The 52972-nt window shown below is 74.4% G+C and carries 49 protein-coding genes and 2 pseudogenes (1 of these 51 cut by a window edge); 31 read left to right on the forward strand and 20 right to left on the reverse strand.

Annotation, left to right across the window (positions count from 1 at the left end):
- A protein-coding gene (locus ACZ4WV_RS13040) for a helicase associated domain-containing protein (protein ID WP_465745828.1) crosses the window boundary here: on the reverse strand, positions 1 to 2024 show its 5' portion. 331 nt of this gene lie to the left of the window's left edge; only the first 2024 of its 2355 coding nucleotides appear in the window; the start codon lies at positions 2022 to 2024; its stop codon lies off the left edge, out of view.
- A 168-nt stretch (positions 2025 to 2192) separates the two neighbouring features.
- Between ACZ4WV_RS13040 and ACZ4WV_RS13045 the strand changes: the two genes are divergently transcribed.
- Entirely contained in the window at positions 2193 to 2414 is a 222-nt protein-coding gene (locus ACZ4WV_RS13045) for a hypothetical protein (RefSeq protein WP_465745830.1), read from the forward strand.
- Here ACZ4WV_RS13045 and ACZ4WV_RS13050 read toward each other — a convergent pair.
- From ACZ4WV_RS13050 to ACZ4WV_RS13060, 3 genes are all read right to left on the reverse strand, one after another.
- A complete protein-coding gene (locus tag ACZ4WV_RS13050; protein WP_465745832.1) occupies positions 2404 to 2928 on the reverse strand; it encodes a P-loop nucleotide/nucleoside kinase family protein in 525 nt (174 codons plus the stop codon). The genes ACZ4WV_RS13045 and ACZ4WV_RS13050 overlap by 11 nt on opposite strands.
- Positions 2929 to 3206: 278 nt before the next feature.
- On the reverse strand, positions 3207 to 3674 hold the full coding sequence (locus ACZ4WV_RS13055; protein WP_465745834.1) for a helix-turn-helix domain containing protein: 468 nt from the start codon (positions 3672 to 3674) through the stop codon (positions 3207 to 3209).
- 345 nt (positions 3675 to 4019) lie between these two features.
- Positions 4020 to 5207, reverse strand: coding sequence for an MFS transporter (locus ACZ4WV_RS13060; RefSeq protein WP_465745836.1), 1188 nt, complete (start codon positions 5205 to 5207; stop codon positions 4020 to 4022).
- Positions 5208 to 5309: 102 nt separating this feature from the next.
- Here ACZ4WV_RS13060 and ACZ4WV_RS13065 point away from each other — a divergent pair, with 102 nt between their 5' ends.
- The 6 genes from ACZ4WV_RS13065 to ACZ4WV_RS13090 all read left to right on the forward strand — a co-directional run bounded on the left by ACZ4WV_RS13065 (position 5310) and on the right by ACZ4WV_RS13090 (position 11268).
- Positions 5310 to 6302, forward strand: coding sequence for an ArsR/SmtB family transcription factor (locus tag ACZ4WV_RS13065; protein ID WP_465745838.1), 993 nt, complete (start codon positions 5310 to 5312; stop codon positions 6300 to 6302).
- Positions 6303 to 6466: 164 nt separating this feature from the next.
- The gene (locus ACZ4WV_RS13070) at positions 6467 to 7261 is read left to right on the forward strand and encodes a DUF1963 domain-containing protein (RefSeq protein WP_465745840.1); all 795 of its coding nucleotides are present in this window, start codon (positions 6467 to 6469) and stop codon (positions 7259 to 7261) included.
- Positions 7262 to 7648: 387 nt separating this feature from the next.
- Positions 7649 to 8014, forward strand: coding sequence for a hypothetical protein (locus ACZ4WV_RS13075; protein WP_465745842.1), 366 nt, complete (start codon positions 7649 to 7651; stop codon positions 8012 to 8014).
- A gap of 140 nt (positions 8015 to 8154) precedes the next feature.
- Positions 8155 to 8457 carry a hypothetical protein gene (locus ACZ4WV_RS13080; RefSeq protein ID WP_465745844.1) on the forward strand — a complete coding sequence of 101 codons (303 nt, stop codon included), beginning with the start codon at positions 8155 to 8157 and terminating at the stop codon, positions 8455 to 8457.
- A gap of 440 nt (positions 8458 to 8897) precedes the next feature.
- On the forward strand, positions 8898 to 10406 hold the full coding sequence (locus tag ACZ4WV_RS13085; RefSeq protein ID WP_465745846.1) for an NAD(P)/FAD-dependent oxidoreductase: 1509 nt from the start codon (positions 8898 to 8900) through the stop codon (positions 10404 to 10406).
- Between the two features lie 241 nt (positions 10407 to 10647).
- Complete coding sequence (locus tag ACZ4WV_RS13090) at positions 10648 to 11268, forward strand: DUF4328 domain-containing protein (RefSeq protein WP_465745848.1); 621 nt, start codon at positions 10648 to 10650, stop codon at positions 11266 to 11268.
- 49 nt (positions 11269 to 11317) lie between these two features.
- Here ACZ4WV_RS13090 and ACZ4WV_RS13095 read toward each other — a convergent pair whose 3' ends face one another.
- Complete coding sequence (locus ACZ4WV_RS13095) at positions 11318 to 11626, reverse strand: hypothetical protein (protein ID WP_465745850.1); 309 nt, start codon at positions 11624 to 11626, stop codon at positions 11318 to 11320.
- Positions 11627 to 11821: 195 nt separating this feature from the next.
- On the opposite strand from ACZ4WV_RS13095, the gene ACZ4WV_RS13100 reads away from it, so the two are divergent.
- A complete protein-coding gene (locus ACZ4WV_RS13100) occupies positions 11822 to 13432 on the forward strand; it encodes a hypothetical protein (RefSeq protein ID WP_465745852.1) in 1611 nt (536 codons plus the stop codon).
- A 203-nt stretch (positions 13433 to 13635) separates the two neighbouring features.
- Here the strand turns inward: ACZ4WV_RS13100 and deoC are convergent, their stop codons facing one another.
- Positions 13636 to 14331: a deoxyribose-phosphate aldolase gene (deoC, locus tag ACZ4WV_RS13105; RefSeq protein WP_465745854.1), complete on the reverse strand. Its 696-nt coding sequence runs from the start codon at positions 14329 to 14331 to the stop codon at positions 13636 to 13638.
- A gap of 294 nt (positions 14332 to 14625) precedes the next feature.
- On the opposite strand from deoC, the pseudogene ACZ4WV_RS13110 reads away from it, so the two are divergent.
- From ACZ4WV_RS13110 to ACZ4WV_RS13140, 7 genes and pseudogenes are all read left to right on the forward strand, one after another.
- A pseudogene (locus ACZ4WV_RS13110) lies at positions 14626 to 14820 on the forward strand (GntR family transcriptional regulator); the annotation flags it as partial.
- A gap of 66 nt (positions 14821 to 14886) precedes the next feature.
- Complete coding sequence (locus tag ACZ4WV_RS13115; RefSeq protein ID WP_465745938.1) at positions 14887 to 15357, forward strand: GntR family transcriptional regulator; 471 nt, start codon at positions 14887 to 14889, stop codon at positions 15355 to 15357.
- A gap of 224 nt (positions 15358 to 15581) precedes the next feature.
- The gene (locus ACZ4WV_RS13120; protein ID WP_465745856.1) at positions 15582 to 16832 is read left to right on the forward strand and encodes a zinc-dependent alcohol dehydrogenase; all 1251 of its coding nucleotides are present in this window, start codon (positions 15582 to 15584) and stop codon (positions 16830 to 16832) included.
- Positions 16829 to 18187, forward strand: a complete 1359-nt coding sequence (locus ACZ4WV_RS13125; protein WP_465745858.1) for an MFS transporter — start codon at positions 16829 to 16831, stop codon at positions 18185 to 18187. Before ACZ4WV_RS13120 ends, ACZ4WV_RS13125 begins: the two co-directional genes overlap by 4 nt.
- Positions 18174 to 19496 (forward strand): amylo-alpha-1,6-glucosidase, encoded by a 1323-nt coding sequence (locus ACZ4WV_RS13130; protein WP_465745860.1) that lies wholly within the window; start codon positions 18174 to 18176, stop codon positions 19494 to 19496. Before ACZ4WV_RS13125 ends, ACZ4WV_RS13130 begins: the two co-directional genes overlap by 14 nt.
- 2 nt (positions 19497 to 19498) lie before the next feature.
- Complete coding sequence (locus tag ACZ4WV_RS13135; RefSeq protein ID WP_465745862.1) at positions 19499 to 20461, forward strand: Gfo/Idh/MocA family protein; 963 nt, start codon at positions 19499 to 19501, stop codon at positions 20459 to 20461.
- Positions 20458 to 20697 (forward strand): hypothetical protein, encoded by a 240-nt coding sequence (locus tag ACZ4WV_RS13140; RefSeq protein ID WP_465745864.1) that lies wholly within the window; start codon positions 20458 to 20460, stop codon positions 20695 to 20697. Before ACZ4WV_RS13135 ends, ACZ4WV_RS13140 begins: the two co-directional genes overlap by 4 nt.
- Before the next feature lie 57 nt (positions 20698 to 20754).
- Here the strand turns inward: ACZ4WV_RS13140 and ACZ4WV_RS13145 are convergent, their stop codons facing one another.
- A complete protein-coding gene (locus ACZ4WV_RS13145; protein WP_465745866.1) occupies positions 20755 to 21543 on the reverse strand; it encodes an alpha/beta fold hydrolase in 789 nt (262 codons plus the stop codon).
- A 161-nt stretch (positions 21544 to 21704) separates the two neighbouring features.
- Here ACZ4WV_RS13145 and ACZ4WV_RS13150 point away from each other — a divergent pair, with 161 nt between their 5' ends.
- Entirely contained in the window at positions 21705 to 22601 is an 897-nt protein-coding gene (locus tag ACZ4WV_RS13150; protein ID WP_465745868.1) for a LysR family transcriptional regulator, read from the forward strand.
- Positions 22602 to 22636: 35 nt separating this feature from the next.
- Here the strand turns inward: ACZ4WV_RS13150 and ACZ4WV_RS13155 are convergent, their stop codons facing one another.
- Positions 22637 to 23365 (reverse strand): SDR family oxidoreductase, encoded by a 729-nt coding sequence (locus ACZ4WV_RS13155; protein ID WP_465745870.1) that lies wholly within the window; start codon positions 23363 to 23365, stop codon positions 22637 to 22639.
- Positions 23366 to 23526: 161 nt separating this feature from the next.
- On the opposite strand from ACZ4WV_RS13155, the gene ACZ4WV_RS13160 reads away from it, so the two are divergent.
- The 5 genes from ACZ4WV_RS13160 (at position 23527) to ACZ4WV_RS13180 (ending at position 27845) form a co-directional block, all read left to right on the forward strand.
- Positions 23527 to 24585 (forward strand): Lrp/AsnC family transcriptional regulator, encoded by a 1059-nt coding sequence (locus ACZ4WV_RS13160; RefSeq protein ID WP_465745872.1) that lies wholly within the window; start codon positions 23527 to 23529, stop codon positions 24583 to 24585.
- 188 nt (positions 24586 to 24773) lie between these two features.
- Positions 24774 to 25499, forward strand: a complete 726-nt coding sequence (locus ACZ4WV_RS13165) for a response regulator transcription factor (protein WP_465745874.1) — start codon at positions 24774 to 24776, stop codon at positions 25497 to 25499.
- Between the two features lie 8 nt (positions 25500 to 25507).
- Entirely contained in the window at positions 25508 to 27031 is a 1524-nt protein-coding gene (locus ACZ4WV_RS13170; protein ID WP_465745876.1) for a sensor histidine kinase, read from the forward strand.
- A 146-nt stretch (positions 27032 to 27177) separates the two neighbouring features.
- Positions 27178 to 27651: a hypothetical protein gene (locus ACZ4WV_RS13175; RefSeq protein ID WP_465745878.1), complete on the forward strand. Its 474-nt coding sequence runs from the start codon at positions 27178 to 27180 to the stop codon at positions 27649 to 27651.
- Positions 27648 to 27845, forward strand: coding sequence for a hypothetical protein (locus ACZ4WV_RS13180; RefSeq protein ID WP_465745880.1), 198 nt, complete (start codon positions 27648 to 27650; stop codon positions 27843 to 27845). Before ACZ4WV_RS13175 ends, ACZ4WV_RS13180 begins: the two co-directional genes overlap by 4 nt.
- Before the next feature lie 85 nt (positions 27846 to 27930).
- Here ACZ4WV_RS13180 and ACZ4WV_RS13185 read toward each other — a convergent pair whose 3' ends face one another.
- The 3 genes from ACZ4WV_RS13185 to ACZ4WV_RS13195 all read right to left on the reverse strand — a co-directional run bounded on the left by ACZ4WV_RS13185 (position 27931) and on the right by ACZ4WV_RS13195 (position 29977).
- Positions 27931 to 28812, reverse strand: coding sequence for a hypothetical protein (locus ACZ4WV_RS13185; RefSeq protein WP_465745882.1), 882 nt, complete (start codon positions 28810 to 28812; stop codon positions 27931 to 27933).
- A gap of 147 nt (positions 28813 to 28959) precedes the next feature.
- A complete protein-coding gene (locus tag ACZ4WV_RS13190; protein ID WP_465745884.1) occupies positions 28960 to 29262 on the reverse strand; it encodes a hypothetical protein in 303 nt (100 codons plus the stop codon).
- Between the two features lie 106 nt (positions 29263 to 29368).
- On the reverse strand, positions 29369 to 29977 hold the full coding sequence (locus ACZ4WV_RS13195; RefSeq protein ID WP_465745886.1) for a hypothetical protein: 609 nt from the start codon (positions 29975 to 29977) through the stop codon (positions 29369 to 29371).
- A 284-nt stretch (positions 29978 to 30261) separates the two neighbouring features.
- On the opposite strand from ACZ4WV_RS13195, the gene ACZ4WV_RS13200 reads away from it, so the two are divergent.
- Positions 30262 to 30756 (forward strand): hypothetical protein, encoded by a 495-nt coding sequence (locus tag ACZ4WV_RS13200; RefSeq protein WP_465745888.1) that lies wholly within the window; start codon positions 30262 to 30264, stop codon positions 30754 to 30756.
- Between the two features lie 86 nt (positions 30757 to 30842).
- Here the strand turns inward: ACZ4WV_RS13200 and ACZ4WV_RS13205 are convergent, their stop codons facing one another.
- The 5 genes from ACZ4WV_RS13205 to ACZ4WV_RS13225 all read right to left on the reverse strand — a co-directional run bounded on the left by ACZ4WV_RS13205 (position 30843) and on the right by ACZ4WV_RS13225 (position 38013).
- Entirely contained in the window at positions 30843 to 32945 is a 2103-nt protein-coding gene (locus tag ACZ4WV_RS13205; protein WP_465745890.1) for a DUF8189 domain-containing protein, read from the reverse strand.
- 62 nt (positions 32946 to 33007) lie between these two features.
- Complete coding sequence (locus ACZ4WV_RS13210; protein ID WP_465745892.1) at positions 33008 to 34918, reverse strand: Stealth CR1 domain-containing protein; 1911 nt, start codon at positions 34916 to 34918, stop codon at positions 33008 to 33010.
- 460 nt (positions 34919 to 35378) lie between these two features.
- Positions 35379 to 36002, reverse strand: coding sequence for a hypothetical protein (locus ACZ4WV_RS13215; protein WP_465745894.1), 624 nt, complete (start codon positions 36000 to 36002; stop codon positions 35379 to 35381).
- Positions 36003 to 36007: 5 nt separating this feature from the next.
- Positions 36008 to 36577 carry a hypothetical protein gene (locus ACZ4WV_RS13220; RefSeq protein WP_465745896.1) on the reverse strand — a complete coding sequence of 190 codons (570 nt, stop codon included), beginning with the start codon at positions 36575 to 36577 and terminating at the stop codon, positions 36008 to 36010.
- 107 nt (positions 36578 to 36684) lie between these two features.
- Positions 36685 to 38013: an MFS transporter gene (locus tag ACZ4WV_RS13225; RefSeq protein ID WP_465745898.1), complete on the reverse strand. Its 1329-nt coding sequence runs from the start codon at positions 38011 to 38013 to the stop codon at positions 36685 to 36687.
- A gap of 47 nt (positions 38014 to 38060) precedes the next feature.
- On the opposite strand from ACZ4WV_RS13225, the gene pdxR reads away from it, so the two are divergent.
- Positions 38061 to 39473 carry a MocR-like pyridoxine biosynthesis transcription factor PdxR gene (pdxR, locus tag ACZ4WV_RS13230; RefSeq protein WP_465745900.1) on the forward strand — a complete coding sequence of 471 codons (1413 nt, stop codon included), beginning with the start codon at positions 38061 to 38063 and terminating at the stop codon, positions 39471 to 39473.
- A 278-nt stretch (positions 39474 to 39751) separates the two neighbouring features.
- Here the strand turns inward: pdxR and ACZ4WV_RS13235 are convergent, their stop codons facing one another.
- Complete coding sequence (locus ACZ4WV_RS13235; protein ID WP_465745940.1) at positions 39752 to 40210, reverse strand: MarR family winged helix-turn-helix transcriptional regulator; 459 nt, start codon at positions 40208 to 40210, stop codon at positions 39752 to 39754.
- A 109-nt stretch (positions 40211 to 40319) separates the two neighbouring features.
- On the opposite strand from ACZ4WV_RS13235, the gene ACZ4WV_RS13240 reads away from it, so the two are divergent.
- The 6 genes from ACZ4WV_RS13240 to ACZ4WV_RS13265 all read left to right on the forward strand — a co-directional run bounded on the left by ACZ4WV_RS13240 (position 40320) and on the right by ACZ4WV_RS13265 (position 47398).
- Entirely contained in the window at positions 40320 to 41219 is a 900-nt protein-coding gene (locus tag ACZ4WV_RS13240; protein ID WP_465745902.1) for a DUF4253 domain-containing protein, read from the forward strand.
- Between the two features lie 168 nt (positions 41220 to 41387).
- Positions 41388 to 42443 (forward strand): tetratricopeptide repeat protein, encoded by a 1056-nt coding sequence (locus tag ACZ4WV_RS13245; protein WP_465745904.1) that lies wholly within the window; start codon positions 41388 to 41390, stop codon positions 42441 to 42443.
- A gap of 93 nt (positions 42444 to 42536) precedes the next feature.
- Complete coding sequence (locus ACZ4WV_RS13250; RefSeq protein WP_465745906.1) at positions 42537 to 43163, forward strand: (2Fe-2S)-binding protein; 627 nt, start codon at positions 42537 to 42539, stop codon at positions 43161 to 43163.
- Positions 43160 to 44164: an FAD binding domain-containing protein gene (locus ACZ4WV_RS13255; protein ID WP_465745908.1), complete on the forward strand. Its 1005-nt coding sequence runs from the start codon at positions 43160 to 43162 to the stop codon at positions 44162 to 44164. Before ACZ4WV_RS13250 ends, ACZ4WV_RS13255 begins: the two co-directional genes overlap by 4 nt.
- Positions 44161 to 46266 carry a xanthine dehydrogenase family protein molybdopterin-binding subunit gene (locus ACZ4WV_RS13260; RefSeq protein WP_465745910.1) on the forward strand — a complete coding sequence of 702 codons (2106 nt, stop codon included), beginning with the start codon at positions 44161 to 44163 and terminating at the stop codon, positions 46264 to 46266. The genes ACZ4WV_RS13255 and ACZ4WV_RS13260 overlap by 4 nt, the downstream gene beginning before the upstream one ends.
- Positions 46267 to 46594: 328 nt before the next feature.
- Positions 46595 to 47398, forward strand: coding sequence for an NAD-dependent epimerase/dehydratase family protein (locus ACZ4WV_RS13265; protein WP_465745912.1), 804 nt, complete (start codon positions 46595 to 46597; stop codon positions 47396 to 47398).
- A 246-nt stretch (positions 47399 to 47644) separates the two neighbouring features.
- On the opposite strand, the pseudogene ACZ4WV_RS13270 reads toward ACZ4WV_RS13265, so the two are convergent.
- Positions 47645 to 47866 (reverse strand): annotated as a pseudogene (locus ACZ4WV_RS13270) (hypothetical protein); the annotation flags it as partial.
- 296 nt (positions 47867 to 48162) lie between these two features.
- Here ACZ4WV_RS13270 and ACZ4WV_RS13275 point away from each other — a divergent pair.
- Together ACZ4WV_RS13275 and ACZ4WV_RS13280 are read left to right on the forward strand one after the other, a co-directional pair.
- Positions 48163 to 49299 carry an MFS transporter gene (locus ACZ4WV_RS13275; RefSeq protein WP_465745914.1) on the forward strand — a complete coding sequence of 379 codons (1137 nt, stop codon included), beginning with the start codon at positions 48163 to 48165 and terminating at the stop codon, positions 49297 to 49299.
- A 97-nt stretch (positions 49300 to 49396) separates the two neighbouring features.
- Positions 49397 to 50500, forward strand: a complete 1104-nt coding sequence (locus ACZ4WV_RS13280) for a carboxylate-amine ligase (RefSeq protein ID WP_465745915.1) — start codon at positions 49397 to 49399, stop codon at positions 50498 to 50500.
- A 51-nt stretch (positions 50501 to 50551) separates the two neighbouring features.
- On the opposite strand, the gene ACZ4WV_RS13285 is transcribed toward ACZ4WV_RS13280, so the two are convergent.
- On the reverse strand, positions 50552 to 50776 hold the full coding sequence (locus ACZ4WV_RS13285; protein WP_465745917.1) for a hypothetical protein: 225 nt from the start codon (positions 50774 to 50776) through the stop codon (positions 50552 to 50554).
- Positions 50777 to 50929: 153 nt separating this feature from the next.
- A complete protein-coding gene (locus tag ACZ4WV_RS13290) occupies positions 50930 to 52645 on the reverse strand; it encodes a putative Ig domain-containing protein (RefSeq protein WP_465745919.1) in 1716 nt (571 codons plus the stop codon).
- Between the last annotated feature and the right edge of the window lie 327 nt (positions 52646 to 52972).

Here is a 52972-nt window from a genome sequence, read left to right on the forward strand (position 1 = left end):
AGCTTCGTGGTGGCCGGGATCGCGAGGTGGCCGTGCTGGTGGTGGAAGGCCTTCGCGTAGGCGTAGCCGCGTTCCCAGGCGTTGGCGTGCTTGGACCAGATCATGCCGAGCGCGTTCAGCTCGCTGATCCGGGCAGGGTCGAGCAGGTGCTGGCCGTGGAGGTGGCGCTGGCGGGTGAGCCAGGAGATCAGCTCGGCGTGCTTCACCTTGTCGGTGGGGTCGAGGTGGCCGTGCTGGAGGTGGAAGACCGCGGCGACGGCGTGCATGCGCTGCCACTCGGTGGCGCGCGGGGTGAACGCGCGGAGCTTGACGGACTGAAGGATCCGCGCGGCGTGGTGCCGGGCGTTGATCCGCAGCCACGCGACCTGCGACTCCCCCGCCGGGTGCTGCTCGTCCTCCCCCGCCTCGGCGGTCTCGCCCTCGGAGGCCGTCTTGGTCGTGGTGGTGTGCTGTGCCGGGGAGCGGCTGGTGCGCAGTTCGGTGATCCGGCCGACCACCCGGGCGTCGTGCGCGGCCAGGGCGCGCAGGACCCGCCAGATCGTCCGGAAGGAACTGGCTTCGATCTCGGCGTCGGCCTCGGCCTTCACCGCCTGTCCGGCGTCGTGGACCTCGGCCGGGTCGGCGCCTGCGGTGTCGTCGCCGGCCTCGGGGGTTGGGAGGTAGACCGGGATGATGATCCAGGACACCTTGCCCTGCCGGTAGGACTGGCGCAGCGCCCTCCCGATGGCCTGGACGATGTCGATGACCGAGCTCTTGGGGTCGGCGAAGCAGATCGCGTCGACGGCGGCGACGTCGATGCCCTCGGTCAGGAGGCGCGAGTTGCAGAGGATGCCGCACTCCTCGCCGTCCTCGCCGGTGTGGGCCTTGAACTCGGCGAACGCGCTCCGGCGGTCCTTGAGCCGGTCGGTGCCGGCCACCGCCTTCGCCCAGATCCGTTCCGGCCGGTCGGCGTCCTTCAGCAGCTCGGCCGCCGAGAGCAGGGTGCCGGCGAACTCCCGTGCCCCGCTGACCCGGGAGTGGAAGGTGATGACGCGGCGCAGTTCCAGGTCCGCGACCGCGCGCAGTACCGCCATCTGCAGGGCCAGGCGCAGCAGTTCCTCGTTGGAGCGCTGGGAGCGCAGGTCGGCGACGGCGGGGAGGTTGAGGAGGTCGCGCAGGTCCTCGTCGGTGACGACGGGGACCAGGACGCGGTAGTCGGCGAGGTAGCCGTGCTCGATGCCCTGTCCGAGGGTCCAGGTGAACACGGTCCTGCCGTAGATCGTCTCGTCGTCCATGGAGCACAGCGCGGGCAGTTTCTCGGCGCCGTCGGCGTCGGTGAGGTCGGCCAGGCCGTCCGTCGCGCGCCGGTCGTCGGCGATCCGCGGGGTGGCGGTGAAGTACAGGCGCCTGCGGGCGGGGACCTGGGCGTCGGCGTGCACGGCCGCCCACGCCTTGCCCTCGGCGCCGGCCGTACGGTGGGCCTCGTCGATGACCACCAGGTCCCAGGCCAGGAGGCCGAAGTCGCGGTGGGCCTGGACGATGCGCTCCAGCGAGGCGTAGGTGGCGTACACCGTGACCGGCTGGTTGTCCGGGGCGCCGTTGACCAGGTCGGTGAGCGCGGCGGGCCGGGTGGTCACCCGGGCGTGGACGCGGCCGCCGGCCTCCGCGCTCTCCAGCGCCTCCTCCCGCGAGCACGCCGCCACCGCCAGACCCCGACGCCCGCCCCGCAGCGACCACGCCTCCGCGGTCTGCTCCAGCAGCTCGATCGTCGGCACCAGCACCAGCACCCGGCCCTTCGCGACCAGGCGTCGCGCGCAGCCGGCGGCGATCAGGGTCTTGCCGGAGCCGGTCGCCGCGACGACCGTCGCGCGGCCGCCCTCCTTCACCTCCCGCACCGCGGCCGCCACCGCGTCCTTCTGGAACCAGTGCAGCGGCAGCGGGTTGGCCACGGCGGTGCCGGACGGCTGCGCCAGGAGCGGCGGTACGACCTCGGTGCGCAGAGCGGCTGGCACGTCCTGCTCGGCGGTGGCGGTGGTGGTCTCCACGGCGGTGCTTCTCCATCGGGTGCTGAGACGGCGAGACGGTGGGTGGGGCTGCGGAAGGGGCGGGGCGGTCTGGCTCTCCTCGAGGCCAGGTCATAGATGCGGAGAGGCCGACCGGTGTGACTGACTATTCCAGTTGGCCAATTGAGCGACGCCCGGCACAGTCGGCGTATGACACGCGACGACCTCTCCGAGATGCTCGCCGCGCAGACACCCGCCTGCGGCAGCCCCGCACACAAAGCCCTGCACTTCGGAGGCATCTTGGATATCTGGGACAGTCTGATTCCCGCGAACCGGCTCGCGGGCGCCCACTGGCTCCGGCTGCGCAACACCCAGAGGCGCGGGATCGAAACGCTTCGCCTCACCGAGACCATCGCGGTCCTCAACTCTTGACGGCCTCCGCGATCTGCAGGGCGGCCTGGGCGGGCGTGAGGTGAGTGGTGTCGACGACCTCGGCCTCGCCGTGTAGCCACGTGCGGGCTGCCTCTGCGTAGGGCTCGAGGTATTTGAGACGAAAGGAGGAGTTGGGGCCAAGAACAGTGTCCCCCGCGATGCGCCCGCGGAGGGTGTCCTGGTCGGCGTGAAGGACGAAGTGCCGTACCGGAATGGCATGCTGGGCGAGGCCTGTGCTGATCTCGCGCCAGTACTGCTCAACCAGGACAGTCATGGGCATCACCAGGGTGCCGCCGGTGTAGTCGAGTACGCGGCGGGCGGTCTCGACTACGAGCGGCCGCCACGGCGGCCAGTGCTGGAAGTTGTCCGTCTCAGGCAGCCCCGGCGTGATGTCCATGAGTGTCTCGCCGACCTTCTCGGCGTCGAACACCCGCGAGCCCGGGATCAGTTGCTGCACGAGTGCGCTGGTCGTCGTCTTGCCTGCGCCGTGTGTGCCGTTGAGCCATACGATCATGGACCGACGCTAGCGCTGTGCGGGCCGCGGTAACGGCACAGCAGAAAACCGGTAACGGCTTCGGCGTTTCCCAGGGCGGGTCAACTACCAAAATGAGGTGTCACCTAACTCGAAAAGTCATATGCCGTTAGTGTGCTGACTTACTCTCAGTTCCAGCACGTGTGGCCAGGCTCCAACTACCGCGTCCCGGCTCAATGGACTGATCACAAGCCGAACGCTCGGCTGGCCGAGACGACCGCTCGCAGGCTGACTGAAGCGCTCAGTCGCAACCGGGCTCTCTACCGTTGCTCGGGCGGCACCCAGCCGCGGACTTCCAGGTAGGCGATGTCGGCGTCCTCGACGGCGCGGCCGGTCTCCACCAGCCAGGCCTTCATCGCCTCGGTGACGTCGCCGTGGTGGTCGGCGACGCGCTGACTCCACTCGGCGGCGTCGAACCCGCCGGTGCTGGCGGAGCCGTAGGTGCGTTCCTCGGTGCCGTCCGCGCGCGGGACGAAGCCGCGGCGCAGGCCCGGGGAGTCCTCCATCGAGCCGGCCGGCATCGTGAACTGGTCAGCCTTCATCCGGACGGTGAAGGCGAGGCGGCCGCCGGCCTGGCCGGTCTCGTGGACGACCGGGGCGAGGTGGGAGGCGCCGGAGCGGATGGCCTGTCTTCCGGCGCGGCCGGCCATGCTTTCGCCGGGCGTGCCGACGATGTCCTTGCCCCGCACCCGGGCCTTCTGCCCGGCCTTGGTGCGGCGCCGCTGCACGTTCTCCTGGGCGAGGCCTTGCGCAGCCGCTCCCGCTCGGCCGGTTCCGGTAGGTCACCGCCGTCCCGGGCCTTGGCCAGCAGGGCGTCCACCGCCGCGTAGATCTCGGACATCACATACCTCCGATCCAGAAAGGTAGCGCAGAACACCGCAAACATCGCAACGTCATTGGCCGCACATGCATCTCACCGAAAATCACACGCATCACTCACGGCCTTCGGTGGGACAGCCCTGGACAGGCAGGGCGGCCGAGGTGACGGCGGCGACGTTGCGGACGGCCCCGGCGAGGCGCCGCGGAGCGGACAGGGGCGGGCCTCCGCGCCCAGTGCGGTGCCTGGGAGCCGCTCAGCGCGTACCGGACGCCCTGAGCCGCCGGGGCGGCACCGCCGTCAGGTGGCGGGTCAGGGCGACGGTGGCGAGCAGGGCGAGGAGGGTGCACACGCCCCACCAGCCCGCCCGGCTCCAGACCTGGACGCCGAGCCAGGAGCCGGCGCTGCCGCCCAGGTAGGCGCAGGTCATGTAGGCGGTCCTGAGGCGGCCGCGGGCGTCGGGCCGCAGGGCGTTGATCCGGGCCTGGCCGGCGACCGTGCCGCACTGCATGGCGACGTCGAGCAGCAGGGTGCCGACGGTGAGGGCGCTCAGGCCGAGCGGACCGCCGTGGCGGCCGGCCGCCAGGACGGCGGCTGCCGCGAGGACGCCCAGCAGGCAGGCGAGGTTCACCGGGTCGGGGCCGTGGCGGTCCACCAGCCGTCCGGCGTACGGGGTGCAGAGCATGGTGGCCGCGCCGACCAGGGCGAGCACCCCGACCGCCCGGGCGTCCAGTCCGTAGACCGGGCCGGTGAGCAGCAGGGCCAGGCAGGTCCAGACGGCGGAGAAGCCGCCGAAGACGCTCGCCTGGTAGACGCAGGAGCGGCGCAGTGCGGGCTCGGTGCGCAGCAGGCGCAGTGGCTCGGTGAGCAGGGCCGGGTACGGGGCGCGGGAGGGTGCGGTGGTGGCCGGGACGGTGCGGGCCAGGACGGTGGCGAGGAGCAGGGTGAGGGCAGCGGCGGCCAGGTAGGGGGTGCGCCAGCCGAGCCATTCGCCGAGTGTGCCGCCGAAGGTGCGGGCCAGCAGCATGCCGCCGGTGGAACCGCTGAGCAGGGCGCCGATCACGGCGCCCTGGCGGTCGGGGGCGGTCAGGGTCGCCGCGAGTGTCCCGACGATCTGGGCGGCGACCGTGGTGAGGCCGACGGCGGCGCTCGCCGCGACCAGGACGGGCAGGGTCGGTGCGCAGCCGGCTGTGAGCAGGGCCAGGCCGGTGAGGGTGAGCAGGGTGACGAGCAGTGGGCGGTGCGGGAGCCGGTCGCCGAGGGGGACGAGCAGGACGATGCCGGCGGTGTAGCCGAGTTGGGTGGCGGTCACGACCAGGGCCGCCGTGTCCGGTGGTACGTGCAGTGCGGCGGCGATCAGCGGGCCGACGGCCTGGGGGAAGTAGAGGTTGCCGACCGCCACGGCGCAGGCGAGGGCCAGGAGCAGGACCAGCCGGCGGGTCATCCGTCGTCCCGATCGAGAATGGCGGTGTGTGGTGCGGGAGTTGTCATGGCGCCAGTGCACGGGATCGCCGCGGCAGCGCCAATCGATGTAGCGTGGCGCTTAATGATCAGCTTCGTCCTGGACGTCGAGGACCTCGCGGACACCCGGTTCGCGCTGTCGCCGGTGCACGAGGCCGTGCTGAGCCTGCGGGTGCTGCGGGACCCGGGGCTGTCGGCGCTGCACCTGCCGTGGCGCCGGGCCGTCCTGGGCCGGCTGGGGGCGCTCGACACGGGGCTGCTGCTGTCCCTGGTGGCGCGCAGGCGGACCGTCCCGGACTTCCTGACGCCGGTGCCGGCCGTCTTCGCGCCGGGCTTCGAGGAGGAGCTGGCCGTGGTGCACCGGACCCCGCCGGAGGTGGTCCGGCGTGACCTGGTGGCCACGCACGCGCCGGATCCGGTGCCCGAGACACTGCGGGCGGTCGTCGCCGGCGACGACGCCGCGGTCGCCGCGCTGCGCGACAGCCTGTGCGAACTCCTGCGCCGGTACTGGGAGTCGGCGATCGGGCCGCAGTGGCCGCGGATGCGGCTGGTGCTGGAGGCGGACATGACCTACCGGGCCCGTCGGCTCGCGCTCGGCGGCGCCCGGCTGCTGTTCGCCGACATGCACCCGGACCTGCGCTGGCAAGGCGGCGTGCTGCACATCGACCGGATGATCAGCCGGCACCGGGTCGCCGCGGCGGGCCGCGGGCTGTTGCTGATCCCGTCCGTGTTCGCGCACAAGCCGGCGCCGCCGCTCAGCCCGGAGGAGCCGCCGAGCCTGGTCTACCCGAGCCGGGGCGTGGCCACCCTCTGGGACACCCCGCCCGCCCCCGACCCGACCGCCCTGGCGGCGTTGCTGGGCGGCCCGCGCGCTCGGCTGCTGGTCCTGTTGGAGGAGCCGTCGGCCACGGTCGAGCTCGCCCGCCGGCTGCGCGTCACGCCCAGCGCCGTCTCCCAGCACCTGCGCGTCCTGTTCGCCGGCGGGCTGGTCACCCGGGCCCGTGACGGGCGCCAAGTGCTGTACCGGCGCAGCGCGTTGGGTGACCAGCTGGTGGCCGGTCGGGCGGCCGCGACGTAGCGCAGGGGCTGGGGGCAGCTGACGGTCGGCCGGGCGGGCCGGTCTCGGCCAGGGGTGCCGCCGGGGGGATTGCCCGCACGGGCGGGTTCTCGCCGTCCGCAGGGACGGCAGCGGAGGGTGCTCCGGCGGAGCGGACCGAATGTGACGGGCGGTAGGGTCCGCCCATGACTGACACGGAACGCGTTGAGGAAACGCCCGCGGTGAGGGCTGACCGCTTCCGCGCGGAGGCCGCCGCGCGGGGCATTCCGGCCGTCGAGGTGGAGGCGTACATACGCACCGCCCGCCCGGCGGTCTACCTCGCGGAGGGCGGTCACGGCCCGGTGGTGGCCCTGACCGGCGGGAACCCGCCGCTGCCGGAGGGCGCCTCGGCGCCGGCGGCTTCGTTCGTCGCGGCCGTCGACTGCGCGGCCCTGCCGCCCGGAGTGACGGATCTGCCGCTGCCCACCGAGGGCCTGCTGTTGTTCTTCGCCGACGCCGATCCGGGCAGCGGGTCGGTGGTCCCCGACGCCGTGCGCTACCTGCCGGCCGGGACCCCGTTGGCGGAGTGGCCGCGCGACCCGGACGGCGGTCCGGGCCCCTACCGCCGGGCCCGACTGGACTTCTGCTTCCACCAGTGGTCGTGGCCGTGGCGCGACGAGGACGACGACGAGGAGTCGCTGCGGGCCGCCGAGCTGGAGTCCGCCTGGTCGCACGTGGTCGGCTGGCGCCCGCGCTGGCGCTTCCAGCTCGGCGGTGAGCCGGTCCTCTTCAACTGGGACCCGGTCGAGGTGGCCCGGGACGAGGTACCGCTGCCGCCGGGCCCCGCCGCGGACGGCGACGAGTGGACGCTTTTGGCGAGCTGGCGCGGTGATGACGACTGCGAGGAGCTGGAGGCGGGCCTCTTCCACTGGGTGATCCGCCGCGCCGACCTGGCCGCCCTCCGCTTCGACCGGCTGTACGTGTACGTCGACGCCTTCTGACCGCCGGCCGTCCGGCAGGTGCGGGCGCCTTGGGCCTGCACGGGTCTCGCGCCGTCCGCCTTCGCGCCCGCCCGCCTTCGCGTCGGGCAGCGCGAAGGCGACGGGCAGCCCGCGCCGGGTCGAACTCCCGGCCGGGCTTCGCGCGCACGGGCAACAGCCCGGCCCCGCCCCCATGGTGCGGGGCGTGCCGGTGCGGCGCCCGTACCGTCCTGGGGCCCGCGGGGTCGCGTGCCACCGCCTGCGCCGGGCGCGGCCGTTGACGACGGTCGTTCGGGTACGTCACGCTCGGTGGACCGCCCAGGCCGAACCGTCGGCTGTGCTGCACAGCGCGCCGTCCAGACGCTCCGGTCCGGATGTCCACCGTGAACTCCGTCTGGAGGTACCACCATGCCCAAGCGCCGTCTCGCCGTTCCCGGGGCCGCCGTCGCCGCGCTGGCCCTCGCCGCCCTGTTCCTCCCGGCCGCCGGCGCGAACGCCGCGCCGTCCGCCGACTCGTGCACCAACAACTGGAGCATCAGCTCCAACGAGGGCTACGCGAACGGGAAGTGGTGCAACTACGACACCAAGGTCATCGGCACGGTGCACGACACCAAGGCGGACGGCCGCTGTCCCTACGTGCGCGGCAGCCTCTCCAACGGCGGCTACGTCGACAGCGACTGGGCCGGCGGAAAGGGCACGTCCCGCTCGTTCACCCTCCGCGCGCCCTCGAACACCCGCTTCACCAGCCTCAGCATGCGCTACATCGACTGCTGACGACCCATCAGGGAGTCGGGCCCCGGCGCGGGCTCGCGCGATTCTGACTAGACGTCAGATACCTTGCGAGCAGCGCAGACCCGTAGCGGGCGCCCACCGATTTTCGGCGCCATGCAGCCGGACCTGGCAAGATGACGCCCATGGACGGCTCCCCGGTGCAGATCAGGCTCGATCAACTGCAGCAGGCCTGCGAAGTGGCCCTGCGGCATGTGCAGTCGTTGAACGGTGACACGATCACGCTGGCCGGGGAGTACTTCTGGTCCGTCCCGAGCGATCAGCTCCACGACGTGTCCGACGAACCCGCAGCCCTCACGATCGGGCAGCTGTCCGAGTCCTGGCAGCACCTCGAAGAGCTCCTCGCCGACCCGGCCCGGGCTGTCGGCCACCACCTGGTGTGGCTGGCCGACATTCTCAGGGCAGTCGCCCGCAACACCACCGGATGACCTCCGCCCCCACCCCGCCGGGTCGGACCGCGATCCGCCGATGACGGCGTGCGCTCCCACGTGCGGCGCTTGCGGCGATCCGCGCCACCGATTCGGCCGGACTCGGCCGTACGGGCTGGCGACCGAAAGCGGTCGAGGGGAGTGACTCGCGGTAGGCGGTGACCTTCGCGGCCGAAGTGCGGCATCGATGGCGCTGTGATGGCCTGGAAACGGTGGGCGCTTCCGACGGGCCGCCTCCCCCGCGTGCCGCGAGCTTCATCGGGCGGGGCGGGGGCCGGTGCGGCACGTCGGAGAAGGCCGGCCCACCCGGCCTTCGACGCCCTTCGCGGCACTCGATGAGCGATCCCGGCTGGAGCGGAGGACCGTCCGCGGCCCCGGCGAACGGCGGCCGCCCGGTCCCCCCTCTCCGGGACGGCATCCCTACCGAGGAGAGATGTGGCGTGGCGCCGGAGACGGGTGTGGATGTGGCGGTGGTGGGCAACGGGGTGCTGGGTCTGTCGGTGGCGGTCGAGACCGCCCGGCGCGCGGCGGGCCTGCGGATCGCCGTGATCGGCCCGCCGGAACGGTTGGGTGCGGCCACCCCGGCGGCGGGGGCGATGCTCAACTGCTTCGGCGAGGTCACCCGGTACACCGGCCGCCATCCGGCGGCGCGGGCGAAGTTCGCGCTCGCCCGGAAGGCGCTGGACCGCTGGCCGGCGTGGCTGGAACACCTCGCCGAGGACGCCGGGCCGCCGGCGGGTGAGGCCGCCGTGCGCTCCCATGTCCCGGGCACGTTCGTGTTGTCCGGCGGCGGCCCGGGGGCGATCGCCGCCGACAACTTCGCCGCGATGTGCCGGGCGGTCGCAGAACACGGTGAACCGCACGACCTGCTCGACGCCGCCGATGTCCCCGGCCTGGCACCGGCCGCCCAGTCCTGGCCGTCACGGGTCCTGCACCTGCGCCGCGAGGGCTGCCTCGACGCGCGCGCCGTCCTGGCCGCCCTGGAGGCCGCCGCCCTGCGGCACCGGGTCCGGATGGTCCCCGCCGCCGTCCGCGAGGTGCTGGCCGTCGCGGGCGCGGTGCGCGGGGTGCGGCTGGCGGACGGCAGCACGCTGGAGGCCGACACGGTCGTCCTGGCCGCCGGAAGCCGCAGCACGGAGCTGGCCGCCGGCGTCCTGGCGCCCGGGGCGGTGCCGCCGCTGCTGCACGGCGCCGGATCGGCGCTGCTGACCCGCCGCACCCGGCCCGGCGGTGCCCGCGAGGTGATCCGCACCCCCAACCGGGGCGCCGGCTGCGGCGTCCACCTGGTCCCCCTGCCGGCCACCGACCGGCAGTACCTCGGCGCCACCAACTTCATCACCTGGCGCCGCCCCGACGGGCCTGCGGTCGGCTCCGCCGAGACCCTGATCCGCACGGTCCGCGAGGAGATCGACCAGAGCGTCGCCCACAGCCAGCTCACCCGCTGGCTGTGGGGCACCCGGCCCATCACCCTCGACGGCTTCCCCCTCATCGGCCCGTGCCCGGTCCGGGGCCTGCTCTTCGCCACCGGCACCTACCGCGACGGCTTCCACTGCTCCCCCGTCATCGCCGACCACCTGGCCGGCCACCTCCTCGGCCCGGGCACCCCGGATCCGGACCCGGAGCTGACGTGGTTCACCCCGCACCGGGCGCCCATCGAGACCATGACGGTCGAACAGTCACTCGCCGAGACCGCCGCGCACGCCCCCGAGACCGCCCGTGAACACGGCCTGCACCTGCCGTTCTTCCTCGACGACGAACCCCTCGCCGACCACGTCCGCGAACGCTCCCGCCGGCTGTACGACCGGCTCGGCAGCCCCCTCGCCCTGCCTCCGGAGATCCTCCTGCTCACCTTCGTCCTCGCCGCCCGCGCCGACGACCACCCCGCCCAGTGGCTCGCCGACTACCTGCACGCCGCCCGCGGTCACCACCAGCCCGCGCCGAGCGCCTGACGGGCCGCCGCCTCCGCCCGGGCTTCCACACCGCCGCGGCCCACCACCGGGCGCTCGCCGGAGTCGAACGCGCCGCAGTGACGGGCACCGCGGTCAGCAGCGGCTTGACCAGCAGCCATGTGCCGAGGGCGACGCCCCCCGGCGGGATGGCCGGCTTGTGGACATCCCGAAGACGCGCCCCTATCCTGCAGCCGATCTCTGCGCGTGACCGGCACCGCAGGCGTGTTGGTGGGGGCCCGCAGTGAACTCGGTAACAAGTCGTGATACGCCGCGTCCGCGCGCCCTGGCCTACAGCGGGCCGGTCGCCGACCCCAGGGCTCTGGCCCTCGCCGCGCAGGTGCTGATCGCCGTGCAGACTGTCGCACAACTGGCCGTGGCGGTAGCCGGCGGCACCAGGTCGAAGCTCTTCGCGCAGTTCGCACCGATTTCCATGTCGCTGTTCCTCGCCACCATCGTCGTGTTCCTCTGCTGGTTCCGACGCTGTCGGCTCAATGCCGAGCTCTTCGCTCCAGGAACGCACAAGTATTCGGCGGGACTTGCCGTCGGTGCGTGGTTCATCCCGCTGGCGATGTGGTGGATTCCGCGCCGGGTGGCGCTGGACGTCTGGCGCGCGAACACGCCCACCGGCGGAACATGGGCGATCGACGCGTGGTGGGTGGCGTGGTTCGCCAAGACGGTCGGTGGTGCGGTTGCCGTCCAGCTCGGGTCGCGCCCTTACGGATACTCGGTCTACGACCAGATCGTCGGCGTCATCGCCGCAGTTCTGGCCATCCTGGTGATCCGGCAGGTCACGACCCGACAAGACGCAAAGGTCCGCGCCGATTCGGCCGCCCTGCCGTTCACCCGGACGTCGCCCCTCTGAGGGCTCCTGCGCGCCTCCGGCCGCCGAGCTCCCCGACAGCGCCAGCCGCTCACTCGGCGACGTCGATGTGGGCGTTCTCCGCGGGCTGATCGGCCTTGTCCTCCTTGGGCAGGCCCAGGTCCCCGCACTGGTTGGCCGGGGCGGACAGCGGCACGGCCGCGAGCACCGCGGCCACCACGCCGGCCGTCCGGCCCGGCGCGGTGGAGGTCTGCACCGATCCGCTGTTGGCGCAGTGGTTGTCGTGCGCGCTGTTGCCGGCGCCGATGACGCTGGTCGCCGCCGCACTGTGGACCCCCGCCATGACCAGGGCGGCGACGCCGGCAAGAACCACAGCCCACCGCTTCGAAGGTGATGGCATGAACACTCCTCCTGACCTGCGCAGTCTGTGCCTCGGACAACGATCCGGAGGCACGCCAGGATTCGGCTTCCGGCGACTACGCCACACGGCCGGGCGAGCCACAGATGAGGTCCTGAATGTGTTTGACGCCGGGTCGGCCCGCTGACAGAGTGCTCCCGCCGCGAGATCGAACGCGTTCGAAAGAGGGGAAACTGCATGTCAGCCACCATTGGCGGCCGCCTGGCCGCCACGCTCGGTGCCGCCGCCGTCGTCCTGATGACCATCGGTGTGCCCACGGCAACGGCCGAGAACGGGCAGTCGGTCGTGACGGACCCCAAGGCCGTCCCGAGCCCGGGTTCGCTCGCGACCGGTGTGTCCACCGACGCCTGCGACGACACCACGGCGCCGGGCTGGATCACCACCGGCGAGCCCACGCTCACCGCGCGCACCACCGCGCCCGGCGCGCGCTTCAAGGTGTGGAACGCGGCCGGCGCCAAGGTCTTCGACGACACCGCGCGGACGGCTGCCGACGGCACCGTCCAGGTCCGGCCCGCGGGCCTCGCCGAGGGCGGCGGCTACTCCTGGCAGGTCTGGCCCGACTACGGCCCGGGCGGCGGGAAGCCGACCGCGGCCTGCCACTTCGGAGTCGACGCCACCGCCCCGCAGTTCACCGTGGAGTCCACCGACTTCCCGGCGTCCACCAGCGGGGCGACCCCGCTGAAGTACGCCGGCCAGACCGGAACCTTCACCGTCAAGGGCACCGATCAGGGCTCGGGCGTGGCCTGCTACCAGTACGTCCTGAACGGCACGATGAGCGTCGGCTCGCCGTGCCACGGCGCGGGCACCGTGGCGGCCGGCGCCGACGGTACCGCGACGCTCCAGCTGAAACCCACGCAGTGGGGTACCAACATCCTCACCGTGCAGGCCGTCGACAACGCGGGCAACACCACCCCGCCGGTCACCTACACCTTCTACGCGCCCTCGAACCCCAAGCCGCCGATCGCCCCCGGCGACGTCAACGGAGACGGCATTCCGGACATCCTGCTGCCCGACACGGCCGGCAACCTCCAGATCATCAGCGCGGACGCCACCACCACCGTGCCGACCTCGACCGTCGCCGCCGTCCGCGCGCCGGGCGGTGCGGGGTGGAACGGCCTGCAGCTGCTGCACCGCGGTTGGGACCAGTCGCACGCACCCGTGGACGACCTGATGGTTCATCAGCCGGGCAGTGCGGTCATCGACCTCTACCGCAACTTCGACACGGGTGCCTTCGCCCGCGGCGTCATCCCGTTCGGGCGGGACGTGGACCCGTTCAACCCGCCGGCACTCCCTGAGGGCTTCAACCCCGGTTGGTCGAAGGCCAGTCAGCTGGTGGCCCTGGGCGCGCTCGGACCGGACCAGCGCACGTCCATGCTCACGGTGGAGGACGGTGACCTGTGGCTCTCCACTGACCCAGCTCCCCTGTACGACTACAACACCTTCGTGAGGCTCTCCACCACGGGCGCCTGGGCCGGATACGACCTGATCGCTCCGGGGAAGGCGGCGGATGGCTCGCTCGCGCTGTGGTCGCGCAGCCGGTCCACCGGCGAGCTGCGCACGTACCCGATCGCCAAGGGCGCCGACGGCACGTACGACTTCGCCGCGCTGGCCGACCCCGCGGCGGGCACGGTGATCGGTACCTTCCCGGTCGCCGAGTACCCGACGCTCGGCAGCTCTGGCGACGGCAACGGTGACGGGCAGCCCGACCTGTACGCCGTCACCGCCGACCGGCACCTGCTGACCTTCAGCGGCGTCACCACCCCCAAGGACCTCGGCGTCCTGCGCTGATCCTGATGACCGAGGGCTCGTCCGACCGGACGGGCCCTCGGTCATCTCACGCCCCGGGGCGGGCCGCCGGGCGGCCAGTGCTGCTCCGCGGACAGTAGCGCCTGGCATCGTCACCAGGACGGCGGGCGCTCCTTACCGATGACGGATGAAGTCCTGGTGCCGCGTTGCCGCGAGTAATCGGTGGGGGGATGGGTGAGGTCGGGTCAGGCCGCCGCGGCCTGGCGGGTGGCGAGGTCGTCGAGGATGGTGGCGGTGGCGGTGGCGCCGAAGCGTTCGGCGCCCGCGGCGATGAACTCCAGCATGCGGTCGAGGGTGCGGACGCCGCCTGCGGCTTTGACCCGCATGTGCGCCGGGGTGTGGGCGCGCATCAGCCGGACGTCTTCGAGGGTCGCGCCGCCGGGAGCGAAGCCGGTGGAGGTCTTCACGAAGTCGGCGCCCGCCAGGGCGCTGAGGCGGCAGGCGCGGATCTTCTCCTCGTCGTCGAGGTAGGCGTTCTCGAAGATCACCTTGACCAGGCCCGCACTGGCCGCGGCCGTCACGACCGCCTCGATGTCCTCCGCCACGGCGTCGTCGTCCCCGCTGCGCAGCTGGCCGATGGCGAGCACCATGTCGAGTTCGGACGCGCCCTGGGCGAGGGCGAGTTCGGCTTCGCGGACCTTCACGGCGGTGGTGGAGGCGCCGTGCGGGAAGCCGACGACGGTGCCGACCTCGACTCCGGTGCCGGCGAGGGCTTTGGCCGCCAGGGCGACGTCGGCGGGGCGCACGCAGACGGAGGCGACGTCGCGGCTCGCGGCCAGCTCGCAGCCGAGGAGGACCTCGTCGGTGGTCAGTTCGGGGCGCAGGAGCGAGTGGTCGATCATCTTGGCGAGCTGCGGGACATCGATGCTGGTGAGGTCCATGAGCCTGTCCTTAGGGTGGGCGTTGCGCGTTTCGACCGGTAAGGGGGTGAGGCAGCTGGGGGTGGCTACGACGATAGCTCCGGGCCAGCTAGCTGTCTATACGGCTAGTCCGGTGCTGATGGTCGGATCGGGCAGTGCGCCCGAGGCCCCGGGCGGCCGACCAGGTGTGGCGTGAATCACAGTGCACGCCTCTTGCCCCCGCTCCAATTCGTTGACGTCTGTCCCGCTCTGTTCGCATCTAGGCTGGTTGACTAGACAGCTAGACGGCGTACTCTCAATTACGGAGGATCCCTTTTGGGAACGGATTTTGCGCCCAGGTACTACCAGATCGAACAGGCGCTTCGAAGTCGAATCGCCGACCACCGACCACACGACCCGCTTCCCTCGGAAACGGAGTTGTGCGAGGAATTTGGGGTAAGCCGGATGACTGCCCGGGCAGCCGTTCAACGGCTCGTCGCAGAAGGCCTGGTATACCGCGTTTCCGGACGCGGGACATTCGTTGCGGAACCGCCCACCCATCGTCGCGTCGAAAGCCTCGTGCGGTTCAGCGAGGAAATGCGCAGACAGGGCCGGGAGCCTTCGTCGCGGCTGATTTCGGCCGGCATCCGGGCGGCACTGCCCGAGGAGACCGGCCGGCTGCGGCTGCCCCGGTCGGCGCGGGCCGTGGAGATCGTCCGGGTCAGGCTGGCCGACCGGATCCCGGTCGCGCTGGAGCGGGCGGTGTTCCCCGGAGACCTGTCCGCCCTACTGGACGTCGATTTCACGACCGCGTCGATGCACGAGTCGCTCGCCGGGCTCGGCCGGATCCCGACGCGCGGGCACTCCTCCATCAGGGCCGCCGCGGCCGGACAGGCCGAGGCCGACCTGCTCGCCGTGGCGCCGGGCTCCGCGCTGCTGGTCGAGGAGCGCCTGATCCTGGACCAGGACGACCGGCCGCTCGAGCTCACCGAGTCCCGATACTCGGGCGACAGATACGCCCTCGATGTCGCCTTCGAGGTCGATTCCCGAGGTTTCGAGGGCTCCTGAGGTTTCGAGGATTCCTAAGGTTTCGAGGTTCAAGGTTTCCCGAGGGCGGTTCCCGGAGGTCGCGGGTGTGATCCGGGGTCGGGCGACGGCGCCCAACGACCGCCATTTCCGGGTTTTCCGAGGAACCGCACGGCCGTCCGGGCGCCCGCGCCCGGGCGGATTTCAGTGACGTCGAATTCCGCGCAGCTGAGCAGGTGAAAGGGAAAGCCGTGTACGCGTATCTGATGACCTCCCCCGGGGAGCTCATTCGTACCACCGTGCCCGACCCGGAATTCCGGGATGACGAAATCCTGTTGGAGACCGAGGCGGTGTCCATCTGCTCGACCGACGTCTCGTACTTCCGTGGCCACCTCTTTCCGGACGCCTGGCCGATCATTCCCGGCCACGAGTACGTCGGCCGGGTCGTCGAGGTCGGGAAGCGGCTGCGGAACGACGTGCGCCCGGGCGACCGGGTGACGTACTGGGGGCAGACCGACTTCGGCGGGATGGCCGAGTACCGGGCGCTGCGGCCGCTGTTCCCGGGCCGGCGCGGCGTCGAGACGGCGTGGTACACCGCGCGCAACTTCTACGACGCCGACCAGGCCGCCGCCGTGGTCCTGCCGGCGACGGTGCCCTCCGACCTCGCCTCGGTGATCGAACCGCTCACCTCGGTCCTGCGCTCGCTGCTGCTCAACCCTCCGAAGCCCGGCGACACCTGTGTCGTCCTCGGCTGCGGGCCCAGTGCCCAACTGGCCGTCCAGGTCCTCGACCGCCACCTCGGCGCGGGCCCGATCACCGTGCTCGACCGCAACGACGACCGGATGGCCATCGCCCTGCGCCACGGGGCCTCGCACGCCTTCAACACCGAGACCCAGGCGGCGGAGCTGGAGGCGTACGTCCGGGAGTACCACGACCAGTACGCCGACTACGTGTTCGACGCCCTGCCCCACATCGCTGCGCCGGGCGGCCACGCGGACGGCGGGGACACGGGCGCGGGCAAGGACATCCGCGAGCTCGCGATGGGACTGCTGCGCCCCGGCGGGGCCTACGTCATCTACGGTGCGACGGCCGTCCCGCAGCGGTTGAACACCTGGATGATCCTGGCCAAGGGGCTGAAGCTGCTGTCCACCCCGTTCGACGTGCGCTCGTTCCCCATGGCCCGCTCCGCCCATGTCACCGGCGTGGCGCTGCGGCTCGTCGAATCGGGCCTGATCGATCCCGCCCCGCTGATCACCTCACGGGTCTTACTCAGCGACGAGGCCACCGTCCGCGAGGCCTTCACCGGCTACAGCCGGGGGGCCTCGATGAAGACCTCCATGCTCTCCCCGTCCGCGCTGCTGGAGCACGTGCGGCGCACGGCCGGCTCCGCCGGCGCCCCCGTACCCGCCCCCGCCGACGCATCCGTCCCCTCCCCCGCCGGCGCCCCCGGCTCCGAGGGGCCCGCCCCCACCCTCACCCCCGGCGCCTTCGCCGAGCAGGCCGGGATCCCCGGGTGAGCGCGACCGACGCGCGGGTCCTCCCGGACCACCCGGACCACCCGGACCACCGGGCCCCCGCGTTCGTCCGGGACCGGCTGACCACCATGGCCTACGGGGGCCTGGCCGTCTACGCGTACCTCCTGTACGCGCTGGGCCCGTTGCTGCCGCTGCTGCGCCGGGACCTGCGCCTCGGCTACACGATGATGAGCCTGCACTCCACGGCCTTCGCGGCCGGCGCGATCCTCACCAACCTGCTCTTCCGCCGGGCCCGGCGGCGGCTCGAGCACCGGCCGCTGTTCTGGTCCGCCCTCGGGGCGCTGGCCCTGGGCGCCCTCCTGCTGGCGACGGGCCCCACGGCGGCGGCGACCCTGAGCGCGGCCGCCGTGGGCGGCGTCGGCGGCTCGCTGCTGCAGACCACGGCCCTGGCGGTGCTGGCCGAACACCACGGCGGGCACGACTCCCTCCGGGCGCGGGCCCTGGTCGAGGCCAACGCGGCCGCCAGCGTCAGCGCGCTGGCCGCGCCCCTGCTCATCAGCGGCCTCGAAGGGGCCGGCGCGTCCTGGACCTGGAGCCTGCTCGTCCCCGCCCTCGCCGCCGGGGTGATGTACCCCGTCTTCCGCACCGAGCCGCTGCGGCCCCGCACCGCGCCCGCCCCCGACGCCGCCCGCGGCCCGGCGGAGCACGGCCGGCTGCCCGCCGTCTTCTGGCTCCGCGCCGCCCTGTGCGGCGGCGTGGTCGGGTTCGAGTTCTGCCTCGCGTACTACGCCTCACCCGAGCTCACCAGTGTCACCAGTCTGACGGTTGGGCAGGCCTCAGCGGCGCTCGCCCTGTTCTACGGCGGTGAACTGGTGGGCCGGCTGGCCGGGAGCCGGCTGGCCGCCGGCTCGCGCCCCGCCGGCACGGCTCCGCTGCTGGTGGCCGCCGCGCTGGCCCTCACCGCCGCCGGGTTCCTCGTCCTGTGGCTCGCCACCACCCCCGGGCCGGCCCTGGCGGGCCTGGCCCTCAGCGGGCTCGGCGTCGCCAACCTCTTCCCGCTCACCCTCTCGCTGGCCGTGAGCGCCGCCCCCGGCCGGACCGACCAGGCCACGGCCCGCGTCCAACTCCTGGTCAGCTCCTGCATCATGCTCGCCCCCCTGCTGCTCGGGGCGCTGTCCGACCGGCTCGGCGTCCGCTCCGCCTTCGGCCTCGCCGGGTGCCTGCTCCCGGTCGCCGCGCTGCTCCTCGCCGCCCAGCGGCGGCGCCGGCCGGCCGCCGCCCGGGCGCGGAGCGCCGCTCAGGGGCGCCGGCCCCGCACCGCACCCACGCCCGCCCTGCCCGCACGAGCGCGGCCCGCCGACGCATCCCCTGGAGTCACCGACCGTGTCGATCACTGAAAGCTCCGCCCGCGCGCGCGACACCCTCCTGCGCAACCACCGCAGCGGCTTCTCCCGGGCAGCGCAGCGCCCCTACGACTTCACCTGCCCCTCCCCGGACAGCTACCCCTTCCAGTGGGCCTGGGACAGCAGCTTCCACGCCATCGCCCTCGTCCACGTCGACACCCGCCGGGCCCGCGACGAGCTCCGCTCGCTGCTCAGCGCCGTCACCCCCACCGGGTTCCTGCCGCACATGGTGCTGTGGCAGGACGACCTGAGGCCCACCGCGACCGCGGACTTCCGGATCGACCTCTGGCAGGGCTGGCGCTCGGTGACCATCGCTCCCCCGGTCGTCGCCCGGGCCATCGAGCAGGTGTACCGGGCCACCGGGGACGAGCTGTGGCTGCGCCGCGTCCTGCCGCCCGCGCTGGCCTTCTTCGGCTGGCTCAGGCAGCACCGGACGAGCCCGGGCACCGGCCTGATCGAGATCTACCAGCCGGACGAGTCCGGCCTGGACAGCAGCCCCAAGTACGATGCCGCGCTCGGCATCGAGGCGGCCCCCGAAGCGGCCGTGCACGCCGCCTGGCACGGCGCGATGCGGTCCCTGATCGACGCCTACTCCTCCCCCGCCCGCACGCCCGAGAGCCCGTTGCGCGAGCGCAGGCTGTTCGTCTGGAACGACGTGCTGGTCAACACCGTCTACGCCGACGGGCTGGCCTGCCTGGCCCGCCTCGCGCACACCGCGGGGCTGGGCGGGCGCACGGCGGCCCGGTTGGCCGAGGAGTCCCGGGCGATCGGCGCCGCCCTGATGCGGCACTGCTGGGACGAGGTAACCGGCGCCTTCTACGATCTCGACCTCGTCGCGGGCAAACGCCGTGACCTGCTCACCGCCAGCTCGCTCCTGCCCATCCTCCTCGACTCGGTGCCGGCGCCGGCCGCGCGCCGGCTCGTCGAGGACCACCTGCTGAACGAGCGGGAGTTCTGGCGCTCCCATCCGATCCCCAGCGTCGCCGCCACCGAGCCGTCGTACGACCCGTCGTTCCGCACCGGGGCGATCTTCCGCGGCTCCAGCTGGGTCAACCTCAACTGGTACCTGTGCCAGGGCCTGCGCAGCCGCGGCTACCACGCCGAGGCCGACCTGCTCACGGCCCGCACCTGCGCGCTCGTCGCGGCCTCGGGCACCCGCGAGTGCTACAGCCCGGAGGACGCCACCGGGCACGGCGCGCAGTCCTTCGGCTGGAGCTCCCTCGTCCTGGACCTGGCCGCCACCACCACCGCCACGGCCACCACCACCGCCAGGGCCACCGCCGCCGCACAGGAGGAGCACTGACCATGGCCAACTGGGGATTCCTCGGGGCCGGTTCGATCGCCGCCTCCAGCCTGGCACCGGCCGTGCACGCGGCCGACGGGCCCAGGCTGCACGCCGTGGCCGCGAGCGACGCCCGGCGCGCCCGGGCGCTCGACCCCGTGCGGGTGTACACCCGCTACGAGGACCTGCTGCACGACCGCGAGATCGACGTCGTCTACATCGCGCTCCACAACAGCGCCCACCGCCCCTGGGTGGAACGCGCCCTGCGCGCGGGCAAGCACGTGCTGTGCGAGAAGCCGCTCGGGCTGACCGCCGCCGAGGTCACCGCGATGGCCGACACCGCCCGCGAGAGCGGCCGGCTCCTCGTCGAGGCGGCGTGGAACCGCTGGCACCCCCGCACCCGGGACCTGGAAACGCTGATCACCCGCGGCGCGATAGGAGCCGTCCACACCGTCACGGCCCGCTTCGACGGCCTCGCCCCCGCGGCCGGCAACTACCGCCTCGACGCCGCCCTCGGCGGCGGCGCCCTCTACGACGTGGGCTACTACGCCGTCTCCGCGGCGCTGGCCGCCTTCGGCTGGCAGAGCCCTCGGGTGGTACGGGCCGAGCAGGACTTCTGGCGGCCCGGCTCCGCCGACTCGGCCACCGACATCCTGCTCGAGTTCCCCGGCCGCGGTACGGCCGACGTCGGCTGCTCACTGGTCGGCGGCGCGTGCGAGACGTTCACGGTCGAGGGCAGCACGGGCTCCATCACCCTCTCCCCGCCGGCCTTCTGCGCCGGCGCGGCCCCCAGCGCCCTCACCGCCAGCGGCGACGCCCGGCAGCGGCACTACCCGTCCGTGGACCCCTACCGCCGCATGGTGGAGTCGGTGGACGCGGCGGTGCACGGCGACACCCGCGCCCACCTGGTACCGCTGGACCAGTCCCGTCTCATCGCCGCGACGCTGGACGCCGTCCGGGAACACCTCGCAGCGGCGGCGGTGTGACGGGCGATCAGTTACGGTGTGCAGTCGCCGGGCTCGGCCGAGGTGACAGCCACCGGGCCAAGGTCGACGCCGTGGCCGGCGGACAGCGCGAGGGCCGCATCGACCCGAAGGTACCGGCGGTGGACCTGTTCGCCATCGTCCTGCGGATCACCGAGAGCTGGCTGGACGCACCGCCCGCCCTGGCCGCCGGCGCCCCGGTCGGCCCGCGCTCATCCGAGCGGTCCGCGGGCCCGTGACGGAGACCCGGCCTCGGTTGCCCCCGGGGCGTTCGTCGCCGGCGGCCGCCCCGGGCGTCACGCCGCGACCGGGGCCATCCGGGCCAGGACGGCGCGCAGGACGGTGTTGAAGGCGTCCGGGCGTTCCTGGTGGGGCATGTGGGCGGCGGCCTCGATGACGTGGAGTTCGCCGTGCGGGGCGAGGGCGGCCAGGGTCTTCGACACCTCGAGCGGGATCTCGGTGTCGTGGCGTCCGTGGATGAAGGCGGCGGGGACGGCGAGGCGGGGCAGGGCGGGCCGTGGGTCGTAGCTCTGGCACTCGGTGAAGATGGCGTCGATGAAGACGCCCGAGTCGAGGAGTTGGCGGATGGTCCAGTCGACCTGGGCCCGACTGGCCGTGGGGCCGTACCAGTTGGGCACCCAGTCGGCGAAGGTCCCGGCCCGGTCGGCGGCGAGGTCGGCGATCAGGGCGTCGAGCTGCGGGGCCATGCCCCGGCTGGGCCAGTAACCGGGGCCGTCCACCGAGACCAGGCCGCCGATCCGCTCGGGCTCGGCCAGGGCGGCTTCCAGGGCGAAGGTGGCGCCGACCGAACTGCCCACCAGGACGGGGCGTTCGAGGCCGAGGTGGGCGATGAGAGCCAGCAGGTCGGCGACGTTGCCGGCGGTGTCGTTGCCGTCCACCGGGTGGTCGGAGCGGCCGCAGCCGCGCCAGTCGACGGTGACGGTGCGGTGGTCCCGTGCCAGGTCGGCGACCTGGGCGCGCCAGGCCCGGCCGCTGGTGCCCCACCCGTGCAGGAAGACCAGCGGGCGGCCGCTGCCGTGGTCCTCGTGGTAGAGGTCGATCCCGTTGACGTGCGCGAACGGCATGAGGTTCTCCTCGATTCCCCTTGTGCCACCGGTGCGGTGGCGCAGGACCCATCACACCGGGCCGGCCGGTGGGGACCAAGGAGCGTTCCGCACCTACACTGATCAGCGATCGTGATGAATCGCCGGGGGTCGGCCGGGGCGTTGACGAGCGGGGGGCGTGGGTGGAACTGCGGCAGGTCCGGTACTTCCTCGCGGTCGCCGAGGAACTGCACTTCGGCCGCGCCGCCGAGCGCATGCACATCGTGCAGTCCGCCGTCAGTCAGCAGATCCGGCGCCTGGAACGGGAGTTGGGCGTCGACCTGTTCGACCGCACGACGCGCAGCGTGACGCTGACGGCGGCCGGCAGCGTCTTCGTGGACCGGGCCCGGGCCCTCGTCGCCGCCGAACGGGCCGCGCTGGAGGCGATCGCGGCGCTGCGCGCCGAGGCCTGCGCGGGAGTTGCCGTGCTGCGCATTGGCACCAACGTCGGCCTCGGTGCGCGGCTCGAACGGCTGCTGGACCGGCTGGGACACCGGGCACCGGACCTCGCCGTCGAACTGGTCAGCGCCGCGCCGGCGGACCGCCTCCAGCGCGTGCGCGACGGCGAGCTCGACGCGGCGTTCGTGCGCGGCGTCTCCCGCAGCCCGGGGCTGGAGCTGGTGCCGCTGTGGCGGGAGCGGTTCGTGGTGGCCCTGCCCGCCGGGCACGCGCTCGCCGCGCACGAGGCCGTCCGCCTCGCGGACCTGGCCGGGATGCCGCTGCGGATCGCCCCGCGGGAGGCCAACCCGCACCTCGTGGACCTGGTCCTCGACGCCTGCCGCGCCGCCGGGTTCGAGCCCGTCCTCGGCCCCGCGTTCACCACCGACCAGGACACCCTCGCCGCGATCGGCGCCGGCGGCACCCACTGGACGGTCTTCTACGCGAGCCAGGCCGAGGTCCTGCCGACGATCCGCACCGTCTTCCGGCCCCTCGCCGACCCGCACGCCCCGACCATGCCCACCTACCTCGCCGTCCGCCCCGACGCACCCGCCCGCGCCCTCGCGCCCCTCCTCGACGCGTGCCGTGACGTCGCGGACTAGGGATCGCGGCCGCCGGGCGGGGGCGGCCGGTGCGGCTACCAGGGAACGGTCCGGCCCTGGTAGTCGAGGAACCGCACGCCGGGGGTGCCGAACTGAGCGAGCATGACGTCCACCAGCCGGGGGACGCTGTCCTCGATGCCCAGGGGGGCGTCCGCCCCTCCCAGGTCCGTGCGGACCCAGCCGGGGGCCATGACCAGCAGTGTGCGGGCCGGTTCGGGCTGGCGGACCGCGAAGCTGCGCATGAACTGGTTCAGGGCCGCCTTGCTGCCTCGGTAGACCTCTCGCCGGCCGGTCTCGTTGTTGGCGATGCTGCCCTGGCCGGAGGACATCGCACCGATCAGGCCGGTCGGGGTGACGAGGTCCTGCAGGGATTCGATGACGCGCATCGGGCTCAGCGCGTTGGTGAGCATGACGTCGTTGAACTCCTCGGTGGTGACCTCGCCGATCGGGACGTGTTCGTTCCGGGTGGTGATTCCGGCGTTGACGAACAGCAGGTCCAGTGCGCGGCCGTCCAGGCGCCTGCGCAGGGCCGCGATCTGCTCCGGCTCGTTGATGTCCAGCGTTTCGATCTCCACCCTGGCGCGGGCGGTGTCGGCGAGTTCGTGGAGCCTGGTCCTCGCGGATGTCGCGCTGTCCGGCCGGACCGTGCCGATGACGTGCCATCCCCGGTGGAGGAACTGCTCGGCGACGGCGTGGCCCAGTCCGCGGCCGGCGGCGACGATCAAAGCGGTCGGGGGCGTTGCGTTCGAGGGGGAAACAGACACAGGCGGGAGTCCTTCGGTGGGTCGTCGCTGCCGAGCGGCCGGGATGCGCGGACGGGCGGGCCCGGTTCGCGGCTCCCGGCTCCTTCGGCCGTACTCGGCAAGCCTCGGCCACGCGCAGTGCGCGGCGGCCCGGAAATCGCGCTTTCTGTAGCATGAGCGCCATGTCACGCGCCGAGATCGCCGATTCCGGCATTCTGGAGCCGGACGATGTGCGAATCCTTCGCGCTCTTCAGATCGATCCACGGGTGGGGTTCGCGACCGTGGCGGCGGTCCTCGGGCTTTCCGAGCCGACCGTGGCCCGCCGCTACCGCCGGATGCGCCGGGCCGGGGCGATCCGGGTGATCGGGGTCGTCGATCCTGGAGCGCTCGGGCAGAGCCGGTGGATGGTGCGCCTGCGCTGCCGGCCCGGCGGCGCGGCGGCGATCGCCGAGGCACTCGCGCGACGCGAGGACGTCAGCTGGGTCGCGCTGAACGCCGTCGGCTCCGAGGTGACCTGCGCCGTGCGCTCGCGGTCGCCGGAGCAGCGCGATGACCTGCTCGGGCGCCGGCTGCCCCGCGCCGCCGCGGTGCTGGACGTCCAGGCGTCAGTGCTGCTGCGCCAGTTCGTCGGCGGACGCGGGCACTACTGGGCCGCACTCGCCGGAACGCTGACCCCCGCGCAGGAGTCCGCCCTGGGGCCGGGCGGCAGCCCGTTCGTCGAACGGCCGGTCGTCCGGAACCAGCCGTCGCCGCTCAGCGCCGAGGACGAGAAACTGCTGGCGGCCCTGGCCGCCGACGGACGGGCCAGCCTCGTCCAACTGGCGGCCGCGGCCGACCTGACGCCCGGCCGGGTGTCCCGTCGCCTGAGCGCGCTGATCTCCGGTGGAGTGGTCCACATCGACGTGGAGATCGCCCCGGTGGCCCTGGGGTACCGGGCCCGGGCGGTCCTGTGGATGCGGGCCCACCCGGGCCGGATCAAGGCCGTGGGGCGGGCCATGGCGCAGATGCCCGAGGTGGGATTCGCCGCCGCCGTGTCCGGACCGTACAACCTCCAGGCCGTCGTGCAGTGCCGCGATCTCGACGAGCTGTTCGAGTTCACCACCGAGCGCCTCGGCACCCTGCCCGGTGTCGAGGGCATGGAGATCAGTCCCGTCTTCCGCCAGGTCAAGCAGGCCGGGACGCGAGTGGACGGCGACCGCCTGACCGACCCGCCGGGCGAGGACGGGCCCGGCCGCCGCTGACGCCCGCGACGGACCGGGGCCAGAGGTGGGGAGGGGGCCAGGGGTGGGGCGGGGGATCTTCGTACGAGCCGCCCTCGCCGACCGGGCTCCGGAGGGCCGGGCCTTCCGCCTCCTTTTCACGGCACCCCCGCGGCGGCCGGGAAGGAACGTGTGAGAGAGTCGGCGGCCCGAAATGCGAGGAGGAGCCGGTGCACGGCAACGGGCCTGGAGGCGCGGACGGTCCCGGGGCCGGCCGGGTCCTGGTGGTGGACGACGACGCGGCGATCCGGCGCACCCTGGAACGCGGCCTGCGGCTGAGCGGGTTCGCCGTCGCGCTGGCCGAGGACGGCGAGACGGCGCTCGCCCGCCTGCGGGCCGCCGCGACGGACGTCCTGGTGCTCGACGTCTCGATGCCCGGCCTCAGCGGCGCCGAGGTCTGCCGGATCCTGCGGGCCCGGGGTGACGACATCCCCGTTCTGATGCTGTCGGCGCTGGACGAGCCCGCCGACCGGGTGGCGGGCCTGCAGGCCGGCGCGGACGACTACCTGGTGAAGCCGTTCGCCCTGGAGGAGCTGGTGCTGCGGCTGCGCGCCCTGTTGCGCCGCCGCCCGCCGCAGCCCGCCGACCGGGTGCTGGCCGGCCCGCTGGTGATCGACCCGGCGACCCGGCAGGCCCACCTCGACGGGCTCGAACTGCGGCTCACCCGGCGCGAGTTCGAGCTGCTCACGCAACTCGCCAGGAACGCCGGCATCGTGCTGTCCCGGGAGCTGCTGCTGGAACGGGTCTGGGGGTACGACTTCGAGGTGCGCAGCGACGCCGTGGACACCTTCGTCAGCTACCTGCGGCGCAAGCTGGAGGCCGGGGGCCGGCCCCGGTTGGTCCACACCGTCCGGGGGGTCGGATTCGTGCTGCGGCTGCCCGGCGGGAACGGGTAGCGGGCGCCGTGCGACTGTCCACCCGGATCGCCCTGTGGTCCGCCGTCGTGGTGCCGCTGCTGGTGGTGCTGGCCGGGCTGCTGCTGGTGCCGCTGGTCGGCCGGGACCTGCGGCACCAGCAGGACGCCCGGTTGGCCGACCGGGCGGCCGCCGTCCTGCCGAGCGTGCGCACCCTGGTGGCCGACGACACCCGGGGCCGGCCCAAGGCCGAGCAGAACCAGCAGCGCAAGGTGCTGGACGCCGCCCTGGACTCGGGCGTGCGGGTCGCCGCCCAGGACGGCACCGTGCTGCTGGTGGGCGGCCCGCAGCCGGTCGACGACCGGGCCCTGCCCACCGCCCCGGGCGGGCCGGTCACCGTCCGCGATCACGGGGCGGTGTGGCGGGTGCTGACCGTCCGCGTCTCCGGCGGCGGGGCGGGCGGCGGGACGCTGTGGGTCAGCGAGCCCGGCGGCCTGGCGGGCAGCCAGACGGCGACGGTGCGCCGGCGGGTCCTGCTCGTGGCGGCGGTCTCGGCGCCGGTCGCCGCGCTGATCGGTTTCGCCCTCGCCGAGCGCGCCACCGCACCGCTGCGCCGGCTCAGCCGCCGCGCCTCGGAGCTCGACCCGGCCGTCTCCCCCGCCGGCGGCGGCGAGCCGGACGGCGGTGGCGAGCCCGGCGGTGTGGCGCGCACGGGCGGCGGCGCGCGCTTCGCGGCGGAGCGCAGCGGCACCGTCGAGGTGGACGAACTCGCCGCCGCTCTGGCCCTGTTGCTCTCCCGTTACGACGAGCAGGCGCTGCGCACCGCGCAGGCGCTGGAGACCGCGCGCTCGTTCTCGGTCGCCGCCTCGCACGAGCTGCGGACGCCGCTGATGAGTCTGGGCACCAACCTGGACGTGCTGGCCGCCCACCAGGACCTCCCGGCCGGTGAACGGGCGGAGATCGTCGCCGAGTTGCGCGAGGACCACGCCCGGCTGCTGGACCTGCTCACCGCGCTCGCCACGCTGGCCCGCGGAGACCTCGTCGAGGTCGACTCCTTCGGCCCGGTCGACCTCGCCGAACTCACCGACGCGGCCGCTGCCGAGGCCCGGCGCCGGCACCCCGCGGCCGAGTTCACCGTCGAACTCCCGCCGGAGCTGCGGTTGTTCGGGTGGGAGTCGGGCCTTCGGATGATGCTCGTCAACCTGCTGGTCAACGCCGCCGTGCACGGGCGCGGCGGCGCGCAGCGGAGGGAGCCGGCCCGGGTGAGCGTCCGGCTGGTCCCGGCCGGGCCGGTCGCGCTGCTCACCGTCGACGACGCCGGGCCGGGCGTGCCCCCGGGCGAGCGCGAGGCGGTCTTCCACCGCTTCCACCGCCGGCGCGACAGTCCGGGCTCAGGGCTCGGGCTCACGCTGGTCGCCCAGCAGGCGGCACTGCACCGGGGCACCGTCCGGATCACCGATCCGCCGGGCGGCACCGGATGCCGGGTGGAGGTGCGCCTGCCACTGCCCGACGCCGACGCACCGACCCTCCGGCTCCCGGCCCGGCGGGACTGGATCACGGGCGAGCAGCGCTGAACGCCGCTCCCGGCCCGGCGCCCCGCGGCCCCGCGTTTCACAGGGATTCCACAAGAAGCCGTCCTACGCTCCCGGCGACCGGGCCGCAGCGGGCCCGCAACCGCCGGCCCGGTCCCGCAGACCGTCCACGGCAGAAAGGGACGCCCATGTCCGTCAACCGCACCTCCGCCCACCGCACCTCCGTCCGCCGCGGGGCCGTCAGCCGCAGGGCCGCCGCGCTGGGCGCCCTGGCCCTGGCCGGCTCGCTGCTCGCCGCCGTCCCCGCCCAGGCGGACGGGACGGGCGGCTCGCCGTCCACCGCCCCGTCCGCCTCGTCGGCCGGGTCCACGCCCACGGGCGACGGCGCGAAGGGCGTCTGCAAGCGGCTGCCGAAGACCGAGCAGCACGTCACCACGGCGCTCGCCCGGCTGAACGGCGACGCCGCGGTCGCGGGCTCGGTCGCCCGCCTCCAGCAGCGGGTCGACAACGCCAAGGCCGCCGGCCACCCGGAGATCGAGAAGCTCCTCAACGACCGTCTCACCGCCCGCAAGAGCCTGGTCACCACCCTGCAGACCCGCCAGAGCGACCTCGGCTCCGTCGCCACCTGGTGCGCCGCCCACGGCCAGGGCACCTCCCGGTGAGCCGCCGCCCGCGCGCCGTCCTCGCGGCCCTGGTCCTCGCCGGGGCCGCCCTGCTGACCGCCTGCGGCCCGGCCGGGCACCCGGCCCCCGGCGCCGCCGACACCGGCCAGGTGCAGGACATGCAGCACAAGCTCGACGCCGCCGACAGCGCTGCCGGCCAAGCCGACACCGACACAGCGGCCGACGGCAACTGACGCGCCGACCGCTCGCCGACCCGCTCGGCGAGCGGTTTCCGCTCTCTCGCCCGACCGGCCGCGCGTGGCCGTGCGCGACCGGCCCTCAGGCCCCGGCGGCGGACTGTTCGGCGTCCCCGAAGCGGGCCAGGGTCAGGGCGCCGGCCACGGCGGCCACGAAGCCCAGCGCGGCGACCGGGGTCAGGCCGTGCCGGGTGTGGTCGCCGAGGACGAGCACCCCGACCACCGCCGGGCCGAGCGTCTCCCCCAGCACCATCGCGGCCGTCGCGGACGTCACCGACCCGTGCTGCATCGCCCAGGTCAGCGCGGCGAAGCCGCCGATCCCCGCCACGGCGACCGCGTACGCCGAAGGCTCGGCCAGCAGCTGCGGCAGCCTCGGTTGCGGCAGCACCCGCACCGCCACCCCGATGACCCCGAACTGCAGGCCCGCCACCAGCCCCAGCAGCGGAGCGCGGCGGGCCCTGCCGTACCGGACCGCCGCCCAGCCCGCGCCGAGCAGGGCCACCGCGACGAGCAGCACGCCCAGCCGCAGCGCGTCGTCCCCCCGGCCGTGGCCGTCCCGCCCGGCGGTGAGCGCCAGCAGCAGCAGTCCCGCGCACACCGCCGCCACCCCGGCCCACTCGCTGCGGCGCAGCCGCACCCGCAGCACGCGGGCCGCCCCGACGGCCGTCACCGCGAGCGCGGAGGCCATCGCCGCCTCGACCTCGTAGAGCGGCAGGCGCTCCAGGGCGACCAGTTCGGCGGCGAAGCCGCACACGTCCATCCCCACGCCCGCCAGGAAGGGCCACTGGCGCAGTGCCCCGGCCAATGCCGCGGCCTCCCCCGTCCGCTCCCCCGTCCGCTCGCCCGCCGGCTCGCCCGCCCGCGGGCTCGCGCCGGCGGCCCGCCGGGCGCCGACCGCCTGCAGCACGGTGGCCGACCCGGTGAGCAGCGCGGCCAGGAGGGCGGCGAGCAGGCCGATGAGCATGGCCCCGACGGTACGTCCGCGGTCGCCCGCACGATCGCCTGGCACGCCGTCGCGCCCGCGCCCCGGCCGGCCGCCACCCCTGGATCGGTCTCGGGCTCGGGGCTGTGGCGGCGAGGGGGCGCGGGCGCCCGTTGGGGCGGGCCGGCCTCAGCCCTGGAGGGACCATTCGTTGATCACGTCGAGGTTGCGGAACACCGGCGGCCCTTCGCACAGGGCCGCGACCCGGGCGGCGAAGTCCGCCGTCTCCGGACGGTCGGAGTTCTCCATCGCCTGATCGAAGGAGGGGAACTCCACGATGTTCAGGTACACGTTCTCGCGGTCGCGGTCACGGGTTTGCACGGCCCGGGTCGCCAGCTGGTGGCCCGCGTTCTGCTCGACCCAGCTGTCGAGCAGGGCGTTGAACTCGTCGATGCGACTCGTCTGGTACTCGATGATCTGGATGAAGCTCACGTCAGGCTCCTCGACTCAGCAGCGGGCGGGCGGCTGAACACCCCTTCCAGCGTCGCCTCCGTACCCGCGCCCCGCAAAGGCAGCGCGGGGCCCGCTCAAGCGCTCGTCAGGGGGTGCCCAGGGTCGGCGGGCGGATCGCCTCGGGGAGGCCGACGGCGAGCACCGTGCCCTGGCTCTCCCGCCAGAACTGCAGCGAGTCACCTGCCTTCTTCTGCACCGGATCCGATTCCGGGATCCCCTCGATTCTGACCGCCATCGCCTTTTCGGAGCAGCCGACGGTGGCGAATTGGAAGGGCTCCAGGGGGGAGGTCGCCAGGGTGTATTTGCCCTGGAGGATTGTCCCGGGGAATTCCTGGTGGGCGTCCGAGGTACCGGTCCGGCCCGCCGGTCGGGGTGTTCCGAAGGAGGTCGGGGTGGTCGCCGTCGGCATGGCCGGTGAGTCCGGGAGGAGCGCGACCTGGCAGGCTCCGTCCCGCACCGAGAGGATCACGTCGGTACCCGAGATCGCGGCGACGCCGAGGATCTTGGCGGTCCCCTTGGCTGGTGGGGCGTCGATGCTGCGCTGGATCGCCTCGCCGGCGGACGTGGCGGCGAGCCCGTTCAGGGCCCAGGGGCCGTCCCCTTCCCGGGGTGGGGTGCCGCCCCCGGTGCAGGCGGTCGCGAGGGCGGCCGTGAGGAGGAGTACCGTGCCCGTGAACCGGCTGGATCGCCGCATGTGCCGAAGTCTCCCGGTCTGCCCAAGTCGCCCGGTGCATCCGGGGGTTGGAGTCAGGCTACCGGGTCTCGGTGATCTCCCGTGGGTGTCTGGCGGCCGGGGTGGTCGGGGGCGGCCGCTCCCGGCCGCCCGGGCCGCCGTTTCGGCATCGGCAGTGCCAGGCCGGGGCGGTCACGGTCGCGTTGAGCGGCCCGGCGCGGCTTCTCGGTGGCCGCCGGGTGGGTGGGCGGGTCTTCGGTTAGCGTCGGCCGTGGGGGTTCGGACGGTGGTCGGAGGTCGATGGCATGGCGACGGCGGCACTCACGCGGCTGGTGGACGGGTGGCGGCAGGCGGCGGACCGGCAGCTGACGCCGACCAAGCGGTCCCTGGTGGTGATGTGGGCGGCGTTCGGCACCACCTTCGGCACGGTGCGGCTCATCACGCACGGGATCAGGGGCGGCTGGCTGCCCTGGGGCAACGTCTCGGCCGGCGGGAAGCACCTGCACCACTACAACATCGGCATCGCGGCGCTGGCCGGGGTCGGCCTGGTGGCCGTCCGCGGTGACGAACAGGCGGTCGGCCACCCGGCGGTGGCCGCCGTCTACGGTGCGGGCGCGGCCCTGATCACCGACGAGTTCGCGCTGCTGCTGGACCTGCAGGACGTCTATTGGGCCAAGCAGGGCCGGGTGAGCGTCGACGTGTCGTTGTGCGTGCTCGCCGCGCTCGGCGGCTACCTGTCGGCCGCACCGTTCTGGCACGAGATCGTCCGGGTCACCCACCGCCGGCTGACGGCCGGGTGAGATCGCGTCGGCCGGGCGACGGCGGCAGCGCCGGCTCGCCGACGCCGGCGACGGCGAGCCGGCCCGCGCGGCAGGGGGGGCGGTTTTCAGGGCCCGATGGTGGTCCAGGCGCCGAAGGAGCCGTCCGTTCGCTGACGGCTGTGGCGCAGGCGGCCGTCCGGGCCGAGCGCGACCAGGTCGGCGAGGCCGTCGCGGTCGACTCCGGCGGCCGGGGAGCCGACGACGAGGCCGTCCAGGGCGCTCCAGTCGCCGAAGTGCCCGTCGGCGTCCTGGTGGTTGACGCTGACACCGCCGTCGCGGTTGCGGACGGCCACCACGGTGCGGTGGGGGGCGGGGGCGTCCGCGGTGGCCACGGCCGGCTCGCCGTCGCCGGCGTCGGCGGCGGCGTCGCTGCCGCCGTCGTCGGGTCTGTCGCCGACGGGCTGGGCCGCCGGCGTCCACCGGCCGCCCGGGGCGGTCTGGGTGAGGCGGACGGTGGAGGAGCGGGCGGTGGGCCCGGGCAGCAGGCCGCCTTCGGACAGGCGGCGGTAGAACAGCACCAGGCGGCCGTCGGGGTCCTCGGCCGTGCTGAGGCGGCCCACCGGCGCGATCGCCGGGAAGCCGGGGTCGGGCCTCAGGGCGGCGTCGGGTGCGGACTGGGTCCAGTGCAGGACGGCGGGGCGGGTGCCGGCTGACGCGGTGACGGCGAAGACCTCGATCCGGCCGTCGGCGGTGGTGGCGGCGGTGGGCGGGCCCTGCACGCCGGCCCCTCCGAGGCCGGTCCACGCGCCCCACAGGCCGTCGGGTCCGCTCTGGGCCCTGGTGCTGAGGCCGCCGTCGCGGTTGCGGACGAACAGGTGCAGCCGCCCGTCGCCGTCGGCGGCCACGGCGGGCAGGCTCACCTGGAGCGCGGGGTCGGCGAGTTTGGAGGCCTTCGCGGGGGTGGCGGTGTCGGGGTTGCCCAGGTCGGCCCAGGTCCACGTGCCGGAGCCGTCCTGGGTGCGGGAGACGATCTCGCCGGTGTCCGCGCGCTGCCCGAAGACCGCGAGGGTGCCGTCCTGACGGCGGATCACGGTCAGGCCGGCCGTCAGCGGCCGGTCCGGGGCGTCGTGGTCGACCGGGCCGTGCCACACCTTGTCCGCGTCCTCGGCCCACTCCAGCAGGGTTCCGCTCTCCACCGCGAAGGCGTGCAGGCAACCGGTGCGGTCGGCGGCCACCACCTGGGAGGTGCGCGGGTAGCGCAGGTACTGCCGGGACTGCCAGCTCGCGTACGCGCTCTCGGCGAAGGCGGTCCCGGTGGGCAGCTTGGCGTCGTGCTCGGCGTACCTGCGGAAGGTGGCGTGCTTGTCGGCGGCCTGCGCGGTGGACAGGTCGGCGGGCGAGGACCAGGTGTTGTAGTCGCGGTAGTGCTCGATCAGCAGCCGCTGTCCGGTCGCCGCGTAGGCGTCGGCCGCCGCGTCCGCGAACCAGGCGGCGGATATGTGGTCCGGGTGGTCGTGGTCCGCGTGGGCCGCCCAGAGCGTCGGGTCCGGCGCCGGGTCCTGCACCCTGAGCAGGGTGGGCCGCTGGTCGGCCAGGACGGCGCGCAGCATGTCGAGCAGGCGTGGGCCGTCGTAGGTCTGCGTCCAGAGGTTGCCGGGGCCGTCCATGTCCAGCGTCGGGGTCCGGGCGGGGACGGCGCTGTCGCGGGTGTCCCACAGCCGGCGCAGGGCGTTGCCGCCGAGGTAGGCGCTGTCCGCGAACTCGGGGAGGTCGAGGAAGACGAGCTGCACCGACGGGTGCGTCTTGAGGGTGAAGCGTTCGGCGACGGGGGCGCCCGGTGCCGGCCGGTAGTCCTCGCGGTCCCAGCAGGCCGGGCCGGGGTCGTCGGCGCACGGTCCGGCTCCCGTTCCGGCCGCCTCGCCCGCCATCCGGGCGTAGGCGAGGCGGGCGCCGTCCTGCCGGTGGGCGGCGTAGGCGGCCCCGCTGCCGGCGTCGCCGGCGGTCACGTAGACGGTCGTCGCCTTCAGGCCGGCGCGGATGCCGTCGGTCAGGTCCGGGTTCATGAACAGCAGGTCGTCGTCCTGGTGGGCGACGATCTGGACGACCGCGGCGGGCCGGTCCTCGGGCCGCGGGGGCGGGGCTTTCGCACCGGTGAGTGCGGACGGGAGCGCCCACGTCTGCGACAGCGTCAGGGCCCAGGCCGCCGCGGCGGTCGTCGCCCGCCCCATCCCGCAACCGCCCTTCGTTCACACCTGCCGTCTCAGCCCTCCGGGGCAGGAGTGAAGGATTATCACATCGTCAGGACGGTGGATGCCGCCGGGCCGGCCGGGCCGCCGCCCTCCTCCTCCTGCGGTGCGTCGATCTCGTAGCGGGAGGGGACCGGGAAGTACGCCCGGAGGAAGCCGGTGACGGCCGCCTCCTGTTCCCGCGGGGCGAGCTCGCCCCGGGTGCCGTCGGCCAGGCAGAAGTAGTCCGCCCAGCGCTCCTCCCCCAGGTCCGTGAGCCGGGCGAGGTCCTCGGTGCTGTCCGTGACGAAGTAGCCGTCGTAGAGGTGGCCCTCCACGGCGCGGGCGGTCGCGTGGGCGTAGTGGACGGCCAGGGTGACCGGCGCGAGGTCGCCGGCGGCCCGGAAGGGCGAGCGGACGGTGCCGTGCAGCTGCGCCGCGAACCGGTCGGCGCTCTCGGCCAGGACACTGCGGCGCAGCGGGTGCGGGGCGTGCTTGAGGGTGCGGGGGTAGGTCTTGCCGACGGCGGCGGCCAGCGCGGCGCGGGTGTTCTTCAAGGCCGCGACGTAGACGGAGTCCTCGGTGTCGGCTTCGCCGGGCGGGATGATCCGGTGGTCGGGGAAGCAGCGGGGCAGGCCGTTGCCGAGGAAGAAGTCCTCGGGGACGAGGGTGCGGCCGAGGAAGACGTCGTCGTTGACGTACAGGAAGTGCTCGGCGAGGCCGGGGATCAGGTGCAGCCGGCTCTCGATGGCGTGGGAGTTGAACACGGGCCCGGCGCCGGTGCCGGCGAACAGCTCGCGGTGCGAGACGACGGTCAGCCCCGGCTGGTCGGTGTCCAGCCAGTGCGGGACCTGGTCGTCGGTGACCAGGTGGACGTGGCGGATCCAGGGCGCGTGCGCGGCGAGCGCGCGCAGGCAGTAGCGCAGTTCGTCGCGGTTGCGGAAGCGCTGGTCGGCGTCGCCCGCGATGCCGCTGGCGGCGACGCCGTCCTCCGGTGCGACCGGGCCGGCGGTGTGGGCGAACCGGGCCCGGACGGCGGCACGGCGCTCCTGCCAGGCGGGATCGGCGTCGTCGACCCAGGTGATCACGGCGTCGATGGGGAAGGTGACCTGGTCCGGCAGGTCCGCGGCGAAGACGTCCAGCAGCGGGTAGGGCCGCCCGTCGACGGTCGACGTGGCGGTGGCCGCGAGCGAGGGCACCCACCAGCCGAGCGGGGTCTCCTCGATCGAGGCGATCGCGCCCTCGGACGGGGCGGCGGAGTCCCAGAACTCGACGTCGCAGCCGGTCTCGGGACCGTAGCGCAGACTGCCGATCACCGCGGGCCGGTAGATCCGCACGCCCTTGACCCGGTCGGCCGGCCAGATCGGACCGGCCTGCGCCCCGTCCGGTGCGCCCCGCTCGGCCGGCCCCCCGGCGCCGGTGCCGTCCGCGGGGTCCGGGTCCTGCTCCACCAGCGCGACGGCGGCGGCCAGTTGCTCGGCCAGGACGGTGCCCAGGGTGCGGCCGTGCTCCAGCAGGTCCGCGTAGACGGCCTGCCCGGCGAACGCGGCGGACAGGGCGGCCAGCACCGCCGCCCGGTCGCCGGGGGCGATCGCCAGCCGGTGCCGCGGATGCCGGTCGGGCACGATGCCGTGGGCGATGCCGTGCGCCGCCAACGCGTCGGCCACCTCCGCGAGGTTGCCGTCCCGGCGCTGCCACGGCAGGAGCGTGCGGTGCGGCTCCGCCAGGAGGTCGCCGCAGCGGGTCACACCGGCCAGGTGGTCGATCAGCTGCGCCTCGCGGGCCGACCGGTCCAGGAGCAGCCGGTCGATCGGTGCGAGCGGCTCCCCGGCCACGGATGGCGGCCCGTCCTGCAGCCCGTCCTGCCGCCGGGCCGGAGCCTGGTCGCCGTCCGCCGCCGCCGAGGACCGGCGGCGGCGGACCAGCGCGGCGAGCGGGCGCATCGCGGTGGCGAGGCGGGCCGGGGGGACGGGCACGGGAACTCCAGAGGCGGGGGCGGGGGCAAAGCGGCGAAAAGGCGGGATCGGGTGCCTTATGTCCGGACGTCCGATTTCACCGATTCCCTCTCCGTCGCACCGCTGCTGCGGTGCGGGTCCCCTTGCGCTTGGGAGATCGTATGCGATGGTGCGGATGTTTCATTGAGTTCGGATAACGATCGGGTGTCCATTTGAAGCGCGGGACTTTTGGCGGGACCGCCGCCGTCCGGGCCGCGGCTTGGGCCTTTCCCCGGCCTTTCGCTCAAAGGAGTTCCGCGGTCATGGAGTTGGGGATGGGAAGAAATCCGGATCGTGGCATTGCTTTACTTCCCCCTGGCTCTCCCATGGGGCCGCCTGGGCGCGTGCGGACGGAACGGGACGGCGGAACGGCGCGTGCCTCGCCGCTCCGCCTCGTCGTCTCAGACTCGTCGCCTCGGCCTCGTCGTCTCAGACTCGGCGCTCAGCTTTCCAGCAGGCGGTTGAAGAAGGTGCGGTACTGCTGCAGGGCCACCCGCAGTTCCTCGGTCTCGACCGAGTCACCGCGGTTCCACTGGCTTTCGAGGCTGCGGCGGCGGTCGGCGAAGGACTCGGCCAGCCGCTGCATGAGGTCGGCGACGAGGGCGTCCGCGGTGTGGACGGCCTCACGGGGGTCGTCGACGAAGTCCGTCTGCACCTGCTGCCAGCGCTCGCGCAGCTCGCCGGTCTCCGCTTCCGGGAGCAGTGGTTCGCGGCCCTCCTGCGGCCGGTCGGGGACGCCGCGTTCCCCGGCCTGGGCGGCCTGCGGGCCCTCCTCGCCCGGGCCCTCGCCCAGGCCGGTGCCCGCGTAGGGCGAGCCGGCGTCGGTGCTGCCGGTGCTGTCCGTGCTGTCGGTGGTGTCGGTGGTGTCGGTGCTGTCCGTGGTGTCGGTGGTGGCGGTGGCCTCGCCCGGGAAGACCGCCCGGTGTGCCCCGTCCTCCCGTTCGTCGGAACCGAAAACCGGGGCGGTCTGCTCTGCGGCCCCATTCGGCTGTTGCTTCTTCTCGGCGGCGGCGGCGATGTCCTCGGTGGACATCCGTTCCTCGTCGTCGAAGTCCGTGCCCGACATCCCTGTCATCTCCTTTCGGTGTTCGCCCCCCGGTCCCGGGGCGCGTCACCGTTCAGGAGCTCCGCGAACAGCGCGCGGTAGTGCACCATCGCGCTGCGGAGTTCCTCGGTGGTGGCGTCGTCCCGTGCGGCCGCGGCGTTGATCGCGTGGGCGGCGCGATAGTGCTCCAGCGTCTGCCCGTGTTCGACGGACAGGTCGCGGAGCCGCTGTTCGTAGTCCTCGGTGGGATACCCGCGGTCGTGCATCAGCAGGGTGACCAGCCGGTCGGCGTGCTGGACGGCGTCGACCGGCCGGTCGACGAACTCCTGCTGGACCCGCGTCCAGTCCTCGGTGTACTGCCGTCTCGCCTCCGGCGCCAGCGGCTTGATCCTCAGCTGTTCGTGGCGCTGTTCGCGCTCGCGCAGATCCCGCTCGGCGGACAGCCGGCTGCCGGAACGGCGGACGGTCCTCTCGTACTCCGGGCCGAACTGCTGCTGCAGTCGGCGGCGCCGGTTCACGTACCACCACAGCGCGACGGCCACGATCAGCAGGACCACGACGGGGACGATGATCGCGATGAGGGTCCCGGTTGACATCAGGTCCTCCCTCGTCCTTCGGTGCCCCAGCCGCTGCCCCGAATCGGCGGGTTGAAACCTCCTCCCGCGACCGGCCGGTCCGGATGCCGCCGCGCGGGGTGCGGCGGCTACTCACGGCGTACGGGTGACGGCTCAGAGCTGCGGTGAACTGCCGGACGTCCCGGCGGGTTCGGTGCGGGGCCGGCGGGGTTCGGTGCGGGGGTCTCATCGCGTCCGGGGGTCTCATCGCGTCCGGGGGTCTCACCGCCCGCTGGGGCCCGGCGTGCGGTGCGGCGGTCGGTGAGGGCCGGGGCGAGGGCACCGAGCATGGCGGCGCCGGTCACGGCGAACGCCCAGGGGTAGCCGGTGCCCGCCGCGAGCCAGCCGAAGGCGACGGCGCCGACGCCCATGCCCGCGTCGTAGGCGAAGTTCCACAGCGCGCTGACGGTGCCGTAGCCGGCGGTGGGCACGCGGGCGTACATCAGGTTGATCGTGGCGTTCTGGGCGATGCCGAAGCCGACCCCGAACACGCCGACCGCGACGACGACGGCCACCGGGCTGCCGGTCAGGGCCATCAGCAGGGTGCCGGCGGCCGACAGCAGCAGGCCGGGCAGCACCAGGGCGGCGGAGCCGTGCCGGTCCCCGTGCCGCCCGGCCAGCCAGCGGGCCACCGTGGACGCCGCGGGCTGGACGAACAGCGCCACGGCGACGACGCCCGTGGCCGAGGCGGCGACGGCGAGCGGCAGGAAGGTGACGACGATCCCGGCGGCGACGGCCGTGACCGCGAAGGTCACCGCCGGGCGCAGCAGGTCGGCCCTGCGCAGTCCCTCGGCGACGCCGATCGGCCGCCCGGATTCGCGCAGCCGGTCGGGCAGGCCGGGCACCGAGGGGATCGCGGCGAGGGCGGCCACGGCCGCGGCGGTGAAGACCACGCCGTAGCCGGTGTGCGCGGCCAGCCACACGCCCAGCGGCATGGCCAGGATCGCCGGGGCGCCGCTGACGATGCCGACCAGTGCCAGGCCTTCGCCGCGTCGCTCGGCGGGGATGAGGGAGGCGGTCAGCGAGCCGCCCGCGACCACGGTGAACGCGAACCCGAGCCCGCGCAGGAGGCAGACCGCGACGACGCACCACAGGTCGCGGGAGAGCAGGAGGGCGAGCGCGGGCGCGCCCAGCAGGCCCAGGCCGGCCGCCAGGACGGCGCGGTAGCCGTGGCGGTTGACCAGGGCGGGGGTGGCCAGTTCGCCCAGCACCGTCGACAGCATCAGGGCGCCGGTGGCCAGGCCGGCCTGTCCGCCGTCTTTCCCGTCGGTGGCGGCGTAGCCGGGGACGGTCGACAGCAGCAGGTAGAAGCTGGTCGAGGCGCCCAGGATGGAGAGGAAGCGCAGCAGCAGGGGGCGCGTCACCAGGGGCGGGCGCGTCAGGGGCGCCGCGGGGTTGGAGTCGAGCGTTTCGGTCACGGCAGGACGCTAAGGGCGCGACCGGACTGCCGGTAAGATCCGGTTCCGTGCCTGTGGAGTGGTCCAGTTCCCCGCCCGAGCTGCTGCTGGCCCTCGAACGCGGCAGCGCACGGCCGCTGCGTGCCCAGGTGGAGCACGGGCTGCGCGAGGCGGTCCGCACGGGCCGGCTGGGCGTCGGTGAACGGCTGCCGTCCTCGCGGGAGTTGGCCCGTACGCTCGGTGTCTCGCGGGGGCTGGTGCAGGAGTGCTACGCCCAGCTCCAGGCCGAGGGGTACCTGGTGACCCGCGCCGGATCCGCGACCCGGGTCGCGTCCGGTGCCGGCGGCGCACCGCCCGTGCCGGCCCGGGCGGGCCGCCCCGCGCCGCGGCTGCTGGCCGATTTCCGGTGGGGCGTGCCGGACTTGGGGGCCTTCCCGGTCCAGGACTGGCTGTGGGCCGTGCGGGAGGCGGCTCGCACGATGCCGGTGGCGGACTTGGACTACGGCGATGCGCGTGGCAGCGCCGTCCTGCGCGAGGTCCTGGCCGGCTACCTGCGCCGGGTGCGTGCCGCGGTGGCCGATCCGGAGCACATCGTCGTCTGCAACGGCTACGCGCAGGGCCTGGGTCTGGCCCTGGGGGTGCTCGCGGACGGCGGGGTGCGCAGCGTGGCCTTCGAGGACCCCGGTTCCCCCGCCACCGTCGGCGCGGCCGCCGCCGCGGCCGGGCTGCGGGCGGTGGCGGTGCCCGTCGACGAGCACGGCATCGACGTCCGGGCGCTGGCCGCCACCGACGCCCGCGCCGTCGTGGTCACCCCCGCCCACCAGTGGCCCACCGGCGTCGCCCTGGCCCCCGAGCGCAGAGTGGCCCTGGTCGAGTGGGCCAGGCAGCGCGACGCGATCGTCCTCGAGGACGACTACGACGCCGAGTTCCGCTACGACCGCGAACCCGTCGGCGCCCTCCAGGGGCTGGCGCCCGAGCGGGTCATCGCGATGGGCACCGTCAGCAAGTCCCTCGCGCCGGCCCTGCGGATCGGCTGGATGCTCTGCCCGCCCGCCCTGGCCCGGGCGCTCGCCGAGCACAAGCACCGCAGCGACCGCGGCACGCCCGCGCTGGACCAACTCGCCCTGGCCAGGCTGATCGAGTCGGGGCGCTTCGACCGCCACCTGCGCCGGATGCGCACTACCTACGCGGGCCGGCGGACCGCGCTGCTCGACGCGCTCGGGGAGCACGCCCCCGCGCTGGCGGTCAGCGGCCTGGCGGCCGGCTTCCACGCCGTCGCCCACCTGCCCGCGGGGGCCGACGAGCACCACGTCGTCACCGCCGCGCGGGAACGGTCCGTCGGCCTCTACGGCATCAGCGGCTGCCGCGCCTCGCGCGCCGCCGCGCCGGCGCAACTCGTCCTCGGTTTCGGCAACGTGGGCGAACGCGCCATCGCCGAGGGCGTCGCGGCCGTCGGCCACCTGCTCGCCGGGCGGACGTGACGGGCCGGCCCGTTGGCCGGTTCTCCCGGACGGGCGGAGTCCGCCACCGCCGGCGCGCCACCCGGCTCGACACTGGGGCCCGCTGCTGGCCCTCGTCACCGCGGACTACGCCCGCCGCACCCTGCGCCGCGGGTAGCCGGGGGCCGGTGGCGTCGCGCCGCCGCCGACCTCCGCCGCCACGTCACCGCCCGCGTCGGGGTCGCCCCCGCCGACTGCCGCCACGCCTTCCGTTCACCGGTCGCCCCGGCCTGACCGGGCGCGGCCCGGCACCGGGGGCGTCAGTGGTGCCAGGCCCGCCCTCCGGTGTTGTGGATGAACCGCTGCAGGACCTTCAGGGTGGTCAGGTACTCCTCGTCGGAGATGCCCGCGTGGCGCTCGGCCCACAGCTCGTCCTGAAGGGCGGCCGCCTTATCGAAGAACGCCCGCCCGTCGGGGGTCAGTTCGAGCCGCCCGCCGGCGGACTCGGTGACCCAGCCGCGCGCGATGGTCGCGTCGATGTCGGCGTTGAGGGCGTCCTGCCCGGTGTCGAGGTAGTCACGCAGGACGACCGAGACGTGGTCGCGGGTCCGCGGCTCCTCGGCATGGGCGAGTTGGGCGAGCACCCACCACTGCGGCTGCGTGGTGCCGAGCTCGGCGAGCGCGCCGCGGGTGCGGCTGACGATGGCCTTGTAGGCCGCCCAACTCCAGTATCCGATGGGCTGCTTGATCAGTTCTACGTCGCTGTGCGAGTACTCCACGGCCGGGCCCGCCCCTTCTCGTCGGTCATTCATCGGTGCGACCGACCCTAGAAGTTGAAGTCGACTTCAGGTCAAGCGGAGCGACCATGCCCACCTCTACGGTGGACGCATGATCGATCCTGTAGCGCTGCCCTCCGGCCTCCGCCCGCTGTTCCCCGGCGCCGCCGCCGGGCCGTGGGCCCTGTCCACTCCCCTGCCGCCGGGGCGCCTGATCGTCCCGGCGCAGGGTGCGGCCGAGGGCGGGGGCGATACCCCGGTGATGTGGCTGAGCGACGGGCCGGCGCCCGCCGGGCTGTGGGAGGAGCTGCAGCGGGAGCACCCGCGGTCGGGGCTGTGGCCGCTGCTGCTGACCTGCAAGGTCGGCGACCAGGAGTTCCGGCCGTGGGCCACCGGGGAGCTCCACCCGGCCCGGGCGTCCGCGCCCGGCTCCCACGACCCTTCCGCCTTGCTGCGCGGGTGGTGGAACTCCCCCGCCGTGGGCCGCCCGGACGACGCCCGGCAGGCGCGGGAACACCACATCATGCTGGAGCCGTTCGGCGCTGACTGGCCGGGTCTGGCGCCCTGCCCGCCTGCGGCACAGGACGACGACCCGGCCGCGGCCGCGGCCGCGGTGGCGCGCTTGCTGCTGCACCACAACCCCGGGCTGCGGATCGGTCTGGTGCGCGCGGACAGCGGCGCCGAGGCGCTGGCCGTCTGCGGCTGGAGCGTCGCCGGCCGGCAGGACCCCGGTGAGCTCGCCGCCGTCGTACTGAGCTGGGAGCGCAAGTTCGGCGCCCGGGTGGTCGAAGTCGGCCCCGAGGGCCTGCGGTTGAGCGCCACGGCGCGCCCCGACGACCTGGGCGGTCTGGATGACCCGGACGACCTGGACGAGATGCTGACGATCGCGGCCGAGCACATCGCGTTCTGCCCCGACAACGTGTTCAAGGGCACCGAGAGCCTGATCGACTACGCGCAGGATCTCCTGCTCGAGAAGTGCTGGTCGTTCTGGTGGTACGGGCCGCGTCCGTAGCGGCACGGTCGCGGGGCCATGCCTGGGCCGCCCGGGGCGGACGGACGGTGGCGGCGCGCGATGTCCGGGGGGTGACCGCGCGCCGCCGACCCCGCCCGCGGCCACCGTCTACCCCCGCCACTCCCGGTCCATGCCGCTGGCTCATGTCCGTTTGTTAGGTTGGCCGTTGTGACTCCAGAAGAGATGGTCCGCCTCGGCGTCGAGCGCGACGAGCAGGGTGACGGTGCGGAAGCGGAGAGGCTCTTCGGCGCGGCCGCCGAAGCGGGGAGCGCCGACGCGATGAACCGGTACGGGGTCCTGCTCGGCAAGCGGGGCGACTGGGCCGGAGCCGAGGAGTGGTACCGCAGGGCCGCCGCCACCGGGAACGCGTTGGGCGCCTACAACGTCGCGTTCGCGCTGGTGCGGCGCGGGGAGGACGCCGAAGCCGAGGGCTGGTACCGCCGCGCCGCCGACGCGGGTGACGACGAGGCCGTGGTGGGCCTGGCGCTGGCCCTTCAGCGGCTGGGCAGGCCCGACGAGGCCGAAGGCCTGCACCACCGGGCGGCCAGGCGCGGGCACCTGGTCGCGATGAACCACTACGGCCGGGCGATGGAGCGTCAGGGCGACCTGGCCCGTGCGCTGGAGTGGTACCGCAGGGCCGCCGACGAGGGCAGCGTCGACGCCATGTTCAACCTGGGCTTCCTGCTGCGGGCCCAGGGTGACCTGGCGCAGGCGCAGCGGTGGTTCCGCGAGGCCGGTGACACGGGTGACCGGCAGGCGCGGTTCGAGCTCGCCTGCACGCTGGAGACGCTGGAGCGGTTCGACGAGGCCGAGGACCTGTTCCGCGAGCTCGCCGAGGGCGGGTACGACAAGGCGCCGCAGCGACTGGCGGAGCTGCGGGAACGGCGCGCGCCCCAGGCCGCTGCGGCCGCAGCGGAGCCGGTGACGGTCGACACGGTGTACCTCCTGCACACCGGCGCGGAGCCCGCGCGGGGCGAGGTCGAACGGCTGATGAACCAGGTGGTGCGCGACACCGGCGTCGAACTGGCGGCCAGGGCCCGGCTCACCGTCACGGGCGGGGTCCACGAGCCCACCGAGGAGATCGGCCGGGCCGTCGTCGCCCGGTACGAGGGCGAGGGCGTGGTGCCGCCCGGATCGGCCGAACGGGCGATCGTCAGGAGTTACCCCGTCGAAGGGTCGCGGCGGCTGCTGATCCTCATACCCGCCGCCGCGCGCGGCGCCTGAGCGCGCGGCAGGGCCTGGGCCGTCCGGCCGCCACCGGTGTGACGCGGCGCCGTGCGCCGTGTGGGCGCGGGCGGGGCCGGGAAATCTCGTGCGATGAACAGTGACATCACCGTGCAGGTCGACGGGATCCCGCGTCGGCTGAGCGTCGACACGCGCACGACGCTGCTGGACGCCCTGCGGGAACGGCTCGGCGTGACGAGCCCCAAGAAGGGCTGCGACCACGGGCAGTGCGGCTCGTGCACGGTGCTGTCCGGCGGGCGCCGCGTGTTGAGCTGCCTGACCCTCGCCGTCACCCAGGACGGCGCCGAGGTCGTCACCGCCGAGGGGCTCGCCGCCCGGGCGGCGGCCACCGCCGACGGCGGGCAGGCCGACGGCGGACAGCACGCCGAGAACGGGCAGCACGCCGAGGACGGGCACGCCGACGGCGGCCTGCATCCGGTGCAGCGCGCTTTCATCGACTGCGACGCGCTCCAGTGCGGCTACTGCACCCCCGGGCAGGTGGTCTCCGCGGTCGGGGCGCTCGAGGAGTTCGCGAGGGGCTGGCCGAGCGCCGTCACCGAGGGCCCGGGTGCGCCGCGGCTGGACCGCGCCGAGGTGGCCGAGCGGATGAGCGGCAACCTGTGCCGCTGCGGGGCCTACGTCAACATCGTGGCCGCCGTGCGGCAGGCGGCCGGGGCGTCGGCGCACCGGCCGGCGGCGGGCGCGGGGGTGACGGGGTGAAGCCGTTCGCGTACCGCCGCCCCGCCGACGCCGCGGACGCCGTGCGCAGCGTCGCCGGGAATCCGGGGGCGGTGTTCCTGGGCGGCGGCACCAATCTGGTGGACCATCTCAAGCTGGGCGTCGTCGAGCCGGATCTGGTGGTCGGCGTCGCCGCCCTGCTGCCCGGAGGGGTGGAGGAGCTCGGCGGGGGCGCCCTGAGGATCGGCGCGGGTGTCAGCAACAGCAAGCTCGCCGCGCATCCGCGGGTGCGGGAGTGGTTCCCGGTGCTGTCGCAGGCGTTGTTGTCGGGTGCGTCGGGGCAGTTGCGCAACATGGCCACCGTCGGCGGCAATCCGCTGCAGCGCACCCGCTGCGTCTACTTCCAGGACGTGACGACGCCGTGCAGCAAGCGGCGGCCGGGCTCGGGCTGTTCGGCGATCGGGGGGTGGACGCGCCACCACGCGATCCTCGGCGCCTCCGAGCACTGCATCGCCGTCCATCCGTCCGACATGGCCGTGGCGATGGCCGCGCTCGGGGCGCGGGTGCGGGTGCTGGGCCCGGACGGCGAGCGCGTGGTCCCCTTCGTCGACCTGCACCGGCTGCCCGGCGACGCTCCCGAGCGCGACACGGTCCTCGAGCACGGTGAGCTGGTCACCGCGATCGACCTGCCGGCGCTGCCGCTGGCCCGCCGCTCGGCCTACCGCAAGGTGCGCGACCGGGCCTCGTACGCGTTCGCCCTGGTCAGCGTGGCCGCGGCGCTCGACGTGGAGGACGGGGTGATCACGGACGCGCGGGTCGCGTTCGGCGGTGTCGCGCACGCGCCGTGGCGCGCGTACCGGGCCGAGGAGGCGCTGCGGGGCGCCCCGGCGTCGGAGGACAGCTACCGGGCCGCCGCGGACGCGGAGCTCGCGGACGCCCGGCCGGCCGAGGGGCTGGACGGCGGCAACGCGTTCAAGGTCCCGCTGCTGCGCCGTACCCTTGCCGCCGTCCTGCGCGGCCTGGCCGGAGAGGACGCCCGATGACGTTGCCGAGCGAGCCGGAGGCCGTGGGCCTCGACCTGCCCCGCCGGGACGGGCCGGTCAAGGTCCTGGGCACCGCCACCTACGCGTACGAGACCGCGTTGGCCGGCCCCGCGTACCTGTACCCCGTCCAGGCCACCATCGCCCGCGGGCGCGTCACGGAGCTGGACACCGGCGCCGCCGAGGCGCTGGAGGGCGTGGTCACGGTGCTCACCCCGGCCACCGCGGAGCGCCTGGCGTCCACCGAGGACCGGGAGCTGGCGGTCCTGCAGGACGAGCAGGTCGCCTTCCGGGGCCAGGTCGTCGCCATGGTCGTGGCCGACAGCTCCGAGGTAGCGCGGCACGCGGCCGCCCTGGTGCGGGTCGGCTACGCGCAGGAGAAGCACGACGTGGAGCTGCGGGCCGACCGCGAGGACCTGTACGCGCCCGAGACGGTGAACCCGGACTTCCCCACCGACACCGTCGAGGGCGACGTCGACGCCGCGATGGCGGCCGCGGCGGTGAGCGTCGAGGAGACGTACAGCACCGCGATGTACCACAACAACCCGATGGAGCCGCACGCCACGGCGGCCCTGTGGGAGCCGGCGGGTGAGGGCTTCCTCACCCTGTGGGACTCCACCCAGGGCGTCCATCCGACGCGGGCCGCCCTGGCGTCGGTGTTCGGACTGGACGAGGCGCGGGTGCGGGTCGTGTGCCCGTACGTCGGTGGGGGGTTCGGGTCCAAGGGGCAGCCGCACGTCAACGTGGTGCTCGCCGCGCTGGCCGCCCGCGCGGTGCCCGGCCGGCCGGTGCGGCTGGCCCTGACCCGCCAGCAGATGTTCGCCCTGGCCGGCTACCGCACGCCGACCATCCAGCGCTGCCGCCTCGGCGCCGACCGGGACGGCACGCTCACCGCCCTGGCCATCGACGTGGTCGAACTGACCTCGCGCATCAAGGAGTTCGCGGAGCAGACCGGTGTCCCGGCGCGGATGATGTACGCCTCGCCGAACCGGCGGACCACGCACCGCCTCGCCGCCCTCGACGTGCCGGTGCCGTCCTGGATGCGCGCCCCCGGTGAGTGCCCGGGCATGTTCGGCCCCGAGGTGGCGATGGACGAGCTGGCCGAGCGCCTGGGACTGGACCCGGTCGAGCTGCGGATCCGCAACGAGCCCGATGTCGAGCCCGGCTCAGGCAAGCCGTTCTCCAGCCGCAACCTGGTGGGCTGCCTGCGCGAGGGCGCGGCGCGGTTCGGCTGGTCGCAGCGCGACCCGCGGCCCGGGGTCCGGCGCCGCGGTGACTGGCTGGTGGGCACGGGCGTCGCGGCCTCCACCTACCCGGTCAGCCGCATGTCGAAGTCGACGGCGACGATCCGGCGGGAGGGGGAGCGCTACGTCGCCGAGATCGGCGCGGCGGACCTGGGCACCGGCACCTGGACCACGCTGGCGCAGATCGCCGCGGACGCGCTCGGCGTGCCGGTGGCGCGGATGCAGGTGCGCATCGGCGACACCGACTACCCGGTGGCGTCGGTGGCCGGGGGGTCCTCGGGCATGACGACGTGGGGCTCGGCCGTGGTCGAGGCCGCGCGCGCCTTCCGTGCCCGGTACGGGAGCGAGCCGCCGGACGGGGCCGAGGCGTCCGGCGACGTCGGGCCGCCCGACGAGCGCTACGCGATGCACGCCTTCGGGGCGCAGTTCGCCGAGGCGCGCGTCCACGCGGACACCGGCGAGGTGCGGGTTCCGCGCCTGCTGGGCGTGTTCGCCGCGGGGAGGATCATCAACCCGCGCACGGCGCGCTCGCAGTTCGTCGGCGGGATGACGATGGGGCTGTCCATGGCGCTGCACGAGAGCGGCGTGCTCGACCCCCGCACCGGCCACGTCGTCAACCACGACCTCGCGGAGTACCACGTCGCGGCCAACGCGGACGTCGACGGCATCGAGGCGCTCTGGCTGCCCGAGCACGACCCCCACGTCAACGCCATGGGGACCAAGGGCATCGGGGAGATCGGCATCGTGGGCACGGCCGCCGCGGTGTCGAACGCGGTGTGGCACGCCTGCGGCGTGCGGGTGCGGGACCTGCCGATCACCCTGGACAAGGTCCTGCCCGCGCTTGCGCCCCCGGGCGGGTGAGGGCTTCGGGCAGGTGAGCCGCTCCACGGTGTGAAGCCGGGGGGGGCGGTGCGCCGCCCGCGTGCCCGGGCGGAGCGGCTGGACGGCGGCGGCCGGGGTGGCGGGGGGGGGGGGGGGGGGGGGGGGGGACAGCACCCCCCCCCCCCCCCCCCCCCCCCCCCCCCCCCCCCCCGCGACCGCCGTCTACCCCCGCTGCCCCGGTCCATGCCCGCGGGCGGACCACCCGTCAAAGCGGCGGTTCGCCGGGGTAGCGTCGGGTGCGCTCGCACGTCGCCGGGCCCGGCCCGTCAGCCCGGTGGGCCCACGAGGAACCAGGGAGGCGCGACAGATGGTGATGGTCGACCGGCCCCGTCAGGTCCTGCTCACCGGCGCCGCCGGCCGCATCGGCAGCTGTCTGCGGGAGCTGCTGCCGGCCTACGGCTACCGGCTGCGCTGCTTCGACCGCCGCCCGGTGCCCGGCGAACCGGAGGCGGTCACCGCCGACCTGCGGGACGCCGAGGCGCTGACGGCGGCCCTGGACGGCGTCGACGCGGTGGTGCACCTGGCCGGGATCCCGGCGGAGGCGCCGTTCGCCGACATCCTGGCCGCCAACATCGACGGCACCTACCGGCTCTACGACGCCGCTCGGGCGGCGGGCGTGCGGCGGATCGTCTACGCCAGCAGCAACCACGCGGTGGGTTTCACCGAACGGCCCGCCGACGGCTCCACCGTGCCGGTGGACACCCCGCAGCGGCCCGACACCTACTACGGGCTCTCCAAGTGCTTCGGCGAGAACCTCGCCTCGCTGTACGCCGACCGGCACGGGATGGAGACGGTCTCGCTGCGGATCGGCTCCTTCGCCGACGAGCCCCGCAGCATCCGGATGCTCGCCACCTGGCTCAGCCCGGGCGACTGCGCCCGGCTGGTGCACGCCGCGCTCACCGGGCCGGTGACCGGCCACACCGTGGCCTACGGCATCTCCGCCGACACCCGGGCCTGGTGGGACCTGGCCTCGGCCCGCGCGTTCGGCTACCGGCCGGTGGACGACGCCGAGGCCTTCGCCGCCGAACTGATCGCGCGCCACGGTGAACTGCCCGCCGACGACCCGGAGCTGCGCTACCTCGGCGGCGACTTCACCCGGATCGAGCCCTGACCGCTCCGGCCGCCCCGGCCAGGGCGGCCGGAGCGGCCGGAGCGGCCTTCGGCCTGCCCGACGACTGAGGGGCTCGTCTCCCCGCCGCTACGGGGCCATCGGATCCTGCCCGCCGGTGCCGCCGGCGGCGGTCCCCGTGCCGGGGACCGTGGCGGTGCCCTCGCCGGTGCCGGTGCCGGTCAGGGCGTCCCCGGCCGCGCGGACGGGGGTGCCCGCGCCGGCGTCGTTGTTGCCGGTGCCCGCGGCGGACAGGCGCGCGGCGAGCAGCCGCTTGCCCATCTCGGCGCCCTTGCGGCTGTCGGCCTGCGCCTTGCGGAACAGCTCCGCCACCTCGTCGTCGCCCTCGCGTTCGGCGTCCCGGACGTAGGTCTCCAGGCGCAGCGCGTTGTTCAGGCAGGCCTCGACGTACCAGAGCAGGTTGTAGTCCTTGTCCTTGGTGCCGGTGATGTGGCCGGTCTCCTCGTGCATGGTTTCCAACGCTCCTTCCGTGCCCCGGTTCGCGCCGGCCCCGTCGGCCGGCCGGCAGGGCGCGTCGGCGCGTCTACCCGGGTGGCGGGGGCCAATCCTGCGCCGCGCCACCCGTCGACCGCCGGGCGGGGTCGGCGACCGTGCGGGTTACGGCCGGTCGGCCCAGTGCGCGCCGGTGAGCCGTGGGCCGGGCCGGGGAGCGCGCCTATCGTGGGCTGGTGACCGATCATCGGGGTGCCCGGCCCGCCGCGGCCCGGGCGGGTTATCTCCTGGCCGCTTTCGCCTTCGCCGTCTGCATGGCCGGTACCACCCTGCCCACGCCGCTGTACGGGCTGTACCGGGAGCGGATCGGCTTCTCCGAGCTGACGGTGACGGTGGTGTTCGCCGTCTACGCCTTCGGCGTGATCGGTGTCCTGCTGCTCTTCGGCAACGTCTCCGACACCGTGGGGCGCCGTCCCGTCCTGCTGGGCGGGCTGGTGTGCGCGGCCTGCAGCGCGGTGGTCTTCCTGGCCGCGGACAGCGTGCCGCTGCTGTGCCTGGGCCGGCTGCTGTCCGGGCTGTCGGCGGGCCTGTTCACCGGCACCGCCACCGCGTACGTGCTGGAGCTGGCCCCGTCGCGGCACCGGGGGCGGGCGGGTTTCGTCGCGACCGCCGCCAACATGGGCGGCCTGGGCTGCGGGCCGCTGCTGTCGGGTCTGCTGTCCGAGTACGCGCCGCATCCGCTGGTGCTGCCGTACGTGGTGCACCTGGTGCTGCTCGCCGTGTCCTTCGCCCTGCTCCTGCTGCTGCCGGAGACCGTCGACGGCGCCCGCCCGCTGCGCACCGCCCGGCCCCGCCGGCCCGAGGTGCCGCCGCAGGTGCGCGGGGTGTTCGTGCCGGCCGGGATCGCCGCGTTCGCCGGGTTCTCCCTCCTGGGGCTGTTCACCTCGGTCAGCCCCGCCTTCCTGGCCGAGGGTCTGGACGTCCACAACCGTGCGGTGGTGGGCCTGGTCGTCTTCGCGGCCTTCCTCGCCTCCACCCTGGGCCAGCTCCTCGTCCCCCGGCTGGGAACGGCGCGGGCGATCCCGCTGGGCTGCCTGGTGCTGATCGCCGGGCTGGCGCTGCTGGCGGGCTCGCTGGCCTGGGCCGTCCTGTCGCTCCTGGTGCTCGCCGCCCTGGTCGGCGGCGCCGGCCAGGGCATGGGGCTGCGCGGCGCGGTGGGCGAGGTCGCCGCCGCGAGCCCCGCCGAGCACCGCGGTGGGGCCCTGTCGGCGTTGTTCGTGGTCGCCTACTTCGGCATCTCGATCCCCGTCATCGGCGTGGGCCTGCTGACCGGGCCGCTCGGCCTGGCCCACGCCGGCCTGGTCTTCACCGCCTGCATGGCCCTGCTCGCCGCCGTCTCCGGCGTCTACCTGCTGCGCCACGCGGTCGGCGAGGCGTCCGCCGGGGGGTGAATCCCGCGCCCGGTTCACGGGCCGGGTCAGTGCCCGGGGCGGCGCAAGGCCTGCCCGGCGGCCGTGTACGAATGCCGCCCCGGGGTAGCGGAGCGGCATGCTGACACTCGGAGTCGAGGAAGAGTACCTGCTGGTCGACCCCCGCGACGGCACGCCGCTGCCCCGGGCCGCCGAGGTCCTGGCCACCGCCTCCCTGGCGCCCGCGCTGCGCCCCGCCGAGGCGCAGCACGAGCTGCTCCAGGTCCAGGTGGAGAGCGCGACGCCGGTCTGCGAGGACCTGGCGGAGGTGGGCCGCCACCTGACCCGGGTGCGTGCCGGGCTGAGCGCGGCCGCGGCCCAGCACGGCTGCCGGGTCGTCCCGGTCGGCTCGGCCCCGTTCGGGCCGCCCGGCCCGGTGCCGGTCACGGACCACGAGCGCTACCGGCGGGCCCGGCGCCAGGCGCCCGCGCTGGTCGACGACCTGATGCTCAACGGCATGCACGTCCACGTCGGCGTCCACGACGAGGAGGAGCGGCTGGGCGCGCTGGTGCGGTTGCGGCCGTGGCTGCCGGTGCTGATCGCGCTGAGTGCCAATTCGCCGTACTGGCGTGGGGGTGACACCCACTTCGCCAGCTGGCGCACCGTTCACTTCGACCAGTGGGCGGTCAGCGGGCCGCCGCCCGCCTTCCGTGACGCCGCGGACTACCGGGGGCGGGTGGCGGCGCTGCGGGCCGCCGGGGCGATCGCCGACGCGGGGCAGTTGTACTGGCACGCCCGGCTGTCCGAGCGCTATCCGACGGTGGAGGTGCGCGCGGCGGACGTCCAGCTGACGGTCGCCGACGCCGAGCTGTTCGCCGGCCTGGTGCGGGCCCTGGTCACCACCGCGGTCCTGGAGGAACGCCAGGGGCTCCCGCGTCCGGACGCTCCCGAGGAGTTGCTGCGGGCCGCGACCTGGCACGCCGCGCGCACCGGGGTGGACGGGCAGCTGGTCTCCCCCGCCGACGGCACCGCGCGCCCGGCCGCCGCCGTGGTCGAGGAGCTGCGCGCCTACGCGGCCCCCGGTCTGGAGGCGGCCGGCGACACCGGGCGGGTGGCCGGGCTGTGGTGGGGGTTCGAGCGCGCGGGCAGCGGCGCGGACCGCCAGCGCCGCTGGTACCGCGAGCAGGGCTGGGCGGGGCTGGCGGAGCACCTGGCGGGCTCGACGGTGACCCGCACGCCCTGAGGAGGGGGCGGGCCGGGGCCGTCAGCGCCGTTCGGCGTTCTCGTCGTCGTTCTAGTCGTCCCCGCCGTCCCCGCTCTCGTCGTCCTCGCCCTCGCCGTCCTGGTCCTCCCTCTCGTCGGGGTCGAGCCGGCGGGCGCGGCCGGGTTCGGCGGTGGTGGCGTCGCCCTGGCGTTCGGTGGTGTTCCCGGAGCCGGGGGCCCTGGGGTCGCGGGACGCGTCGTCGCCGTCGTGGTGCAGCGGCACGCCGCCCGCGCCGCCCTGGGGGATCTCGTTCACCGTCGGCTCCTTGCCTCGTGGCGGGTTCCTCGGTCGCCTCGCGGGTGCCCGGCCGGGCGCGGGGTCAATCAGCCGGGCGGCCCGGCGGCGGGTTGGGACGGGGCCGGTCGGCGCCGGGCGCCCTCCCGCGCGGGAAGGGCGCCCGGCGTCGGTTCACGACACCTTGACGGCGGTGTCGTCGAGGACGAAGGAGGTCTGCTTGGTGTAGTCCTCGGCGCCGGTGAACTTGAGGGTCACGCTCTGCCCGGCGTAGCCGGACAGGTTGAAGCTGTGCTGCTGGTAGCCGGCGGCGGCGTCGACGTTGGAGTAGGTCGCCAGGGTGGTGCCGTTCGCGGTCACCGTGAGCGTGTCGAAGGCGGTGGTGGCGCTCGCGGCGGTGTCGATGTGCAGCCAGAAGCTGAGGGTGTAGCTGGCGCAGCCGGCCGGCAGGGTCACCGTCTGGGCGAGCGTGTCGGTGTTGGTGCTGCCGTACCCGTCCAGCCAGGCGTCGTAGGTGCCGGAGTGCGGCGGCTCGCTGGAGCTGCTGTTGGCGGTGCTGGTGCCGCTGGTGTTGGTCTCCGTCCAGCCGGCCGTGGAACCGGTCTCGAAGCCGGGGTTGGTGAGCAGCTGGGCCGCGGTGCAGCCGCCGCCGCTGCCGGCGGCCTGGACGGTCCAGGTGAAGGTGACGGAGGAGGACGGGCCGGTGGAGTCGGTCGCGGTGGCCGTCACGGAGTAGGTTCCGGCGGTAGTGGGGGTGCCGCTGATCAGGCCGGTGGTGGTGTTGACGCTCAGGCCGGCGGGCAGGCCCGACGCGCTGTAGCGCAGGGTTCCGCCGGCCGTGTCGGTGGCGGCGAGCTGGAGGCTGGTGGCGGTGGCGACGGTGGCCGTGCGGGCGCCGGGGTTGGTGAGGGTGACGCTGCCGGTGCTGGTGCCGCCGCTGCCGGCGGCGAGCCAGGCGGTGGCGTTGAGGGCGAGGGCGGCGTCGGTGCCGGCCGGGTCGTTCCAGCCGTCGTAGAGGGTGTTGCCCGGCTGGCCGGTGCCGTCGTCGATGGTGGAGCTGTCGCCCCAGATGGCGACCCGGCCCTTGCCGAAGGTGCTGGTGGCGAAGGCGGCGCCGGTGGTGCCGGAGTAGCCGGTGCGGTAGACGAGGCCCTTGGCGGCGGGGTTGTCGGCGGGCTTGAGGGTGAAGGTGGTGCCGTTGCGGATGATGCTGCCGGTGACGGTGCCGAAGGGGCCGTGCAGGACGGGGTCGGTGGCGTCGTTGACGGCGGTCGGGTTGTCGGTCTGGATGTTGAGCAGGTCGACGGAGAACCCGAACGGGTCGTTGCTGTTGACCGAGTTGGCGGTCATCAGGTCGTTGATGATGGCCGGGGAGTCCCAGCCGTCGTTGTTGCGGTCGCTGCCGGTGTGGTCGGAGATCAGGAAGAGTCCGCCGCCGTTCTGGACGAACGTCATGACCGCGGTCTTCTCGGCGTCGCTCAGCCGGATGTTGGGCTCGGGCAGCACGAACTCGTCGAAGTTGGCGAGGTCCAGCGCGCCGCCGGTGCCGTAGGTGATGGTGGAGCCGCTCGGCAGGGTCTTGAGGCTGTACTGGCCGGTCTTCTGCAGGGCCACGCCCCAGCTGGAGATGGCGCCGGTCCAGTCGGTCTCGGACTGCGGGTTGGCGTTCTGGCCGAGCGGGTCCGGCTGGCTGGTGCTGATGATCCAGTCCGCGTTGCCGGCGGTCTCCGCCTTGCTGGCGTCGAACAGGACGCGGTGCGGGGTGGTCGTGGCGGTGGACGCCGCGGTCGCCGCCGCGGCGCGGTGGGGGGCGGCGCTCGCGCCGGCGAGCACGGTCAGGGCGACCGCGCCCAGGGCGAGGGGGCGGATGGCGTCAGTTCGTCTGAGCATGGGTCAGGTCCTCCGTCACGTGGGGGTGCAGGGGAAGTGCTACGCGCGTAGGCGCGGTGGGCACCGTCCCATGGTGGGGTGAGCGGAGCTTGAACGGAACGCGACGAAAGGACACTTCGTGTCCCCGGGGTTGCCCGCCGGGCAATCCTGCACAACCGAAGCACCGTCAGGGCACCGAATCTCCCCAACTGACCCGGCGTGACCCGACCGGCGCGAGCCGGGCCGGTCCGGCGTGACCCGACCCGGCCCGCCCGCCCGTACGCCGGCGGGGGCGGGGGGGGGGGGGGGGGGGGTCCCGGAGGGGCGCCCGCCAAACATAGGCGCGGT

It is taken from the genome of Kitasatospora sp. NPDC029312 (assembly GCF_055569215.1).

Coding starts and splice junctions, on each gene's coding strand:
- ACZ4WV_RS13045 (WP_465745830.1), top strand. CDS start 2,193: ATGACACGCGACGACCTCTCCGAGATGCTCGCCGCGCAGACACCCGCC.
- ACZ4WV_RS13050 (WP_465745832.1), bottom strand. CDS start 2,928: ATGATCGTATGGCTCAACGGCACACACGGCGCAGGCAAGACGACGACC.
- ACZ4WV_RS13060 (WP_465745836.1), bottom strand. CDS start 5,207: ATGACCCGCCGGCTGGTCCTGCTCCTGGCCCTCGCCTGCGCCGTGGCG.
- ACZ4WV_RS13065 (WP_465745838.1), top strand. CDS start 5,310: ATGATCAGCTTCGTCCTGGACGTCGAGGACCTCGCGGACACCCGGTTC.
- ACZ4WV_RS13070 (WP_465745840.1), top strand. CDS start 6,467: ATGACTGACACGGAACGCGTTGAGGAAACGCCCGCGGTGAGGGCTGAC.
- ACZ4WV_RS13075 (WP_465745842.1), top strand. CDS start 7,649: ATGCCCAAGCGCCGTCTCGCCGTTCCCGGGGCCGCCGTCGCCGCGCTG.
- ACZ4WV_RS13080 (WP_465745844.1), top strand. CDS start 8,155: ATGGACGGCTCCCCGGTGCAGATCAGGCTCGATCAACTGCAGCAGGCC.
- ACZ4WV_RS13095 (WP_465745850.1), bottom strand. CDS start 11,626: ATGCCATCACCTTCGAAGCGGTGGGCTGTGGTTCTTGCCGGCGTCGCC.
- ACZ4WV_RS13100 (WP_465745852.1), top strand. CDS start 11,822: ATGTCAGCCACCATTGGCGGCCGCCTGGCCGCCACGCTCGGTGCCGCC.
- deoC (WP_465745854.1), bottom strand. CDS start 14,331: ATGGACCTCACCAGCATCGATGTCCCGCAGCTCGCCAAGATGATCGAC.
- ACZ4WV_RS13115 (WP_465745938.1), top strand. CDS start 14,887: ATGCGCAGACAGGGCCGGGAGCCTTCGTCGCGGCTGATTTCGGCCGGC.
- ACZ4WV_RS13120 (WP_465745856.1), top strand. CDS start 15,582: ATGACCTCCCCCGGGGAGCTCATTCGTACCACCGTGCCCGACCCGGAA.
- ACZ4WV_RS13135 (WP_465745862.1), top strand. CDS start 19,499: ATGGCCAACTGGGGATTCCTCGGGGCCGGTTCGATCGCCGCCTCCAGC.
- ACZ4WV_RS13145 (WP_465745866.1), bottom strand. CDS start 21,543: ATGCCGTTCGCGCACGTCAACGGGATCGACCTCTACCACGAGGACCAC.
- ACZ4WV_RS13160 (WP_465745872.1), top strand. CDS start 23,527: ATGTCACGCGCCGAGATCGCCGATTCCGGCATTCTGGAGCCGGACGAT.
- ACZ4WV_RS13175 (WP_465745878.1), top strand. CDS start 27,178: ATGTCCGTCAACCGCACCTCCGCCCACCGCACCTCCGTCCGCCGCGGG.
- ACZ4WV_RS13185 (WP_465745882.1), bottom strand. CDS start 28,812: ATGCTCATCGGCCTGCTCGCCGCCCTCCTGGCCGCGCTGCTCACCGGG.
- ACZ4WV_RS13195 (WP_465745886.1), bottom strand. CDS start 29,977: ATGCGGCGATCCAGCCGGTTCACGGGCACGGTACTCCTCCTCACGGCC.
- ACZ4WV_RS13200 (WP_465745888.1), top strand. CDS start 30,262: ATGGCGACGGCGGCACTCACGCGGCTGGTGGACGGGTGGCGGCAGGCG.
- ACZ4WV_RS13205 (WP_465745890.1), bottom strand. CDS start 32,945: ATGGGGCGGGCGACGACCGCCGCGGCGGCCTGGGCCCTGACGCTGTCG.
- ACZ4WV_RS13215 (WP_465745894.1), bottom strand. CDS start 36,002: ATGTCGGGCACGGACTTCGACGACGAGGAACGGATGTCCACCGAGGAC.
- ACZ4WV_RS13220 (WP_465745896.1), bottom strand. CDS start 36,577: ATGTCAACCGGGACCCTCATCGCGATCATCGTCCCCGTCGTGGTCCTG.
- ACZ4WV_RS13240 (WP_465745902.1), top strand. CDS start 40,320: ATGATCGATCCTGTAGCGCTGCCCTCCGGCCTCCGCCCGCTGTTCCCC.
- ACZ4WV_RS13250 (WP_465745906.1), top strand. CDS start 42,537: ATGAACAGTGACATCACCGTGCAGGTCGACGGGATCCCGCGTCGGCTG.
- ACZ4WV_RS13260 (WP_465745910.1), top strand. CDS start 44,161: ATGACGTTGCCGAGCGAGCCGGAGGCCGTGGGCCTCGACCTGCCCCGC.
- ACZ4WV_RS13265 (WP_465745912.1), top strand. CDS start 46,595: ATGGTGATGGTCGACCGGCCCCGTCAGGTCCTGCTCACCGGCGCCGCC.
- ACZ4WV_RS13275 (WP_465745914.1), top strand. CDS start 48,163: ATGGCCGGTACCACCCTGCCCACGCCGCTGTACGGGCTGTACCGGGAG.
- ACZ4WV_RS13280 (WP_465745915.1), top strand. CDS start 49,397: ATGCTGACACTCGGAGTCGAGGAAGAGTACCTGCTGGTCGACCCCCGC.
- ACZ4WV_RS13290 (WP_465745919.1), bottom strand. CDS start 52,645: ATGCTCAGACGAACTGACGCCATCCGCCCCCTCGCCCTGGGCGCGGTC.